This window comes from Rhodococcus sp. KBW08 (assembly GCF_003852455.1).
Taxonomy (GTDB): Bacteria; Actinomycetota; Actinomycetes; order Mycobacteriales; family Mycobacteriaceae; genus Rhodococcus_F; species Rhodococcus_F baikonurensis.
The window spans coordinates 55,560-113,230 of the sequence record NZ_QAJJ01000028.1 but is presented as its reverse complement, the minus strand read 5'-3'; the positions used below and the strand labels follow the sequence as shown (position 1 = coordinate 113,230).

Genomic DNA, 57,671 nt, shown 5'->3' with positions numbered 1-57,671 from the left:
CAACAGACGAACGGCTGTGGTGAACCGCTCCCACTTGAGGTCGGGTTCCATCCCGGCAAGCAGCAGGAAGGGCGTGCCGGCCGTATCGCGCAGCGCGTACAGATTGAGTGCCGGAGCGTCGTAGTCGGAAAAATGATCGGCCTTGAACGTCATCGTCGGTCGGCGCGAGCGGTAGTCGATCAGCTCGTCGACAGCAAACGAGGCGACAAGCTCGGTTTCCAGGCTTTCCCGCAGATGCGTCGTCGCCAATTTCACGGCGTGACCGGCGTCGGAGTAACCCTCGAGTCCGTGAATCAGGATCGGTCCCTGGCCGTCGGCAGCCGCCAATTGGGGCGCCGGAAATTCCAGCTCGTACATCCTCGACTGTTCGTCCATCGCAGTCCCCTTCGCTCTTCGGTCTTGATCTCAAGTGTCCACTATCGGCGCACGCTCGACAGCATCGGAGTCGGGTGCCCGACAGCACTGGATCAGACGTTCATCGGTAAGAACACCGAGTCGGTGACCGATCATTCCCGATCCGACGAGACGGGCGTTCGCCGAGAGCGAAGCCGAGCGGTATCTTTCGACACTTGTCCTGGGCGTTCGGTAGATGTCGGGTGCGCGGCTTCGGACATGGCAGAGTGGAACACAAGGTCGGCACGACTAATTTGTCCGAAATGGATTGGTCGATTGTCGGGATCGGTCGAGTGCGGAGGCTTACATGCGGGTGTGTCCACGATCGTCCAGGCGAGTGGCCGCAAGCTCCCTTGCAGCAGTGGCCGCCGTTGCACTACTCGCGGGCTGCTCCGGGTCGGTCCAAGGAGCACCCGTTCCGGACTCCGCGCCGGCGACTGCCGGTGTGACCGACAGCGGCTCAGCGGCGCCGAGTACGACGGCTGCCCCCAAATCCTCGTCGCCGAAATCTACCTCTCCGAAATCGGCGGCACCGTTGTCCGAACTTCTGCTGACTCCCGAGGAATTTCCCGAGCCCTTCGGCGCTGTTGTCCTGCCCCCGCAGGCTGTTCCGATGGCGGCGCCGGATCTGGTCGGCGTCCCACGCGGTGCCACCGTCGATCCATCCGAATGTGAGCCACCGGAACAGGATTACGGTCCGAACGGGACCGTGATGGCGGTCGGGACCGACAATGCGACGAGGGCAACGATTTCGGTCGAACTCACGAAGGTCGACGCACCCCTGGACGAGTTGGAAGCGCAAACTCGGCAGTGCCCGTCCATGACCGTCACTGCGAACGGCGTCACGACAACAGTGACGACGGAAATTCTTCCGCCCTCGCCGATCGATGCCGACAAGACGATGTCGCTGCGCCGCACTGTCGTTTCCCCCAAAGCTGCAGCCGGCGATCAGACGATGCTGACGTTGATCGCACAGGTGGGCGACGTGCGGGTAGCGACGACACTGATGACGTTCGGTTCGGCGACGCCGTCGACAGCACCTCTGGATCAGGCATTCACCGCCGCTGTCCAGAAGGTCAAAGCGGGTAAGTGATTCCGCAGCATACGGGTCCGACAAGGATCGGATCGCCCCGTTGTGTCGGGGCGCTTCGTCCACAACAATCGCGGTAATCCACAGACGACTTCGACGTGGGTGTTTCCCCTGGTCGAGTGGATGGCGGCGTCGGGGTGATCAGCCAGGGTCTGTGCATGACCACATCACCTCTTCCGGGAGAATTCGAATTCTCCGACGACGACCTCACCCTTTTCGGATGCGTCGAACGTGTTTCCGATCCAGGCGAATTGATTACGGCAATACCCGCCCTCCTGGGATTTCATCCGTCCAACTCCGTCGTTGCGCTGTCTCTGATGGGGATCTCCGCCTCGACACTCGGCCCGGTGATGCGACACGACTACTTTCCCAGTGTCAGGGGAAAGCCCGCGAGGCAGATGAGTGCAGCGCTGCGCCAGTTCGCCTCAGTGTGTGACAGGGAAGGAGCGCGTGCGGTCGTTCTCGTGGTGATCACCGATTACTCGGCAGCTGAAACTCTGATCGATGAAACCATCGAGCTGGCCGAGGTATTCGAAGACATGCTCGGCGGAACCTGCGTCGAGCTGGCTGACGTATTGTGCACGGCCGCAATAGAATCTGGCCAGCCGTGGACGAGCGTCACGCGTTCGATTCACCGGGGTACTCTGCCCGACCCGGCATCTTCGTCGGTTGCGGCGGCACAGGTGTTGGGCGGGAGGGTCATTCGCCGTTCGCGTGAGGAACTGGTCCGGTGGGTGCACGGTGCCGCTCGCAATCACGAGGTGATTGCGGAACTGATCGCGAGCGGAAGGGAATCGGGTGCGTACGGAGGGGGAGTCGACGGCGATGACCCGGTCCAGGACCGGGTCGATCTGGTGCTGAAACATATTCGTCGTGTGGAGGGAGGAGATCACCCTGACCCGCAGGAATGCGCCGATCTTGTGGTCGCGTTGATGGACGTTCACGTGCGCGACGTGGTGCTGGGTCTGGCGATCACGTCAGTTGCGGCGGCCGCCGAGCAATTGTGGCTTGCGCTCACCCATGAAGTGCCTTGTCCCGAACGCGCTTGGCCGGCAACACTTCTCGGTTTCTTTGCATACGTTCGCGGTGACGGCCCTCTGGCCGGTGTGGCGCTGTCGGTCGCACTGTCGGCCGATTCGGAACACACCTTGGCCGGATTGCTGGACTTGTCCCTTCAATCCGGCGTGCACCCCGACGGGATCCGTGACCTTGCGGCCGTCGGATTGTCCATCGGGGAATCACTCGGAATCGCCGGCTTGCCGCCGGCACTGCCGAGCGGAAGCTAGCGAGCAGCGTGTGAGCGATCGCCCAGATCCTGGAGGAACTGCCACGCATCGGCGACGATGACGTCGAGATCGGTACGCGTGGGCGTCCAACCCAACTCGGCAATCGCCTTGTCGCTCGATGCGATGAGGACCGCGGGATCGCCCAGGCGTCGCGACGCGTCTTCGACGTTGATCGGCAGGCCGGTGACCCGTGCACAGGCAGCGATCACCTCACGCACGCTGAAGCCGGCACCACTTCCCAGGTTGTAGATGCGGTGCTCGCCGGGAACCGAGGATTCGAGCGCCAGTAGATGCGCTTCGGCGAGGTCGAGCACGTGGATGTAGTCGCGTACTGCGGTGCCGTCCGGCGTGGGCCAGTCGGTTCCGAAAACCGAGATCTTGTCTCGCTGCTCGAGTGCGACCTGCAGCACGAGTGGAATCAGGTGGGTTTCGATCACCCGGTTCTCGCCGGCGGACTTGTACGCACCCGCGACGTTGAAGTAGCGCAAGCTGGTCGCGCCCAGGCCGTGGGCGATCGAGTACGAGGTGATCGCATGATCGATCGCGAGCTTGGTCGCGCCGTAGGGATTGGTAGGGCGGGTCGGAGCCGTTTCCACGATGGGGGACTGCTCCGGCTCGCCGTACGTTGCGGCGGTGGAAGAGAACACGAGCCGGGGAGTGCCGGAGAGGCGGATCGCCTCGAGCAACTCGATGGTCGTGACGACGTTTCCGCGCCAGTACTTTTCGGGGTGCAGCACCGATTCGCCGACCAACGACTGCGCTGCGAAATGCAGTACGCCGTCGAAAACGGGTGAACCCGCACTACCGAGGACCTCGGCGGCCAGCGCCCCGACGTCCCCTTCGATGAACTCGGCACCGGCGGGCACCGCGTCGGCATTTCCCGTGGAGAGGTCGTCGATGACGACAACCTCGTGTCCACGCTCGAGCAACACAGTGCTGCACACACTGCCGACGTAACCGGCGCCGCCGGTGACCAGGAGTTTCATCTACTACTTCCTCAGACCTGCTTGACCTGAACGGCGTGAGCCATTTCCTCGGACAGGTCGAACCCGCTGTGACCCGGCACGATGATGGTCACCGAGCCCGGACGGGTTTCGACCGTCACCCTGGCGTCGGGAACGACGCCGGCGTCACGCAGCTGCGCGATCACCTCGGGATCGGACTGCACGTGCTCGGCCAGTCGCCGAACGACCACCGCAGTCTGTGCGCCGTGCGGAATATCGGTCAGACGCACCAACGTTTCGGTGGTGGCAACCGGGCCGTCGAGTCCCAACTGGTCCAAGCCCGGAATCGGGTTGCCGTAGGGCGACGTCGTGGGGTTGTTCAGAACGACGACGAGCCGACGCTCGACCTCCTCGCTCATCACGTGCTCCCAACGGCATGCCTCGGCATGTACGTCTTCCCATTTGAGACCGATGACGTCCACCAGCAGGCGCTCTGCCAGCCGGTGCTTACGCATGACAGAGATCGCGAGATCGCGACCCTTGTCGGTGAGTTCCAGATGTCGATCGCCGGCGACCATCAGCAAGCCGTCGCGCTCCATACGCGCAACTGTCTGGCTGACGGTGGGTCCGCTCTGTTCGAGCCGTTCGGCGATCCGCGCCCGGAGTGGGACTACGCCCTCTTCTTCCAAGTCGTAGATCGTCCGGAGATACATCTCCGTGGTGTCGACTAGATCCTTCACACTCAACCCCTTCGTCAGTTGATCATTCTACCGTTCAGTTCGTGGTTCCGGTGCCGCCTCCACTGCGGCGAGTCCAGCGCGTGTCCGAATTGGATTCGTGTCACTCGATCTCGGTCTCCGTAGCGGGCCACGAGTGTGGTGTGCAGCACGAAACGAGAAGGAAGTAGCGTGATCCCATGACCGCGTCGATCAGATCTGACGGGGACCCCGCGGCGTCTCGAGCGAATCGAGTCGTGGTGTGGAGTCCGGAGTACCTGAGCTATCGGTGGAGCGCCGATCACCCGATGAATCCCACTCGCCTCGATCTCACGATGGCACTCTCGCGAAGCCTCGGACTTCTCGAGGGAATCGAGTTTCTCGAACCGAGTGCCGCGTCCGATGCCGACCTCCTCAGAATCCACACACCGGCATATCTTGCAGCGGTCAAAGACGCGGGTAACTCTGCGAACAACGGTGTGAGCGGCCAGGATGTTCCCCACGGGCTCGGTACCGAGGACAACCCGGTCTTCCCGCACATGCACGAGGCAAGTGCCATCCTCGCCGGCGGCTCGCTGGCGGCAGCGCAGGAAATCGCTTCGGGGCGTACCAGGCGTGCGGTCAGCATCGGCGGTGGCATGCACCATGCGATGGCGGATTGGGCTTCGGGATTCTGCGTCTACAACGATGCGGCTGTTGCGATTTCGTGGCTGCTCGACAACGGCTACGACCGCATCGCCTACATCGACGTCGACGCTCACCACGGCGACGGTGTGCAACATGCGTTCCTCGGGGACCCTCGAGTGCTCACCGTCTCGCTGCATCAGCATCCGGCGACGTTGTGGCCCAACACCGGATGGTCGAGCGAGGTCGGTGACGGCGCGGCCGAAGGTACAGCGGTGAACATCCCGGTGCTTCCCGGAACCGTCGACGCGTTGTGGCTGCGTGCTTTTCACGCCGTCGTTCCGGGAGCCATTGCAGCCTTCCGCCCGCAGATCATCATCAGTCAGTGCGGTGTGGACTCGCACCGCGAGGACCCGCTCGCGGACCTCGCCCTCACCGTCGACGGTCAGCGTGCGGCGTTCCTGGCAATGCGCGATCTCGCCGACCGCTACTCCGAAGGACGGTGGCTGGCGGTCGGCGGTGGGGGATACGGACTGGTTCGCGTCGTGCCCAGGGCATGGACTCACCTGATCGCGGCCGCACTCGATCGTGAGATCGACGTCGACACCGCTGTCCCCGAGGACTGGAAGGAATCGACGAAACTGCGGGCACCGAGCGTCGACCTCCCGCCGACCATGGGTGACGGCGGCGATGTCGCCTACACACCGTGGGACGGCCCGGGTGGTACACCGGAGACAGGCGTCGCGTCGGTGGACCGTGCACTCACCCGAATCGACTCGGCGATCATCGCCACACGCCGCGCTTCGTTCCCGCTACTCGGACTCGACCCGGAGGATCCCCGTGACTGAACAGTCCGATACCGATGCCGGCGGCGCGAGCGAGCAGGCGCCGAAGACCGACCCCGCTCACACCTATCCCCATTCGTGGGTAGTCGATGTTCTCGCCTCCGACGGCGGCGCGGTGGCGCTGCGACCCATCGTTCCCGAGGACGCGGACAAACTCGTCGAATTCCACGGCAAGCTCTCCGAGCGCACCCGTTACCTGCGCTACTTCGGCCCGTACCCCACGATGTCGGCGCGCGACGTCAAGAACTTCACGACGGTCGACCACCACAACCGCGTCGCGTTCGTGATGATGCTCGGCGACGAGATCATCGCGGTGGGTCGATACGAGCGCCTCCTCGACGTCGGTGACGGGAAGTCTGCCGAGGTCGCCTTCGTCGTCGCCGACGCACACCAGGGGCGCGGCCTCGGCCCGATCCTGCTCGAATACCTGGCAGCAGCAGCGGCCGAGAACGGTCTGACGATGTTCGTCGCCGAGGTCCTCTCCGAGAACCGCAACATGGTGACGGTGTTCCGTGAGGCGGGTTATCAGGTGAGCCGCTCGTTCGACGGTGGCGTGCTGCGACTCGAATTCGCGATCGACCCGACGGAAGCGCTTGTTTCGGTACGTAATTCGCGGGAGCGGGCAGCTGAGGCCCGCAGCATGGGAAACGTGCTGAGTCCACGATCGGTGGCAGTGATCGGCGCATCGGCGGACCCGGCCAAGGTGGGTAACGCGGTGTTGACCAACCTGCTGCGCGGCGGATTCACCGGCCCGGTCTATCCCGTCAACGCGGAGCATCGTTCTGTGCACGGTGTTCGGGCATATCCGACGGTTCGTGACATCCCCGACGACGTCGATCTGGCCGTCGTGGCTGTACCTGCGGAATCGATCAATTCGGTTCTCGACGACTGCCTCGACAAGGGCGTCAAAGCGCTGGTGGTGGTCTCGTCAGGCTTCAGTGAGAGTGGTCCGGACGGACGGTCGTCCGAACGCAAACTGGTCCACGCGGCCCGCGCTCACGGAATGCGCCTCATCGGTCCGAACGCGCTGGGTGTCGCGAACAACGACCCGGCGATTTCGTTGAATGCGACGTTGGCGCCGGTTTTGCCGGTGGCAGGCAACGTCGGCTTCTTCTGTCAGTCCGGCGCACTCGGTATCGCCATTCTCGACGAGGCCGCGCGTAGTCGAATCGGGTTGTCCGCCTTCGTTTCTGCGGGTAACCGTGCGGACGTCTCGGGCAACGACCTTCTGCAGTACTGGGATTCCGACCAGTCCACCGAAGTGGTTCTTCTCTATCTGGAGAGCTTCGGCAACCCACGAAAGTTCTCCCGCATCGCGCGTCGAGTTGCGCGCAAGAAGCCGATCGTCGCGGTCAAGAGCGGTCGGCACGCGGTTCCGCCGGTGCTCGCCGCCACGGGAGTCGAGATCGACGATTCCATCGTCCGGGCCCTCTTCGAACAGGCCGGCGTCATCCAAGTCGGATCCATCTCTCAGTTGTTCGACTGCGCACTGCTCTTCGGCTACCAGCCGTTGCCGGCCGGTCCACGGCTTGCAGTCATCGGCAACTCCACCGCGCTCGGTGTCCTTGCCGCGGACGCTGCCCGCAGTGAAGGATTGCAGGTCAGCGACCCGGTCGACCTTGGCGCACAGGCCAGTCCGGAGCTGTTCGCTACCGCCGTGCGTGACGCGTTGGCGTCGTTCGACGTCGACGCCGTCATCGCCGTCTTCGTTCCTCCGGTTGCCATTCCGGTCGAGCCGTTCGCGAAAGCACTCAAAGACGCCGTCGCGGGCTCGGACAAGCCGATTCTCACGACCTTCCTCGCAGCCGAGGGTGTGCCGGACGTCCTTGCGGTCCGCGACGAAGTCGGTAACCCGACCCGCGGTTCGGTGCCGTCCTACCCGGGGCCGGAGCGCGCCGCACTGGCGTTGGCGAGGGCTTGGCGTTACGCGGAGTGGCGCAGCAAGCCGGCGTCGAAGGTTGTTCGCCCGGCAGGGATCGACTCCGAGCGAGCCCAGAAGATGGTGGCCGACTGGCTCGAGAACTCTTCTGGCCGTTGGCTGTCGGACGTGGAAGCAGCCGCTCTTCTCGAGTGCTACGGGGTCGCGGTCGTCGAATTCCGTTCGGTCCTGAGCGAAGACGAAGCTGTCGAGGCAGCGAATGCTGTCGGCTATCCGGTCGCGGTCAAGGCAACCGGCGAAATGTGGCGCCACCGACCGGATCTGGGCGGCGTCAGGCTGGATCTGAGTGGACCGGAATCGGTACGCCTCGCTTACCGAGATCTTGCGGCCGCGTCGGGTGAACCGCTGCTGCACGTGCAGAAAATGGCAACCAAGGGCATCGGGTGTGTGGTCGGTGTCCAAGACGACCCGTCGTTCGGTTCGCTGATCTCGTTCGGCCTCGCCGGTGTGATCTCCGACCTCCTCGGGGACCGTGCCTATCGCGTACTGCCACTCACCGAAGACGCTGCTACGGAGTTGATCGACGCACCCAAGGCTGCGCCGCTGCTCTCCGGATATCGAAACGCCGTTCCGGTCAACAAGGGTGCCTTGGTTGATCTGGTCCAGCGCATCTCGGCGCTGGCCGACGACATTCCGGAAGTCCGCGAACTGGCCTGTGAGCCGGTACTCGCTTCGGCTACCGGCGCGGAGATCACCGATTCGCGAGTACGCATAGGGCCCGAGCCGAGCGCAATCGACCTGGGGCCCAGACGGTTGCGGTAGTCACAGCGTTCGAGATGGACACAGCGAACAACACCGGCCACCGCACATTCCCGAGGGGGAGGGAAGTAGCGGTGGCCGGTGCTTTGTGCGGTGCGTCAGCGCGAGTGGTGTGGCGCGCTGACGCACGTGCTGTGTTGTTTGATCAGCTTGCGTAGGACCGCAGTTTCTCGGCGCGGTCACCGACGCGGAGCTTGCCCATGACCTCGCGCTCGATCTGACGAACCCGCTCACGGGAGAGGCCGAAGAGCTTGCCGATCTGATCGAGGGTGCGAGGCTGGCCGTCGTCGAGACCGTAGCGAAGTCGGATGACCTGCTGCTCTCGCTCGTCGAGCGTCCCGAGCACGCTGCGCACATCGCTGTGCAGCAGACCGGCGATGACGGCGTTCTCCGCCGAAGTCGCCTCGGAATCTTCGATGAAGTCGCCCAACGGCGCTTCTTCGTCGTTACCGACCGGCATGTCGAGGCTTACCGGGTCACGGCTGTGATCGAGCAGGTCCGCGATCTTGTGGGCCGGGATGCCCGACTCTTCGGCCAACTCGTCGTCGGTCGCTTCGCGTCCGAGCTGCTGGTGCAGTTCGCGCTTGATGCGTGCGAGCTTGTTCACCTGCTCCACGAGGTGGACTGGGAGCCGGATGGTGCGGCTCTGATCAGCCATTCCGCGGGTGATCGCCTGACGGATCCACCAGGTGGCGTACGTCGAGAACTTGAAGCCCTTGGCGTAGTCGAACTTCTCCATGGCACGGATGAGTCCGAGGTTGCCTTCTTGAATGAGATCGAGGAGCGGCATGCCGCGGCCGGTGTAGCGCTTGGCCAGCGACACGACGAGTCGCAGGTTCGCTTCCAGGAGGTGGCTACGCGCCGACTGTCCCTCGCGAACGATTGTTGCGAGATCCCTCTTCTTGGCGACTGTCAGGCGCTTTCCCGTGGCAAGAACGTGGCTGGCGTACAGCCCCGCTTCGATTCGCTTCGCCAGTTCGACCTCGTCTGCTGCTGTCAGCAGTGCAGTACGACCGATCCCGTTCAGGTAGACGCGGACCAGGTCTGCGGCCGGGCTCTGGGCGTCCAGATCTGCGGCGCTCGGACGAATGCGAGTAGTGGTGCTGGGGCTTGTCATGACTTGCCTCCCTATCGGCGGTCTCTCACACAGTTCAACGTGTGAGAGTTCCGGGAAAGTTCCCGTGCCGATTTCCGCTAAATCGCCGTGACCTGCAGTTATTTCCCAGTCGTCCTGAGAAGTTGCTGAGAACACAAAAATCTGCAACTCAACGGGAACTCAGTTCGTGACGGGAAGCACCAACCCGTGCCGGACGAGCGAGACCAGCAATGTGACGACGGCCTCACGTAGTTGGTCTGGGTCTTCGTCGTTCGCCGCGGCGAGAAGTTCGACCAGCTCGTCGACCACCAGTCCATCCGCTCGAAGGCCGGCCAGCAGCGCAGCGCCCAGTTCGTCGATCTCGTGTTGCCAATGCGGTCCGTTTCCGCGGTGCACGCGGGTGACGACCGGCCGCCATCCCTCGTCGCCGGGGAGATAGACGCGTTCGAGCGCGGTGTCCGAATCGAGAACGAATCGTTCCTCGAGGACGTCGTGTTCACGCAACCAGGCAAGACGGTCGAAGTATGCGAGCGCCTCGGCCCCGAGCGGGTCCGAGAAGCCGTGCATGAGGTCCTCGGCCATCAGGTCGGTGGGGGAGTCGGTGCGGCGAAGGAACACGAAACCGAAGCCGACGCCCTCCACATCGGCTTCTTCGAGGTGATCCAGCCAGGCGTTTGCTCTCGATGCCGTTTCCGGATCTCGCGGATCCTGCCCGCCGTCCTTGAGCCACGTACCGACGTACAGAGCTGGATCCGCCACGTCGCGCTGCACCACCCAGGCGTCGACGCCGTGCGACGGCAGCCACGACGCGATCCGCGAACGCCAGTCCTGTCCTTCGATGTGCACCCACGATGCCAACAGTGCTGCCGTGCCGCCGGGGTTCAGGTAGTCGATCGAGCGCGAGACCATCAATTCGCTCGCACCGTCGAGATCGAGGCCGGAATCGCGGTACGTGTGATGCACGCGTGCCTCGCCGACGACAAACGGGGGATTGGCGACCACCTGGTCGAAAGTTCGACCCTCGACAGGTTCGAACCAGGACCCTTGAAGCAGTTCGACGTCCAGTCCGTTGAGGGCCATGGTTGCTGCCGTGAGGTCGACGGCGCGTTGATTGATGTCGGTTGCGGTGACCGAATCGGCGTACGTGTTCGCGTGCAGGGCTTGGATGCCGCATCCGGTACCGAGGTCGAGCACGCTGCCGACCTTCGCGGTGGGCGTGGCCTGTAGCAAGGACAGTGACGCGTGCCCGACTCCCAGCACGTGATCGGCCGTGGCCTTCTTGGGACGGATTCCGCCGTCGAGATCCGAGATCACCCAACGATCGCCGTCGCCGACATCGATGGGACGAAGATCGACCGCGGCCCGCACGAGCGGATTCTCACTGTCGAAGTTCTCACCTTCGAGCAGACCGGCGTCGACACACTGCGCAATCGTCAGTGGAGCCAGCGCCGCGGCGACGTCGCCCGCGGGGCAGTCATCGGCGAGAAGGAACAGTCTGACGAGAACGCCCAGATCCCCGAGTTCCCGGGTGGCGCGGCGCACGGGTACCGGCTCACTTCGGCCGAGAGCGGCGTGAACTTCGGGACCCAATGCCTCGAGCATGGTTCCCGTGTCGAATCGATTGCGAAGCAGAGCCTCACGCAGCGCAGGGGTGATGGACAGGAGCGTTTCGCTTCTCACCCCGTCATTCTCGCAGGCGGAACTTGTCAGCCTTCGATGGTGTGGTGCGTCGCGGATTCGATCTCGCCTGCGGTCTTCTTTCGCCCGTCGTATCGACTCGGTTCGTCCTTGGTGCGCGGTGGTCGGTCGTTGGCGATCAGGACGGCGATCCAGGGAAGCGGAATGGATGCACCGATGATGAGCATCGAGATCCAGGCGTTGGCCCAGATGCCGTACGCGATCGCCGCGAGGATCAACGCCGGGAACCGGAAGGACATGATGATCATGTACTTGCGCACTCGGGCTTTGTGCTGTTCTTCGACGGACTGCTGCGCTTCGGTGATCAGTACGGGATTGTCGGGAGTCCCGGCCTCGTCGGACCTGCCGAACGCGCCATTTCGTGCCATGACTCCACTGTTCCACTCTCGGCCGACAATTGCACACGACCCGTGGGTCGCACCGCTGTGACGGAGACGGCATTATTGGAGGGGTGAGCACTCAAACCAAGGAACGTCCCGACGTCTCCACCGACGAAACGACCGACGACGACACCCCGAAGTTCTTCCACTACGTGAAGAAGAACAAGATCGCCGAGAGCGCCGTCATGGGAACCCATGTCGTCGCGCTGTGCGGTGAGGTGTTTCCCGTGACGAAGTCCGCCAAGCCGGGATCACCGGTGTGCCCGGACTGCAAGAAGATTTACGAAGGACTCCGTAAGGGCGACTGACCTCGGGTCACGCGAGCGGCAGTACTTCCAGAGCTCGGCGGATCGACAGCCTCGACGCAGTCGGCCGCCGGGCTTTTCGCGTCTGCCTGCGGGTTGTCGCAGTGATCCTGGTCGACGCAGGAGTTCTGTCGCGACTCCGTTTGTCTGCTGCGCGGCCGCCCGTACGAGGGGACAGTGGCCGGATCCGCTTTGTCGCCCGAGATGCGGATCGGGCTGGTGGCCAGGTGCCAGGTCAGGTTGGTGACCGGGCCGGATTCGTCATCGGTCTTCTGAGCCGCGAGCCACTCTCGCATCTGCTCCATCCGGGTGGCTCGAGCCGGCCAGAACTCCTGCACGGTCGCGTTGAACTCGGCGCCGAGCACGACGGCGAAACCGAGGAAGAACGTGAAGAGCAGAAAGGCGATCGGCGTTGCCAACGCTCCGTACGTGTAGCCGGTGCTGGTGACGAATCCCAGGTACCAGCGCAATCCGGTGCTCGCAGCCATGAAGAACACACCGGCGACCAAAGCGCCGGCGAGGAGCCGATGCCACGGCAGCGACTTCGGCAGAGCGACCTTGTAGAGCGTCGTGAGGCCGATGATCACCAGCAGGCCGACTGCGGGGTAGTAGAACGTGTCGACCAGATTCGATCCGACCACATACCAGGATGCGGGTAGTGCGCGCCCGACGAGCGTCGGGCCGAGAGCTACCAGCGGGAGGATGAACACCGCCATCACCAGGAACATCACGTAGAGCAGCAGGGCGAAGATGCGCTGCCAGATGGGATTGCGGGCATCCTGCTGACCGTGTGCCTCCACGATCGAGTCGACGAACGTACTGATCGCCGACGACCCCGCCCACAGTGAGAGCAGGAAGCCGACCGAGATGATCTCCGGTCGTCCGCGCTGGAGCACGTCCGTCACTGTCGGACGGATGATCTGGTCGACGACGCTTTCGCTGAAGATCGTCCCGCTGAACGTGACGATCTTGGATTCGATGATCTCGACGGTGTTGGGTCCGAACCACCCACCGATATAGCCGATCATTCCGAGAAGACCGAGCAGCAGAGGAGCCAGTGACAGCGTTTGCCAGAACGCGGCCGTAGCCGCCTTTCCGAAGATGGAATCGTCCCAGGCCTTGCTCAGGGTGCGACCGATCAACTGCCCGGTGCGGCGTAGCGGATGCCATCTGCGGTGGTGCAGATCACTTCCGCTCGACTTCTCGCCTCGCGCTTCACTCATGATGTCTCCAGCATCCCTGACGACACACCCGGTTGCCCAACCATGGTGCCGACGTGTCGCACATTTCTGAGACAATTCGCGTGCAGGTCGGCAGGATGCGAGAGCAGCGAAACCTCGCCGGCCGGAGTGAGAACGGCCATGAGTACGCGCTTCGAGTGCGGCTTTCGTCGGTGGCGACGGCTAGGCTCGTCGCCGGACATTGATGAAAATTCGAGGAGCGCGAGACAACAGTGCGATTTCAGTGGAGGCGCGGCCTATGACGTCTGAGACCGTGGCAGCCGAGTTCGGCAATTCGCCCGAACCCGCCGGAGCTCAATCCGCGGGAACCCAACCTGGCGCCCCTACCGGTTCCCTTCGTGCATGGCAGCGCCGTGCACTGACCAAATACCTTTCCAGCAGTCCCCGTGACTTTCTGGCAGTCGCAACTCCGGGAGCAGGTAAGACCACCTTCGCTCTGCGGGTAGCTTCGGAATTGCTCCGCGACCGGACGGTCGACCAGATAACCGTCGTGGCGCCGACCGAGCACCTCAAGCATCAGTGGGCGGAGTCCGCTCAGCGCTCCGGACTGGCATTGGACTCGCGGTTCTCCAACTCGACCGGCCAGACCTCGAGTGACTATCACGGCGTAGTGCTGACCTACGCTCAGGTTGCCTCGCACCCGTCGAAGCATCGCGTGCGCACCGAGGGCCGCAAGACGCTGGTCATCCTCGACGAGATCCATCACGGCGGCGACGCCAAGAGTTGGGGCGACGCCATTCGTGAGGCGTTCGGCGACGCGACCAGGCGTCTCGCACTGACCGGAACCCCGTTCCGCAGTGACGACAGCGCTATTCCTTTCGTCGAGTACGAGCCCGACAAGGAAGGCCTGCTCCGCTCGAAAGCCGATCACTCCTACGGATATTCGGATGCACTCAAGGACGGCGTGGTTCGACCCGTCGTGTTTCTCGCCTATTCGGGCGAAGCGCGGTGGCGAAACAACGCGGGCGAGGAATTCACGGCTCGCCTCGGCGAGCCGCTGAGCGCCGAGCAGACGACTCGCGCCTGGCGTACGGCCTTGGACCCTGCCGGGGACTGGATTCCTGCCGTGCTGCAAGCAGCAGACACCCGTTTGGCGCAGCTGCGCAGTACCGGTATGCCCGATGCCGGCGGACTTGTCATCGCAACCGACCAGACTGTCGCCCGTGAGTATGCGAAGGCGCTCACCGCGATCACCGGCGAACAACCGGCCGTCGTGCTGTCCGACGACCCCACCGCGTCCAAGCGAATCGCCGAATTCGGTGCGAGCGACCAGAAATGGATGGTCGCGGTCCGCATGGTGTCCGAGGGCGTCGACGTTCCTCGCCTGGCGGTCGGTGTGTATGCAACCAGCGCGTCCACCCCGCTGTACTTTGCTCAGGCGATCGGGCGCTTCGTGCGTTCACGGCGTAAGGGCGAAACCGCCAGCGTCTTCCTGCCGTCGGTGCCGGTGCTTCTCGACCTTGCCGCGCAGCTCGAGGCCCAGCGTGACCACGTACTCGGGAAGCCGCATCGTGAGAAGGACGGCCTCGAAGACGACCTGCTCGCCGATGCGAACAAGCAGAAGGACGAGCTGGGCGAGGAGGAGAAGGCGTTCACATCCCTGGGCGCCGACGCCGAACTCGACCAGGTGATCTACGACGGATCGTCCTTCGGTACCGCGACATTCGCCGGAAGTGACGAGGAAGCAGACTACCTCGGACTCCCCGGCCTACTCGACGCCGATCAGATGCGGGCGTTGCTGCGTCAACGTCAGCAGACGCAGGTCGAGGCCAACTCTGCCAAGGCTGCCGCCCCGCAACCGACGGCGGCAGTGGTATCCGATCGAGCGGCCACGGCAGATCAGCTCGGTGCGCTCCGCAAGGAGCTCAACGGGTTGGTGGCGATGAACGTTCACCGCACCGGTAAGCCGCACGGCATCATTCACGCGGAACTGCGCCGAGTGTGCGGCGGCCCGCCGACGGCCATCGCGACTGTCGATCAGCTGACCGAACGCATCGCGATTCTCCGCAGCTGGTAGTAGCCGATAACGCTCCTCCAGGGCCCACGAACGACAGAAGACCCCTGGACGGCAGAACGGGCGATCACAGTGAATGTGATCGCCCGTTCTGGCGTTCATGGCGCGCCTCGTGAAGAGGCCACCCCCGGCTGACAGGTCAGATTGCGGGTTCGCTTTCGGAGACGACGGCATTCATCTCGCGAAGTCGATCCGCGTGTTCGGTTGCGTGGTGTCCACAGAAGAGAAGCTCGCCGCCGGTGGGAAGCACAGCGCGTACGCGTGCTCCGGCACCGCACCGGTCGCACCGGTCGGCAGCGGTCAACTGTGGGCTGGTCAGTGTTCCGGGCATGACTCCTCCGTACTGGCTTTGCGGCATTCGGGCCGCGTGCCTGGGGCCTGGTCCGCCGCGTCGGAATGGCGCGGTAGATCCACTCTTACAGACGTTTGGGGTTTACGGGTTGTTCCCGAAGGCGTTTCTTAGTGTTGTGTCTCACTGGAAATGCGCTGGGCAGGCATTCTCCGGTGAAGATTGTTCGCTGACAGCTGATTCGGATCGCCGACCTCAGCCCGATATTCTGGGCTGATGAACCCGGGACGCGAACCACTTGTCGACGCGAGCGTCGAGTTGCTCCACATGTGCACGCGCGAGGAATGGGCGCGGGCACAACAGATCGGTGAACGCATCCCCGACGGATTCGAGGCCGAGGGCTTTGTTCACATGTCGACTCCGGCGCAAGTTCATCTCCCGGCGAATCGGATCTTCGCCGGCCGGGACGACATCGTGCTTCTCGCCATCGATCCGGCCTTGCTCGGCGGTGAGGTGAAGTACGAACCAGGTGTTCCCTCGGACCCGGAATCGATGCGATTCCCGCATTTGTACGCCCCGATTCCGGCCGCAGCCGTCACCGCTGTCGTCGAGTATCTTCCGGACGCGAACGGCGTGTTCGCGCCGGTTCGGTAGTTCGCCGATTCGCCCGCCGTGGACTGCGTTCGGCGGATTACGGCCCTCACGCGATGCGGGTCGCCGATCGGCGCTACCGTTGGTATATGAACGTAGAAGTCACCCCACTACCGGGGATCGGGACGCGCAAGGATTTTGTTCTGTCTTCCGGTCGTCGCGTGGGTGTCGTCACCCATCGGGACGGTCATACCGATCTCATCGTGTCCAAGGCAGACGACCCTGACGCGTGTGCTGCCTCACTGCCTCTGACCACCGAGGAAGCGGCAGCGCTCAGCAATCTCCTGGGTGCCCCACAGCTGGTTGCACAGCTCGAAGAAGAGCACCGTGACCTTCCGGGAATTCGAACCAAACAGCTCTACATCAAGGACGGGTCGCGCTACGACGGGCAGACACTCGGGGACACCGGCATGCGCACCCGTACCGGGGTCTCCATCGTCGCCGTCATGCGCGCGGGACAGGTGAGCCCGTCGCCGAACCCCGACTTCACCTTCACCGGGGGAGACCTCCTCGTCGCAGTCGGAACGCCGGACGGTTTGGCCGCAGCGGCAAAAATCTTGGCCAACGGCTGACTGGCGCGTGGACACAACCACCCTCGCACTGATCGAACTCGGCGCGGTCTTCTTCGCGCTCGGACTGCTCGGACGGCTCGCTGCTCGCGTCGGCATGTCGCCGATCCCGTTTTATCTGATCGGCGGCCTGTGCTTCGGACAGGGCGGTTTCATCCAGCTCGGCGACATCGGCGAGTTCTCCCATCTGGCAAGTGAGATCGGGATCGTCCTGCTCTTGCTGCTGTTGGGGCTCGAATACACGGCGGCCGAGCTCGTCACCGGTCTCAAACGCTCACGGGTAGCGGGCATCGTCGACATCGTCCTCAATGCGACGCCCGGCGCGGTGGTCGGCTTGATTCTCGGCTGGGGCGTCGTGGGGGCGACGGTCATGGCCGGCGTCACCTACATCTCGTCTTCGGGAATCATCGCCAAGGTGCTCAGCGACCTGGGGCGCCTCGGTAACCGCGAAACACCGGTCGTGCTGTCGATTCTGGTGTTCGAAGACCTGGCGATGGCGCTGTACCTGCCGATTCTGACCGCAATGCTGGCGGGCGTCAGCTTCATGGGCGGGCTCGAAGCGGTCGGAATTTCGTTGCTGGTCATCACCGTGGTTCTCGTTGTGGCTCTGCGATACGGACGGTACGTCTCCGCGCTCCTCGACAGCCCCGACAGCGAGACGCTGCTGCTCAAGCTGCTCGGTGCCGCATTGTTGGTTGCCGGTATCAGCTCTGCGATGCAGGTGTCGGCGGCCGTGGGTGCGTTCCTCCTCGGAATCGCGATCTCGGGATCGACGGCGCACAACGCCAGTCGCGTGCTCGAGCCCCTACGAGATCTGTTCGCCGCGATGTTCTTCGTGGTCTTCGGTCTCAACACCGATCCCAGTTCCATTCCGCCCGTCCTCGGGTGGGCGGCGATTCTGGCAGTCGTCACCGCGATCACGAAGCTGATCACCGGAGCCTGGGCGGCCAGACGTCAGGGTGTCGCGCGAATGGGTCAGGCGCGTGCCGGTGCTGCTCTGATCGCCCGCGGTGAGTTCTCCATCATCATCGCCGGGCTGGCGGTGTCCGCGGGTGCCGTCGACGCCGAACTTGCCGCATTGGCAACGGCTTACGTGCTCTTGATGGCCGTGATCGGTCCGGTGGCGGCAAGAGTTATCGAACCCGTTGCCTCGTTGTACATCAAGGTTCGTACGAAGTCCTGAATGCGGCCCTATTCTGTCCGGATGTCGAACAGAATCGCCCGTCCCGCCGCGACAGTCCTGTGCGCGGTGATCCTCTCGTGCGCTCCGGTCCCGGCGTTTGCCGGTGGAATTCCCACGCTCGAACAAGCCGGACCCTCAGCTGCGCAGGTTGCCGCGGATCGATCGCTGCACCTCGAGGGTGCGTCGAACGCGCGTGACATCGGCGGCTACGTCACCGAGGACGGGCAGACCGTTCGGTGGGGGAAGGTGATTCGCTCGAATGCCCTCGACAAGCTGACACCGTCGGATCTCGCGTCGTTGAGCGAACGCGGAGTGGAATCGGTCGACGACTTCCGCACAGTCGTCGAACGGACGCTCTCGCAGGACCGTATTCCGAGCGGAGCGCGAAGCAACTGGTTCGACGTCGTCGGAACCAACCCCGCCAACCTCCCGGCGCTGGTGGACATGCCGACGATGTACGCGTTGATGGTGACCGATCCGGGGGCGAGCCGCGCATTCCACGACGCACTGGTGAACGTCGCGGACACTGACGGTGCAGTCCTCTACCACTGCTCGGCGGGCAAGGACCGTACCGGCTGGATGACTGCAGTTCTCCTGACCGTCCTAGGCGTGAGCCGCTCGGATGTGAATTCCGATTACATGCTCAGCAATCAGTACCTCACCGGACCTCGCACGGGGAGCGCGTTCATCGACGGCGTCGAACAGTCCTGGCTGGACACGTCTTTCGCCACGGTGGATCGGGTGTACGGCAACTTCGACAACTACGTCCGGGACGGTCTGCAGTTGAGCGAGGACGATATCGCACAACTCCGGGACACACTCTTGGTCTGAGGCGGCAAACGCAGAAGAGCCGCTCTCCGGAAATCCGGAGAGCGGCTCTTCTTCGCGTAACTGGTGTGACTAGTCGAGGTAGTCGCGCAGAACCTGCGAACGCGACGGGTGGCGCAACTTCGACATCGTCTTCGATTCGATCTGGCGGATACGCTCACGCGTGACGCCGTAGACCTGTCCGATTTCGTCTAAAGTCCTCGGCTGACCGTCGGTGAGACCGAAGCGGAGGCGAACCACGCCGGCTTCGCGCTCGGACAGCGTCTCGAGTACGGACTGCAGCTGATCCTGCAGCAAGGTGAACGAGACGGCGTCGACTGCGACTACGGCTTCGGAGTCCTCGATGAAGTCACCGAGCTGGCTGTCGCCCTCGTCGCCGATGGTCTGGTCGAGAGAGATCGGCTCACGCGCGTACTGCTGGATTTCCAGCACCTTTTCCGGCGTGATGTCCATTTCCTTGGCGAGCTCTTCCGGCGTGGGCTCACGGCCCAGGTCCTGGAGCAGCTCACGCTGGATACGGCCGAGCTTGTTGATGACCTCGACCATGTGCACCGGGATGCGGATGGTGCGAGCCTGATCGGCCATTGCGCGGGTGATGGCCTGACGGATCCACCACGTGGCGTAGGTCGAGAACTTGTAACCCTTGGTGTAGTCGAACTTCTCGACTGCACGGATCAGACCGAGGTTGCCTTCCTGGATGAGGTCCAGGAACGCCATGCCACGGCCCGTGTAGCGCTTGGCCAGCGAGACGACCAGGCGAAGGTTGGCCTCGAGGAGGTGGTTCTTGGCACGGTTGCCGTCGCGGCAGATCCAGCTCATGTCGCGTCGCTGAGCCGCAGGCAACTTCTCGCCCTTGTCGGCGAGGTCCTGCATGATCTGCACAGCGTAGAGGCCTGCTTCGATGCGCTTAGCCAGTTCGACTTCCTCTTCGGCGTTGAGGAGTGCGACCTTGCCGATCTGCTTGAGGTAAGCGCGAACCGAGTCGGCGGACGCCGTCAGTTCGGCATCCTTGCGTGCCTGACGGAGAGCTTCGGACTCTTCCTCGTCCCAGACGAAGTCGCCGGAAGCCTTGTCCTTCTCGGACGGCTCTGCAGCGGTCTCTTCGTCTTCGCCGACTGCTACGACCTCGACGACATCGGACTCGACCTCGGCAAGGTCGCCGTCCGTGATGTCGATGTCTTCCAACTCGACATCGCCGTCTTCGGCGTCAGGATCGCCGGCCTTCTTGGGGCTGGCCTTCTTAGCTGCTGCCTTCTTGGCCGGAGCTTTCTTGGCCGGAGCCTTCTTTGCTGCTGCCTTCTTGGCGGGGGCCTTTTTCGCCGGAGCCTTCTTGGCTGCCGGAGCGGTGACGGTGGCCGCCTCCACGGCTGGAGATTGTGGCTCTGACTCTGATGGAGAATCAGCAGTCTGACGTGTATCGGTGGCTGCCACGTACGCCCTTTCGTGACGGTGTCGTGCGGCGTCACGCCAGAGTGGTGATCCGGCGGAGAGGTCAATGGTTGTTGGCCGGCGCGCAGCCGGACTTCACCATTGTAACGACTCTCAGGAAACTCTTACGTCACGGCGGGCCGTAACAGGTAGATTTTCCGCTTTTCACGTGCGGGTTTTCTCATCCGGCGACGGGAGCCGGCCTGGTCAATCCGACCGACGCGAGTGCAGCTCCGGCAATTCCCGCAGTGTTCAGAAGGGTGGCGGGGACGACCTTCGTGCGGTTGGTCAGATGCGGAATCCACTTCTCGTGTTTGCGGCTGATGCCGCCGCCGGCGATGAAGAGGTCGGGCCAGAGCAGGTTCTCGAAGGTGGTCAGAACTCGTGAGACCTCGACCGCCCACTCCTTGTAGCTCCAGTCCTTCTTTTCCTTCACCGACGAGGCCGCTCGATGCTCGGCTTCCTTGCCGTCGACCTCGAGGTGACCGAACTCGGTGTTGGGCAACAGAACTCCGTTGTGCAACACGGCAGATCCGATTCCGGTGCCGAAGGTCAAGAGGATCACGACGCCGGAGGTGTCCTTGCCCGCCCCGAAGGAGTCCTCGGCGATTCCGGCAGCGTCGGCGTCGTTGAGGACGGTGACCTCGCGGCCGCCCAGGGCCTTGCTGAAGAGCGCGGACGCGTCGGTGTCGATCCAGGACTTGTCGATGTTCGCAGCGCTGCGCGCGACGCCGCCGGTCACGACAGCGGGCAAGGTGATGCCGACCGGACCGGTCCACTCGGCCTGCTCGACGATCTCGGCCACAGTGCCCGCGATCGCATCGGGAGTGGACGGCTGCGGGGTCAGGATCTTGATGCGGTCACCGATCATTTCCCCGGTGCTCAGGTCGATCGTGCCGCCCTTGACGCCGCTGCCGCCGACATCGATCCCGAAACCTGTGGTTGTCATCGTCCTGCGCTCCTGAGTGTCGAATTCGAGGTCACGATCTACCGTTGCAAACACTAACCCGAACAAGGACCCGGGCGCGTGCGACTCGAGGCGTTCGAGTGGTGCCCCTCGGTAGAGATGTGTTGCGATGGTCCGGTGCGCCCTTCAGAAAGAACGTTGCCCGACTTTTCCTCCGATTCTCTGGATCCCGCACACTTGCGGGCAGTTGCCGTAGCCGTCGCCGAACGCGCGGCCGAACACGTCCGCTTGCGTCGGACCGAGGTATTCGGCCTGGTGGGTTCCGGTGCCGCCGAGGGTGGTTCGGTTGCTGCGAAGAGCACGCCCACCGATCCCGTCACGGTGGTCGACACCGAAACCGAGCAGGTGATTCGCGATCTTCTGGCGCAATTGCGGCCTGCAGATTCGATCTTGGGTGAGGAAGGTGGCGGAGACACCGACGATTCCGCGGGAGTTCGATGGGTAGTCGATCCCATCGACGGCACGGTGAATTTTCTCTACGGAATCCCCGCGTTCGCCATTTCGGTGGCCGTGCAGATCGACGGAATCTCGGTGGCCGGCGCTGTGGTCGACGTGTCGATGGAAACAACGTATTCCGCGCATCGGGGCGGCGGTGCAACCATGACAACGGCTGACGGCGTCGCCAGCGACCTACGCGCCAATGAGGTGACCGAGCTGTCAATGGCGCTGTTGGCCACCGGTTTCGGTTACGGAGCGGATCGCCGGAAGGTGCAGGGCGCGTTGATCGGGCAGATCCTGCCGCAGGTTCGCGACATCCGACGCATCGGTTCGGCTGCTTTGGATCTGTGCATGGTGGCCACCGGCCGGGTCGACGCCCACTTCGAGCACGGACTGAGTCCGTGGGACTGGGCAGCGGGCTCGCTGATCGCTTCCGAAGCGGGCGCTGTCATCAACGTCCCGGCGCCCGATTCCACTTCGGCAGACGGCGATGTCGTCTACGCGGTGGCTCCGGCAATTGCCGAGCAGTTCGCCCGCATGCTCAGTTCGATCGGTGCGGATCAGCCGATTCCGAGCTGAGGCTTGTCAGCAGCGTGCGGTGCGGGCCGCTTTGAGCAGCGCGATGTCCATCGGGGCGACTTCGGCGTTCGCGGGCTGCTCGGCTAGGGCATGCAAGATCGCGGTGGCGTCTGTGTTGGGGGTGAGGGCGCCCTTGTTGTAGGTGCCGAGAGCCAGGTCGACTGTGTCGTCGCCGCGACCGTCCTGGACCAGTTCGGCACAGGGGGCGACCAGCCAGACGGAACTGGCGGCGGCGAGGCCGTTCGCTCCGAAACGGATCTGACCCTGGCACTCCATGTTCTGGTCGACGTAGACGGGGTCGTTTCCGACCTGAACGTCCGGCGCGCTGGAGAAGCCGAATTCGCTCAGTTGCGCCGCCACCTGGGCCGCCTGACCGTGTTCACCGTTGGCGTTGAACACGCGAACCTTGGTGGCCGCCAGGGGAGCGGGGTCGACGTCGAGCAGCTTCGACCGGTCGACGACGGTTCCCAACGGCAGTGGCGCCGCTGCCGACGGATCGGAGGAAGGCTGCGGGAGGTTGCAGGCCACGGTGTCACTGACTTCGGCCTCGGCGCTCAGGATGCGAACCCACAACACACTGCCGATCAATGCGAGTACCGCGAACACGGCGATCACCGGCCACGCGCGCCGACGGCGGAACGGACGTCCCTGGTCATCGGTAGAGCTGCCTTCGGTGATCAGAGAAACCACGGTATCCCTCGACTTTCTTGACGAAACTTCTACTTCGCCATCGGGCCGAGCGGTGCCGGCATGACGTTCGGTGCCTACCTTAGAGGGCATGTGTGACGACACAGCCGAAGCGAGGCTCGACGCGTCGAACTGCTGTCGATCGCCCACCGCCAGTTGGCCGATTACCGGCCTGTTTCTACCCGGATTCGGCCCGAAAACATCGCCGAAAGGTCACAGCTTGCTCTTGCCTTGGTGACAATTCGCAGTCATTTTTCGGAAATTTCCGATTCGGTTACTACTTTCGTGCTCACGTCGGCTACTGTCTGGCGGCCCAGGTCGTTCAACTGGGCATCGGCAGGACGCCGAAATGACAACCAAATGAGGCGCAGATCACGTTCTCGGAAGGAACTTCCGGGCACTAATTCCAGTCCTGCAGCGTTATGCAGCGACAGGGAATGATCTGGATGCCACGGCGGTTTCCATGCGCATCAAGGATCTACCGGATTCTCGGCGCACACGGGACCGGGATACACGAAGAGGATGGGGTAGACGAGATGGCAACTGACTACGACGCACCGAGGCGTACAGAGTCCGACGAGGTTTCGGAGGACTCGCTCGAGGAGCTGAAGGCGCGACGCAACGAAGCGCAGTCAGCCGTCGTCGACATCGACGAGACGGACACCGCGGAGTCCTTCGAGCTGCCGGGTGCCGACCTTTCCGGCGAGGAACTCTCGGTTCGAGTGGTTCCGAAGCAGGCAGACGAGTTCACATGTTCGAGCTGCTTCCTGGTTCATCACCGCAGCCGCCTGGCCAGTGATGCCAACGGACAGCTCGTGTGCATGGACTGCGCTGCCTGATCTCCCTTCCCGGTGGTCGACCCGTCAGCTCGAGGGTCGACCAAGGGTCGGGACGTACTGCTTTGCTGTGACCGCGCTGGTCAGCGATCCAGCGCAGCCAGCAGATCGGCGGGACGACGTGTGCTCACCAACCAGTACGGCGTGGGATCCTCCGGGTCGTCGAGCACGATCAACACCATTGTCTTGACCCAGGGGCGATGTTGGACGAACGCCGACGGATCGAGTTGGCGCCCCATCGCCGCACTCTTCGCGGATGCCGGCACTGCTGCCGCCCGCGAAATCAGTTCGACCGGCAGGTGGGCTCTACCCACGTGCAGTTCTTTCACCCCTGCTGTCTCGACCACCTCGACGCGCATCCGGCTGAGCCAGAATGCCGCCCAGATCGGGATGGGGAGCAGCACGACGTAGGCCAGGTACGAGAGGAGCCCCGGGCGGCCCATGTGGACCTCGGCCGCGAGGAGTCCGGCTACGGCCAGCCCGGCGATCCACCACCAGATCGGCACCCACAGGCGCTCGGAGTACAGCGTCGTGGACGGGGGCGTTGTGGTGGCGACGTCAGGTCGAGATGTTTCGGGCACCTGTCAAGGATAGTCCGTCGCTACGAGTAGTCTTGGCCCACGTGAGCGACCATCTCTCCATCGCCTTGAAGCGACTGGATCCAGACCTGCCCGTTCCACAGCGTGCGCATCCCGGAGATGCGGGTGTGGATCTGTGCTCCACCAGCGACGTCACCATCGAACCCGGCCATAGAACACTGGTCGGAACGGGGATCGCGATCGCGTTGCCGGTGGGCACCGTCGGGTTGATCCATCCGCGTTCCGGACTCGCCGCCAAATCGGGACTGTCGATCGTGAATGCGCCCGGAACCGTGGACGCGGGATACCGGGGCGAACTCAAGGTCTGCTTGATCAATCTCGATCCGGCCACAGCCATCGACATCCGCCGCGGTGACCGAATCGCTCAGCTCGTGGTTCAACGAGTCGAACTCCCTGTTTTCGAGGAAGTCGAGTCGCTGGACGACACGACCAGAGGAACCGGAGGCTACGGTTCCAGCGGCGGTCACGCGATACTCGATACCGATGCGCCTGGCGCGGTAGTCGGAGAGGGAGTCTGAATCATGTTCGGACGCAAGAAGAAGACAGACGTCGACGAGGAACCCACCAGCTTCTTCGGTGACGAGAACGACGAGTCGGTGGAGGTCGACGAGGTCGACGACGATCTCGATGCCGCCGGCGACGAGTTCGGTGACGAATCGGAAGGCCCCTACGACATCTCGGAGATCGATTCCGACGATCCGACGGCAGGCCGTGACGGTCAGCGCCTGGATCTCGGATCCGTTCTGGTGCCGATGCCGACCGGCGGACAGTTGCAGGTCGAGATGGCGCCCAACGGTTCGCCGCAGGCCGTGCACCTGGTCACCGAGCACGGTCGCGTCACCGTAGCCGCTTACGCCGCCCCGAAATCACCCGGTCAGTGGCGAGAGGTCGTGGCTGAGCTCGCGCAGTCGCTTCGCGACGACAATTCCGCGGTGAGCGTCGAGAACGGCCCGTGGGGCCGGGAACTGGCTGCTGTGACGGCCAACATGGACCTGCGGTTCATCGGCGTCGACGGTCCGCGATGGATGGTGCGCTGCGTCGTCGCGGGTCCGAGCGGATCCACAGCCGCGAACGCCCCGCTGGTCGCAATCGCACGCGACATCCTGCGCGACACCGTCGTCAACCGAGGATCGGAGCCGCATCCGGTGCGGACACCGCTGCCCGTCGTGCTCCCGCAGGTACTCGCCGAGCAGTTGGCCGCCGCACACGAGCAGCAGCTGGCGGCAGCTCAACAGCAGCAGGTCGCCGCCCAGCAGCAACAGCAGGCAGCTCCACCCGCTCCGCCGGCACCCCCGGCGCGACCGACCCCGCCGCCTCGTAGCGGCGAATCCGGTTCTGCCATGCAGCAATTGGGTCAGTAACAGAGTTTTCTTCAGGCGCTCGCGGTGGTATCGGATTCGATCGCCGCGAGCGCTTTGATGCAGGTGGCCCCCAGAACAGCGGGATCGCGCCCGATCATGTCGAGCGTCGTCGTGGCCACTGCGCCGCGGGGCAGTGCCGCCGCCCAGCTTTGCGCTACCGCCGCGGGATGAACCGGATCGTCCACCGCCGACGCAATGCCGACCGGAACGCCCACCGCCCGTAGCTCGCTCTCGCCGAGCGAGTGGTACGACGCAGCCTCGTCGAGTGCTGCCGGGAGATCGGGCCACTGCGAGCGCCAGGAGCGCTCGAGTTCGGCTCCGAGCCATGCCGGACTCGACGCGAGCATTGCCGCGATCACCGCCTCCAAACCTTCGGAGCGCAGTTGCCCTGCGGTGAACTTCGCGCTCGCCGCAGCGGGTGCGTCGTCCGCCGAACCGATCCAGGCCGGAAGCGCTGCCAACACGCTCGCGGTTCGATCGGGGTTCGCGGCGGCCCACTGGAGCGCAACGGCCGCCCCGATCGAGACCCCTCCGACGATGATTCGGCCGTACGTGTCCGCGGCGCTGTTCATCGCGTCCAGGTAGCCGTCCACGACACGCCGAGGGTCCGGTTCAATTGCGACGATGCGCACACCCAGAGCCGCCAGCGGCGCCCGGAATCCGCGGTCCGCGAAGTGGGCGTCAGAGCCTGTACCTGGGAGAACGACGGCAACGGTCGCCGATTCTGAGTTCTGCATCTTTTGATCTTGCCCGGTGCCCCCGAGACGCGGACTGACCGGTGTGGTTACACGCTCGTAATGGGTCTACAGTGGCGATCACACAGCCCTTCACGTGACGCGAAACCCTTGCGTCACACATGTTCGCAGGAGCGCGCAATGGCACCCGCCGCCGCAGGATATTTTCGTCGACTGACCCAGCGTCTGACCGAGGACGTCGACCAGTTGGACGCCCAGGAAATGGCCGAGTCCAACAAGGCTTCCGGAGGTCAGAAGGCGTGCGATTGTCGTCGCGGTGAAGAAGTCACGATGGTGGGCCGACTCCGCAGCGTCGACGCGTGTCCCAAGTCGGGAAACGCCAGTATCGAGGCCGAGTTCTTCGACGGCACCGAGGTGATCAATCTCGTCTGGATCGGGCGTCGCCGGATCCCGGGTATCGAGACCGGTAAGACCCTGCTGATCCGCGGTCGTGTGGGCGAGCGTGACGGTCGCAAGGCGATCTTCAACCCTTACTACGAACTGCGCGGCGAATAGGCGCGTTTCCCGCATTTACCGTGCAACTCGGTGACTGTGGCACCCTCGACAGGTGACTGAAACACAACAGCGATCGGTAATAGACCAACTCGGCGGGCTGAGTGGTCTGATCTATTCGTCTTTGCCGATTCTGATTTTTGTCCCGGTCAACAGCATCTGGAACCTCACTGCGGCGATCTGGGCCGCATTGGGCGTCGCTGTCGCTATCGCGGCCTGGCGCCTCTTTCGCAAGGATTCCCTCCAACCCGCTATTTCCGGGTTTCTCGGAGTCGGAGTTTCCGCGTTCATCGCCTATCGCACCGGCGATGCCAAAGGATATTTCCTCTTCGGTATCTACACGAGCCTCGCCTACGGTGCGGTCTTCCTGATTTCCATCCTCGTGCGCTGGCCACTCGTCGGAATCATCTGGGGCTATCTCAACGGGCACGGCAATCTCTGGCGTAAGCACAGCTCCGCCGTCCGGCTCTACGACATCGCGACGGCGGCGTGGGCGCTGGTCTTCGGCGCGCGGTATCTCGTTCAGTCACAGCTCTACGACACCGACCACACCGGATGGCTCGCAGTCGCCCGCATCGGCATGGGGTGGCCACTGACCGGTTTGGTGCTGCTCGTGACGGTCTGGGCGGTGCGTAAGGCCGATCGCATCGTCGAGCCGGAACCTGTTGTGGGGCCCGAAGGCAGCGAGCCCACCACAACGGACGAAGGGTCCGAAGAGGTGGGCTCGGTGAATCCGACGAAGCCGCGCGAAGACCGCGATCTCAGCTGATCAGGTCCTGGTACTCGGGGTGCTTGTCGAGAAACTTCACGACGTACGGGCAGACCGGGTGAACCTTGAGGCCGCGCGCGCGTAGGTCGTCCAAGGCTTGGCGGACGAGAACCCCGGCCAACCCGAAACCTTCGAAGGCCGGGTAGATCTCGGTGTGGTTGAACGAGACGACGTCACCGGACGTGGTGTAGTCCTCGATGCCGGCGAGGTCGCCGTCAGCATGGATCTCGTACCGGCTCTGGCTTGGATTGTCGGTGACTACGGTGTTTTCGGGTGCCTGTGCCATGAGTTTCCCTTTCGTGTCGGTGTGCTCGTGTCAGTTTTCGAGACGGAGTGCTACGCGCAACTGATCCTCGGCGTCGACGGCCGCAACGAAGAGCAGTTCATCCCCGCCTTCGATGGGATCGTCCATCTGCGGGACGATCACGCGTCCGCCACGCAGAATGGTGACCAGTGCGCAATCTCGCGGCAGTTCGAGTTTCTTGACGGCCTTGCCGGCGAGCGGTGTGTTGTCGGGCAACGTGATCTCGACGAGGTTGGCCTGTCCCTGCCGCAGCGTCATCAGTTTGACCAGGTCACCGACGGAGACGGCTTCTTCGACGAGCGAAGCGAGCATCCGTGGTGTCGAGACGGCGACGTCGACGCCCCACGACTCGTCGAAGAGCCATTCGTTGCGGGGATCGTTGACGCGGGCGACAACTCGGCGAACTCCGAACTCGGTTTTCGCGAGCAGGCTGAGAACCAGGTTGGCCTTGTCGTCTCCGGTCGCGGCGATCACGACCTCGTACGACTCCATCGACGCGTCCTCGAGTCGGCTGAGTTCGCAGGCGTCCGCATGTACCCACTTCGCCTCGGGCACCGACTCCGGTTCGATGTGATCGAGCTTGCGTTCGATCAGCATGACGTCGTGTGAGCTTCGAATCAGCTCACGCGCAATGGAGCGGCCTACGGCGCCGGCTCCGGCGATGGCGACCTTCATCGAGAACTTCCAATCACGTTGTAGTGCAACACAGTCGCAGAGTTGTTGTGAGGGGCGGCGTGCGGTTCAGTCATCTGCGGCCTCCTCAGTCGTCGCTCGGCGGCGGGTTGCCGGCCAGCGCGACAGCCTCGGCGACGGTTCCCGATACGGCCGCGATGTAGACCTGGTCGTCGGCTTGGATGACGGTCTTGCGATCGGGGAGAACGCCGGTCCCGAAGCGGATGACGAAGGCGACTCGCGAACTGGTCGCGCTCTCGAGGAGGGAGATCGGCTTTCCGGCCCAATCCTCGTGCAGGGCAAGTTCGGTGATGGCAACGGTGCCCGAAGGATCGCGCCACTTCGCAGTCTGACTTTCCTTGGTCAGCGTGTGCAGGAAACGATCCGTCGACCACGGCACGGTGGCGACCGTGGGAATGCCGAGCCGCTCGTAGACGGCGGCACGCTTGGCGTCGTAGATACGTGCGACGACGCGCTCGACGCCGAAAGTCTCGCGCGCGACGCGTGCTGCGATGATGTTGGAATTGTCTCCCGAGGACACCGCTGCAAAGGCGTCCGCGCGCTCGATGCCTGCCCGGACCAGCACGTCACGGTCGAACCCCATTCCCAGAACCTTGGTTCCCGGGAAGTCGAGATCGAGACGCAGAAACGCACTCTGATCGCGGTCGATGACGGCGACCTCGTGTCCGATCCTGGTCAGAGATGCGGCGAGGGACGAACCCACCCGACCGCACCCCATGATGACGACATACACGCCCTACTCCGTTCATGGACCCTCGTGGCGCGATTGCACGCCGAATCGAACGGTACAGCCCCTCACGGGAAGAGCAAGTACAACGGTCGCCTGCGTGCCGGTTGTCACGACAAAAGGTGAAGTTGGGGCGCTGATGACTCCGAATCGGGCGAGACGGCTTACGCTTTGCACGTGTCTAAGCTCTCGACCGCTACCAAGCGGCTCCTGCTCGGTCGGCCGTTCCGAAGCGACAAACTCGGGCACACGCTGCTACCCAAGCGAATTGCACTACCGGTCTTCGCGTCCGACGCGATGTCATCCGTCGCGTACGCCCCCGAAGAAATCTTCCTGGTTCTCTCCGTCGCGGGTATTTCCGCGTACGCGTACACGCCCTGGATCGGATTGTCCGTAGCCATCGTCATGGCTGTGGTGGTGGCGAGTTACCGCCAGAACGTCCACGCCTACCCGTCCGGTGGCGGCGACTACGAGGTCGCAACGGTCAACCTGGGCCCGACCGCCGGTCTGACCGTCGGTAGTGCGCTGATGGTCGACTACGTGCTGACGGTCGCGGTGTCGATATCGTCGGCGGCGTCGAACATCGGTTCGGCTCTACCGTTCGTCGCGCAGCACAAGGTGCTGTTCGCGGTCGCCGCGATCGTGTTGTTGACCGCGGTCAACCTTCGCGGTATCCGTGAATCCGGCACGGCGTTCGCGATTCCGACGTACGCGTTCATCGTCGGTATGTTCCTGATGCTCGGGTGGGGATTCTTCCGGATCTACGTCCTGGGTGAGGACGTGCACGCGGAATCGTCGTCGTTCACGCTGAACGCCGAAGACTCGCATCTGTACGGAATTGCCTTCGCGTTCCTGATAGCTCGCGCATTTTCCTCGGGCTGTGCCGCCCTGACCGGCGTCGAGGCCATCAGCAACGGCGTACCGGCGTTCCAGAAGCCGAAGTCGCGCAACGCCGCCACGACCTTGCTGCTGCTCGGGTCGATCGCCATCGTCCTGCTGATGGGCATCATCATCCTGGCTCAGAAGATCGGCATCGTCTACGCCCACAATCCGCAGGAACAGCTGGTCGGAGCCCCGGAGGGCTACCACCAGAAGACCTTGATCGCGCAGATCGCCGAAGCCGTGTTCAGTGGTTTCCCGATCGGATTCTTCTTCATGGCGATCGTCACGGCACTGATCTTGGTTCTGGCCGCGAACACCGCGTTCAACGGATTCCCGGTACTCGGATCGATTCTGGCGCAGGATCGGTACCTACCGCGTCAGCTGCACACCCGCGGCGACCGGTTGGCGTTCAGCAACGGAATTCTCTTCCTCTCCGGTGCCGCTATCGCATTCGTCGTGGTGTTCGGCGCCGAGGTCACCAAGCTCATCCAGCTGTACATCGTCGGCGTCTTCGTCTCGTTCGTGCTCAGTCAGACGGGCATGATCAAGCACTGGACTCGGCATCTGAAGTCCGAGACCGACAAGTCTCAGCGCGCCCGCATGCAGCGTTCGCGAGTGATCAATTCGATCGGTCTGGCAATGACCGCCACCGTCTTGATCATCGTTCTGATCACCAAGTTCGCGGCCGGCGCGTGGATCGCCATCGTCGCGATGGTCGCGATCTTCATCGTGATGAAGATGATCCGCAAGCACTACGACAGCGTCGCGGCCGAGCTCGAGGAGCAGGAGTGGGACGGTGTGCTGCCCAGCCGCACGCACTCGATCGTGCTCGTCTCGAAGCTGCACATGCCGACCATGCGAGCTCTCGCCTACGCGCGAGCCACGCGACCGGACACCCTCGAAGCCATCACGGTCAACGTCGACGAGCCAGACACCCGTGCCCTTGTGCGTGAGTGGGAGAAGAGCGACGTGACGGTTCCGCTCAAGGTGATCGAATCGCCGTACCGCGAAATCACCAAGCCGGTTCTCGACTACGTCAAGCGTGTCCGACGCGATGCCCCGCGTGACGTCGTCACCGTGTTCATCCCCGAGTACGTTGTCGGACACTGGTGGGAGCAGATCCTGCACAACCAGAGTGCGCTCCGCCTCAAGAGCCGCCTGCTCTTCCAGCCCGGCGTGATGGTGACGAGCGTTCCGTGGCAGCTGAGTTCGTCGGCCAAGGCGAAGCCGCTCGACATCGAGAAGACCGCAGGCGCCACACGTCGCGGTTACGACACCGGCGAGAAATGATCACCCGACGAGAAATGATCACCCGCGAGAAATGATCGGCAACATCGAAATGGCAGGCGTAGTTCGTTGAGTGAGAATTGGACCGGGCAGACCTTCGAGGTTGATCTGGGCAACCCCGGTCACGGCGGGTTCGTCGTCGCCCGGCACGAGGGGCGGGTCGTGTTCGTCCGTCACGGTTTGCCGGGGGAGCGGGCGCTGGTCCGGGTGACCGAGGACAAGGGCGGATCGTTCTGCCGCGCCGACGCTATCGCCGTTCTCGACGCATCTCCGCATCGCATCGATCCGACCTGCCCGATCTCCGGCCCGGGCGGGGCAGGCTGCTGCGACTACTCGCACGCGGATCTGAGCGTCCAACGTGAGATGAAGACCTCGGTCGTGCGGGAGCAGCTTCTGCGACTCGCTCGCGTCGAATCGGACGTCGAGGTGGAGGAACTACCTGGAACCGGAGACGGGACAGGGTGGCGCACGCGAGTGCGGTTGGCGGTGGACGGGCACGGCGTCGCCGGATACCACGCGTACCGCAGCAGCCGGATCGTCACCGACTTGCGGTGCACTCAGATCGATCGGAGCGCCTACGACGGTCTCGGCGGCCAGCAATGGACGCCGGGCAGTGAGCTGCAGGTCGTTCTCGACGCCACCGGCGAGCGGCACGTCGTGGAAATCGCCGCGCCCGCTGTGTCCAAGACGGGACGACGGACTCCGGGGCGTCGCGGCGCCATGGCACGCCGAGCGGCAAGCGGCGGTCCGCGAAAGACCCGCGTGGCCATCGGGTCGGACACAGTGATCGAGCGCGTCGGCAATCGAGAATGGGCGTTGTCCGCCATAGGTTTCTGGCAGGCCCATCGCAGTGCTGCGAACGCGTACTCACAGGTGGTCGGAGATTGGGCCGGAGCCGCTACCGACGACACGGCCTGGGATCTCTACGGCGGAGTCGGGGTTTTCGCAGCTGTGCTCGCCGACCTTGTCGGGCCGTCCGGGGTCGTGGAGTCCGTCGAATCCTCGGCGCGAGCAGTCTCCGACGGACGGGAAGCGCTCTCGGATCTCGGTCAGGTGCGCTTCCACAGTGCCCGAGTCGAGAACGTTCTCCCGGATCTGGAGCGATCGCCTGCCGTCATCGTGCTCGATCCGCCACGAGCAGGGGCGGGTCGTCCGGTCGTCGAAGCGCTCGCCGCAACTGGCGCCGAGCGGATAGTGCACATCGGCTGTGACCCCGCGTCGTTCGGTCGCGATATCGGTCTCTACCTGGAGCAGGGCTTCGGAATCGGCGGCCTCCGGGCGTTCGACGCCTTCCCGCAGACTCACCACATGGAGTGCATCGCGCTCCTCGAACGCTGACGCGTACCGAATTCTTTCCCCGAACGGGTGTGACGCTTCTCGCGTTCACAACAGTTGCTTGCATTACGCAACTAATCGTATAGTTTCGTTCTGCAAGTAGTTTTCCGTTTTCAAGTCACGGCTCGTTCGGGCCACTCGAATTCAGGGGTAGGCAATGTCGGTACAGCCGGAGACGGCCCAGGCGCTCGTCGACACGATCTTCATGTTCGGCAGATCGCTGCGAGCCGCGGTCACCACCGGCGCAGACAGCCTGCTGCCGCCTGCACTGGTCAGCGTGTTGTTCATGCTGGCAGCGCGGGGGGAGTGCCGACAGAACGAATTGGCTGTCGATCTGTGTGTCAGTCAGTCGTCGCTCAGCCGACAAATGTCGGATCTGGTCGACGCGGGGTATGTCGAGAGAAATCCCGATCCGGCTGACAAACGGGCGTTCCGCATCCGAGTATCGGAAGAGGGACACGACGTTTTAAGGAAAACCACGCAGCGGCGTGCGGCGCGTTTGCGCAACATGCTCGAAGACTGGAGCCAGGAAGAGGCCATGGCCGCAGTGACATCGCTGCAACGTCTCAACGAGACGTTCGGCGCATCGAACCGGCAGGCCTCACCGGCAGTTCCGCACACGGGCGTAGAAAGTATTGGGAGATAAGGCACATGGCAGCAACAGTTGGAGAAACCCGGGCAAGTACCGGAGGTGACGGATCGCCCCGCGAAGCGGCCGCGATGACTCACCGCGAAATCCTCGAGGCACTCACCGGCCTCATCGCAGCGCTGTTCACCGCGCTGCTCAGCAGTACCATCGTTTCGACCGCGCTTCCCACGATCATCGGCGAATTGCACGGAACGCAGACTCAGTACGCCTGGATCATCACCACGGCACTGCTCGCCACCGCGGCATCGACGCCGATCTGGGGCAAGCTGGCCGACCTGTACAACAAGAAGGTCCTGGTCCAGACCGCGATCGTCATCTTCGTGATCGGTTCGGTCATCGCCGGCGCGGCACACAACGTTCCGTTGCTGCTCGGTGCACGTGTCATCCAGGGCATCGGTATGGGTGGCCTGACCGCACTCGTCGTCGCCATCATCGGCACGATCATCCCGCCGCGAGATCGCGGTCGCTATTCCGGATACATGGGTGCGGCCATGGCCGTCTCGATGTCCGGCGGACCGATCCTCGGCGGCGTACTCGTGGACACTGCCGGCTGGCGCTGGTGCTTCTACGTGTGTGTCCCGTTGGCAGTCATCGCACTGTTCCTGCTTCAGCGCACACTGCACGTCGAGACAGTGAAGAAGGACAACGTCTCCATCGACTGGATGGGCGCCACCCTGCTCACCGCCGGTGTCAGCGTCCTGCTGATCTGGGTGTCGTTTGCCGGCCAGGACGACTACTACGCCTGGTTCTCGAAGGAATCTGCCTTCTTCGTCATCGGTGGTCTGGCCCTGCTCGGCCTGACGATGTTCGTCGAATCCAAGGTCAAGGATCCGATCCTGCCGATCAAGATCATCACCGAGCGCACCACGGCTCTCGCCATCATCGCCTCGATCGCCGTCGGTGTCGGCCTCTTCGGCGCGACGACCTTCCTGACGCAGTACTTCCAGACCGCACGCGGATTCGATCCCACCGAAGCCGGATTGCTCACCATCCCGATGGTCGCCGGTATGCTCGTCGCTTCCGTCGGCTCGGGACAGTTGATCACCAAGTTCGGCCAGTGGAAGCCCTTCATCGTCGCCGGCGCAGTCCTGCTGCTTGTCGGTTTCGGACTGCTGTCGACGATCGACCACGCCACCAGCCTCTGGACCATCGGAATCTTCATCGCCATCGTCGGTCTTGGTACCGGCATGTTGATGCAGAACATCGTGCTCGCGGTGCAGAACACGGTCAGCGTCGAGAACATCGGTGCGGCCAGCAGTATCGTGGCGTTCTTCCGCACCTTCGGCGGCGCGATCGGTGTTTCGGTGCTCGGGTCCATCCTTGCGACCCGCGTCAAGACACTGACAGTCGATTCGGTGTCCACCTTGCCGCCCGAGCAGCAGGCGGTAGCCGGAAAGAGCCTGCAGGACGGCCTGGATCTGAGCAACATGCCTGACTTCGTCTCGCAGATCGTCCGGTTCGCTTACGGCGACGCAACAGGACGGATCTTCCTGGTCGCAGCCGTCGTCGCGGTGGTCACGCTCGTGTCGGTCATCTTCATTCCGAACCGTCCGCTGCGCACCACGATCGACCTGGCAACCCCCGACGCAGAGCAGAAGTTCGAGGAAGAGCGCGAAGAGAAGAACCTCACTCGCTGATCCGCATGCCCGGCTGGTCTACTGCCGGCCGCGTCTTCTGAATTACTTCTGTCACGCCATAGCCCATCGAACGCGGACCGAGATCGATTCTTCGATCTCGCCGCGTTCGACGGCTATCGGGGCGGAATCCGCTTTCATCGCCGCGACACGCCCGCGCATCGGCGCGATCTGGTCGAAGTCCTCGCGCACCTCGAGGACTTCGACCAGATCTTTGTCCGCGAGGTCTGCGAACTGCCTGGCCTTCGATTCGGCTGCCGTCCACGCCAACTCGCGTGCTCTTGTCGCCAGATCGCTGCGATCGTCGAGATCGAACTCCAGTCCGTCCAGCCGGATCGCATCGCCGCCCACCGATACACATGCTGCGATGACGGCTGCAGGTGAGTTCGCCGCTGCCGGCTCCAGTTCTCGCAGGACGACTCGAAAAGTTGTCGAGGCCGTGAATCCCGTTGTCTCCTGGCGGCCTCCGTCACTCCAATGAGTTTGCGGATGGACGCTGAGTCCGGCGGTGGTGAGGTCCGCTCCGCGTACGCCGCGCGAGTGCAGGGTCTCGGTCAGAGCGCTGGACAGCCGCGCGACGGCGTCGAATGCGTCGGAGACGGCTGTCTGTGTCACCGATACTCCGATCGTCAGCCGCACGATGTCGGGAACAGCTGTAGCAGTGGCGGTTCCGGTGACCGTGACAGTGGACGGCTCCGAGGTGAGGGCGGTGGTCGGCATGTGTACTTCCTATCCGATTCGTCCGGCGGATATGACACTCCGCAACATCAGGTCCAGTTGCTCGTAGGCTCCTGCCGCAAGTCGTTCGAGCAGTGCAAGTTTCAACTCGGGTGCCTGCGCGGTCAGTTCTGCGTATCGCTCCGGTGTCAGGACGGCCACGGTGACCGTGGAATCGGCGCGAATGTCGTTGAGGAAGGGGGTGTCGAGGAACATCGTCATCTCGCCGAACGTCATTCCGGCGGAGAGCGTCGTGATCCGGTGCTCGACCCCGTGTGCGTCCGTGAACATGGTGCTGACCTGGCCACTGAGAATCAGGTAGAACCCCGAGGCCGATTCACCTCGGCGGGCGATCTTCTCACCGCGGGCATAGGTTCGCGTCTCCAATTCGGCCGAGAATCCCTCGATCTGTGCCGCGGACAGAGCATCGAGAACAGGGTGGTCCTCGATCGAGATCGTCGACGCCTGACGATCGGCTTCACAATGCACCGCAAGCAACGTGTCTTCGCACCACTGCATGGCGGAATCGAGGTCCGCAAAAACCCGACCACTTCTTCTGGCGGGGTCGATGCTCGAACTCCGTTGTCCCAGTAGTCCTTGCGGATCGACGACCGCCACTGCGCAGGCTTGTTCGGCCAGCTGAACCTGCAGCGCAGTGATCATCCGCACCGCGACGTCGCTCGCGTCGTCGACGCGGCGGACGTCGATGACGACAACTTCGAGACCTTCGTCCACCGAGCCGATTTCGCGGACCGCCGATTCGGCACCGGTGAAGAGGAGGTCGCCGTGCAGTTCGTAGACTCGGCTGCGCTTGCCGACGTCGTCGAGCACAGCCTGTTCGGTCGGGGTGCGTCGTACTCGCGACGGCGCTTCGATGACGCTGTATCTGGCTCGGATCGAGGAGCGTGACGCCCGCGTCACGTGGAGGAAGTGCAGTTCGAGTTCCTTCGACAGTGCCCGGGCGGAAGCAACTCCGCGAACGCTGTTTCCGTGAACGTCGAGCCGGGGGGAGTACACCGCGATGCCGATCTGGCCCGGCAGAACGGCCAGGACTCCGCCGCCGACGCCGCTCTTGGCCGGTAATCCGACCTCTACCAGCCACTTTCCGGCGCCGTCGTACATTCCGCACGTTGCCATGACACTGAGGACCTGCTCGACGCCCGCGGGAGCCAGCGCACGCTCGTGGGTGAGCGGATTGACACCGTTGTTCGCCATCGTCGCAGCCATCAGACTCAGATCGCGGCAGGTCACGTCGATCGAACACTGACGGAAGTACAGGTCGACGGCCTCGTCTGGATTGCCGGTGATGACGTCGAAGGATCGCAGCATGTGGCCGATCGCGCGGTTGCGGTGACCGGTCCGCGCCTCGGAGGTGTAGACCGACTCGTTGAAGGTCAGCTCGCGGCCTGCGTACCTCGAGTACGCAGAGCGGATGCGCTCGAAGCGGGCCTCGGGATTCGGGCCGGCAACCAGTGATGCAGCGGTGATCGCCCCCGCATTGATCATGGGGTTTCGTGGCCGTTCGGTGAGCGGGTCGAGGCTGATTTCGTTGAACGGCTCGCCGGATGGCTCGACGTCGATTTTCGCGGCAACCGCCTCGCTTCCCCGATCGGCGAGAGCCAAGGCGTAGGTGAAGGGTTTCGAGATCGACTGAATGGTGAACGGGATTCGCGAGTCACCGATCTCGTAGACGTAACCGTCGACGGTGGCGATGCAGATTCCGAACGAATCGGGGGCGACCGCCGCGAGTTCGGGGATGTAGTCGGCCAACTCGCCCTCGTCGAGTGATCGGACTTCGTCGAACACTCGCGTTATCAGGTCGTCGACCACAGTTCCCATACGTCGACCTTAAGCTGACATGGCGGTCGTTTTGTGGAACAAGAGTTGTCGAGTCGATTGCGACGGATCCCATTTGTCTGTGATTGCGATCACGAGCGATCTCTGAGATTTCGCTGTTACGCGAAGTCACACCGGAATCGGGCCGAGTCCGCGTGTCGGTTCGCCGGAACGCTCCGTAGACTGGCAGCACTGTCGCGAAGACAGCCGCGGCGCGCACCGGTGCAGCTGTGAAGCACGGAGGGAGCGATCTCGTTGGGTGTTCTTGCCCGCATTCAGGGTCCTGACGATCTACGTCAGTTGAGCCACGCCGAGATGACGGAGTTGGCCGACGAGATTCGTGAGTTCCTCGTGCTGAAGGTCGCTGCGACCGGTGGTCATCTCGGGCCCAACTTGGGCGTCGTGGAGTTGACCCTCGCACTGCACCGAATTTTCGACTCGCCGCAGGACGCGATCATCTTCGACACGGGCCATCAGGCCTATGTGCACAAGATCCTCACCGGCCGTCAGGATCAGTTCGACACCTTGCGTAAGCAGGGCGGACTGTCCGGATATCCGTGCCGCGCCGAGAGCGAACACGACTGGGTCGAGTCCTCTCACGCTTCCGCCGCTCTGTCCTATGCCGACGGACTCGCCAAGGCCTTCGCGTTGACGGGTCAGAATCGCCACGTTGTCGCCGTCGTCGGTGACGGCGCGCTGACCGGCGGAATGTGTTGGGAAGCCCTCAACAACATTGCGGCGGGCAAGGACCGTTCGGTGGTGATCGTCGTCAACGACAACGGTCGCTCGTACGCGCCGACCATCGGCGGGCTCGCCGACCATCTCTCGGCACTGCGGACCGCACCGAGTTACGAGCGCGCGCTCGACAGCGGCCGACGCCTGGTCAAGAGACTGCCCTGGGTCGGGCGCACCGCGTACTCCGTCCTGCACGGAATGAAGGCCGGTCTCAAGGACGCGGTCAGCCCTCAGGTCATGTTCACCGATCTGGGTATCAAGTACCTCGGACCGGTGGACGGACACGACGAAGCCGCCATGGAATCGGCGTTGCGCCGGGCGAAGGCTTACGGCGGGCCGGTCATCGTTCACGCCGTCACGCGCAAGGGCAACGGTTATGCACACGCCGAGAACGACGTGGCCGATCAGATGCATGCCACCGGCGTCATCGATCCCGTCACCGGTCGCGGCACCAAGTCGTCGGCGCCGGACTGGACGTCGGTCTTCTCGGCCGCATTGATCGAGCAGGCTTCGCGTCGTGAGGACATCGTCGCCATCACCGCGGCCATGGCCGGGCCCACCGGACTCGCGGCCTTCGGTGAGAAGTTCCCCGATCGGATGTTCGACGTCGGGATCGCCGAGCAGCATGCGATGACCTCGGCCGCCGGCCTGGCGTTGGGCGGACTTCACCCCGTCGTCGCTATCTACTCGACGTTCCTCAATCGAGCTTTCGATCAGTTGTTGATGGACGTCGCTCTGCTCAAACAACCGGTGACGGTCGTGCTCGACCGCGCCGGGGTCACCGGAGTCGACGGCGCCAGCCACAACGGCGTCTGGGATCTTTCGCTCCTCGGAATCATTCCCGGGATCCGCGTCGCGGCACCGCGTGACGCAGACACGCTGCGCGAAGAACTGGACGAGGCGCTTCTCGTCGACGACGGCCCGACGGTCGTACGGTTCCCGAAGGGTGCTGTATCCGAAGCTATTCCGGCAGTGAAGCGACTCGACGGAATGGTCGACGTTCTCAAGGCCAGCGAGGGTGAGCGCGGCGACGTGCTCCTCGTCGCGGTGGGCCCGTTTGCATCCTTGGCGCTCGAGATTGCCGAGCGCCTCGACAAGCAGGGCATCTCGGTTGCCGTCGTCGATCCGCGGTGGGTTCTGCCGGTCGCGGATTCGCTGGTGAAGATGGCGGACAAGTACGCGCTCGTGGTCACCATCGAAGACGGCGGTCTGCACGGCGGCATCGGTTCGACGGTCTCGGCTGCGATGCGTGCCGCCGGCGTGCACACGTCCTGCCGTGACATGGGCGTTCCCCAGCAATTCCTCGATCACGCCAGCCGCGAAGCCATCCACAAGGAACTCGGACTCACGGCTCAGGATCTCTCGCGCAAGATCACCGGCTGGGTGGCGGGGATGGGCAGCGTCGGCGTCCACGTCCAGGAAGACGCGTCCTCGGCGTCGGCTCAGGGTGAAGTCGCGCAAGGCTGACAGCTCGTCTCGCAATAATCTCGAAAAGCGGTGGCCCTCGGATCAATCCGAGGGCCACCGCTTTTCGGTGTGAAACCGTGAGATCTCGCTACTGGACGGATTCGAGCGTGCTGCCTCGCGTTTCCTTCACGAACCTCAGGACGACGAACAGCGACAGTAGCGCCATGACGGCGTATCCGGCGTAGGTGTAGGACAGATTCCAATCGGCCAGGGCCGGGAATGTCCAGGACACCAGGAAGTTCGCGACCCAGTTGGTGGCGGTCGCAATTCCCACCGCTGCAGCACGCACGCGGTTGGGGAACATTTCGGAGATCAACACCCAGACCACCGGGCCCCAGGACAGAGCGAAGAAGAAGACGAATGCGTTGGCTCCGATGAGTGCGATCGTGGCGTTGGCCCCGGTCAGCGTGGCCACGGATTCGCCGATCTCGTTCTTCGTCACTGTTGCCGAATGGAAACAGAAGGCTGCGGTACCCAGTGAGATGGCCATGCCGGCAGAACCGACCAGCAACAGCGGCTTTCGCCCGACCCTGTCGATGACGGCGATGGCCACGAACGTGCCGACGATGTTGACCAGAGCGCTCACGACACTGATGAGCAGCGAGCGATCGGCCCCGAATCCGACTGCCTGCCAGAGCGTGCTCGAGTAGTAGAAGATCACGTTGATGCCGACCAACTGCTGCAGTGCAGCCAACGCGATGCCGACCCACACCAGATGCGAGACGCCGAGCCGCTTCGAGAAGAGTTGGCGGACCGTGGTCTTGGCCTGCTTCTCCGTCAGTGATTCACGAATCTCGTTCATCCGTTCGGTGACTGCGTCGTGATCTCCGCCTTCGAGGTCGGAGATGATCTTGCGAGCTCGATCGTCCTTGCCCTGCGCCACGAGGAATCGCGGAGACTCCGGAATCGTGGTCGTCATGATCAGGTACAGGACTGCGGGAACAGCCTCGAGCATCAGCATCCACTGCCAGGCTTCGAGGCCCGCGATCTGATTGCGATCACCGCCGGCCGCAGCTTGGAGGGCATAGTTGACCAACTGCGACACGGCGATTCCGAGGACGATCGCCAACTGGTACATCGAGCCGAGGCGTCCGCGAATCGCGGCGGGGGAGATCTCCGCGATGTATGCCGGGGCGATAACTGATGCGAAACCTACGGCCAGGCCGCCGACCACGCGCCAGAACGTGAGGTCGTAGACGCTGAACGGAATTGCGGAACCGACGGCGCCGATGATGAACAGCACCGCGGCTATCTGCATGACGCGGATGCGGCCGAGTCGGTCTGCGAGTGTGCCTGCGATCCAGGCGCCGAGTGCTGCGCCGAGCAGAGTCAGTGAAACCGTGAGCCCGGTGCCCGAGGCGCCGATGTCGTACTTGTCTCGGATCGCACCGACTGCCCCGTTGATGACGGCGGTGTCGTATCCGAACAGAAAACCGCCGAGCGCGGCGGCGCCGGCGAAGAGCACTGCGTGTCCGACGTCGGCGCGAGTAGCGCCGGATCCACCGCCGGAGGCGGTTCCGCTGAATGCCATTCCTGCCCCCTCAAAGGCCCTACGGTCGACACCCCGATGCGCCGATCCATCCGCGAGCACTCTGCACGCTACGCCCACCGGAGGAGATTTGGCGGGGACTCACGCGCCGTTATCCAGCTGAGTCCATTCTCGCGTCGAATCAGGCCGACTCAGAGATGAGGTATTGATTGCAGTGACTATGCAGACAATCAGGCAGGCGCAGGTGAGATGGGTTTATTCGCCCGCGAGACGCTCGGCTCTGGCCGCGATGTCCTCGAGATCCTTTGCCATGAATTTCCGGGTCACCCGCGCGCCCAATCGGCCGAATACTGCTGTGAAGATCTTCGAGATACGTGACGTGGATTCGGATTCACCGGAGAAGTGCATCTCGAGGATCGTGCCTGCGGCGTCAGGCTTCAGAGTGAACCCACTCGTGTAGTTCATGCCGTGGGAGTTGGCTTTGACGACGGTGCGGGTAGGAGCGTCGACTTCGGTCACCCACATGTCCTCGGTTGCTTCCTTGCCCATCATCTTCCGAGTCTCACGCCACTTGGTACCGACGGCGTAGCCCTCTCCGGCGAGCCGTTCGATACGGATCACGCCGGAGAGGGTCTCGGCAGCATTGTCGAGGTCCGTGAGGACCTGCCACACGGTCTCTGCCGGTGCTTTGACGTGCCTGGTTACGGAGATCGAAAGTTCAGCCATGCGGGTGAGCATAAAGACCGTGACCGACACTGCATCTTTTCTAGGTGGTTGCGCGCTTCGCGGCTTCGCTCAAGGTCGGTGTGATCTGGCCGAGGACCCACGGCGTGCTCAGGACGTTGACGTTGCTCAATCCGCCGATGACGCGGGTGTCGCTGAGGAATGCGGTGGATCCGCGCTTGACCGCGTCGAGTCCACCGACTGCGGGTATGCCGGACGGATCACCGGAACCGTCGGTGAAGCCGACGATCACATCGGCGTCGATGTCGGCGATGTTCTCGTAGGAGATCGTCTTGAAGAACGATCCGCCTGCGTTGTCCGCGGCGAGCTTCTCGACGCCTGGTGCGTTGACGAACCCGAGTTCGGTCAGCACCTGGACGCGCGGATCGGTGGGCAGGTAGACGTTGATGTTGCTCGAGTCGGTGTCGAAGTTGACCACTGCCAACGTCTTCCCCGCGAACTCCGGGTGGGCTGCGGCGGTATCGGCGAGAGTAGCGTCGAGGCCGTCGACGAGCTTGTCGGCCTCTTCGCTCTTGCCGACTGCCTCGCCGACGATGCGGGTCTGGTCCTGCCAGGATGTCTGCCAGGCAGCGCCGGGGTAGGCGGCCGTCGGTGCGATCTTGCTCAGTTGGTTGTAGACGGATTCCTCGAAGCCCTCGTACGGCGCGAGGATGACGTCGGGTGTCAACGACGCGATGGACTCGATCGGCGGTTCTCCGCTGGCCGGCATGTCGAAGAGCGTGGTCTTGTCCGCGTCGAAGTAGTCCTGCGCCCAGGGCATCACGCCGTTGTCGTCCGCACCGTAGGTGTACTTGGGCTGTCCGACCGGAGTCAGATCGAGTGCGTACAGGATGTCTTGCGCGTTCCATCCGAGAGTGACGAGGCGCTCGGGCTTCGATTCGATAGTCGTGGTGCCGAAGGTGTTCTCGATACTGACGGGGAATCCGTCCGTACCTTGTGCGGTCGTCGAGGTGTCCGTATCCGAGGAGCACGAGACAAGGGCGGTGACTGCAATTGCAGCGGCACCGAGGGCGGCAAAGCCTCGAACAGAAGTTTTCATGAAGGGCAGCCTAACCTACTGATTTTCGGCAGCCAAACGAAACCGAGTGCGCCGTTTATGCAGGTGGGGGTGAGATGTGGGCCGGGTTTCGCGGGCCCCCGTTTCGGTGGGCGATACTGTCCCGGTGCGATCACAGCAAAAGATTCTCTCCGCCGCTCTCGGACTGATCGAAGGCGGCGGATTCGAGGCTGTGAACATTGCCGCGGTTGCCACTGTGGCCGGTGTCTCGCGTCAGACGGTGTACTCGATTTTCGGAACGCGAGAAGAGGTCGTCTCCCAGGCGATGGGCGGTCTTGCCATCGAGGTGCTCGGGGAGATCACGGCACAGGTGGAGTCGGTCGACACGGCGTGTGACTATGTCGTCGAATTCATCGTTGCCGCGCGAACTGCCGTGCGTGCTCACCCGGTTCTGGCGACACTGCTTCTCGCAGAACGGGGAAACCCCGTCTTCGACGTCGAAATGATGAGTCGAGCAATACCTTTCGCTACTCAGATGCTCACTCCGATGGTCGAACGTGGTCTCGCCACGGACGTGGAACTCGACGAGATAGTGGAAATTGCCGTGCGTCTCGGACTTTCGGTTGTCGCCTTCGACAGTGAGCTCGTCCATTCCGACGACTCCCTGCGCGCCTTTCTCTCGCGGTGGCTCGGGCCCGCAATTCGGTCGACCTCGTAGTTCCTCGCCTACTTCGTCAAAACCTTGACACTAGATCGTCAGAGTGTCTAGTTTTGGCGTGCCCGGAATTCTCTGGCGACATTCTTCGAGGGAGCACCAGTCATGTCCGGAGTGAAACGTAGGTCATTTTTGGCCGGTACGGCTGCCGTGGGAGTCGCGATGACGGCGCCACGCACTGCCAAGGCTGCAACAGGGATTCCGCTGACCCGTGAGGAACACCGTGTCGTCGTCGTGGGATCGGGATTCGGCGGCGGGGTCACGGCTCTTCGCTTGGCCGAGGCAGGGGTTCCGGTCACCCTGCTGGAGAGAGGGATTCGGTGGCAGACCGGACCGAATGCCGAAACTTTTCCGCATCCCGCCAGCCCGGACAAGCGCATCCTCTGGCATCAGTCCAACCCGACTCTGTTCGGTAGGCCGGCGATCTTCGAGCCCTATGCAGGCTTGCTGGAGACGGTGACGGGCGAGAACATGACAGCGATCTGCGCAGCCGGTGTGGGCGGCGGATCGCTTGTGTACCAAGGGATGACGCTGCAACCGGAAGAAACGGTCTTCAACGCACACTTTCCGGAGGAACTCGACTACGCACGAATGGACCGCGTCCAATACCCGCGGGTGGCGCGGATGCTGCGGGTGGAAACTGCACCCGACGAACTGATTTCCAGCCCCAACTACGAGGCGGCACGCGTATTCGCGCGTAACGCAACGCGTTCCGGTCTACCCGTGTCGAAGATTCCGATGCCCATCGACTGGAACTACGCGCTGGCCGAACTGCGGGGTGAGATGAAGCCGTCGTACACCAACGGTGACGGCGCACTCGGGGTCAACAACGGCGGCAAGCATTCGGTGGACGTCACCTACATTGCGGCTGCGGAAGCGACCGGATTGGTCGAAGTGGAGACTCTGCACCAGGTCACCGACGTCGAGCGGGCAACCGACGGGCGGTGGCGTGTATATGTGGACCGGACCGATATTTCGGGCAAAGTTCTCGAGAACAAGATTTTGACGACGGATGCGCTCGTCATGGCTGCGGGCAGCATGAACACCACCAAACTCCTGGTCCGCGCAGCGAAAACGGGGCGGATCACGGATCTGCCCGAGGAACTCGGCGCAGGATGGGGGACCAATGCCGATCGGATCTACATCTGGTCGGATCTCGCCGAGAATTTCGGTGCGACCCAGGGCGGACCGGTCGTCTACGGCAGTCGGAATTGGGAGGACCCGCACAACGCGTTCACCGTCATTCAGGCGTCGTTCCCGCCGGTGGCGTTCGACGCTCACAGCACGGTTATGGTCGGATTCGGTGTCAGTACCGACCGAGGTCGGTTCGTGTACGACTCGGTGCGGGGTGAGGCGGTGCTCCATTGGCCGAAGGACGGGGATTCGGCGATCCAGCAACGCCACATCGGGCCGGCGGCCCATCGGATCGCGGCCGGAGGTCTCCTGACCGACACGAACGCGATACTGCCGTCCACCTGGCATCCTCTCGGCGGCGCCTGCATGAACTCGGTGTGCGACCTCGATGGCAGGGTTCTCGGTCAGCGTGGGTTGTACGTGCTCGACGGTGCTCTGCTGCCGGGTAACTCCGCCGCGTGCAATCCGTCGATGACCATTGCCGCCGTCGCGGAGCGTGCACTCGAGAACATCGTGAAAGACGATGTGGGAATCCTCTTCTGAGTCTGCACAAACGCCACGGACGGCGTACCCGAAGGCACGCCGTCCGTGACGGTTCGATCGACTTTCTCAGACGCTGGCAACGCCAGGCGCGAGGAAGCGCTTGCCGTTGACGGCTTCGGAGGTGCCGGTCCGGTCCAGGTACGGCGTGATGCCGCCGTTCCAGAATCCGAATCCGCCGCCGAGCAGCAGGCAGAGGTCGATGTCCTCGGCTGCCGCTACGACGCCCTCGTCGAGCATGATCTGAATTTCCTCGGCGAATGCACGACGTGTGCGCTCGAGGACCTCTTCCGAGGTGGACACCTTGTCACCCTGCGGCCACAGCGCGGCGACCTCGGGATCGACGGCCTGACCGTTCTCGCCCCAGGTCCACACGCCGGGCTTGCGAGCCTCGACGAGTGCTTCGAGTCCCGGTGAGCTCTTGAACCGGTCAGGGTACGACTCCTGCAGGGTCTCACCGGTGTGCAGAGCCACTGCGGGTCCGACGAGGGCCAGCAAGGTGAACGGCGACATGGGCATGCCGAGTTCGGCGATGGCATTGTCCGCGACGTCGAAGGGGGTGCCTTCGTCGACGGCGGACATGACCTCACCCAAGGTGCGGGTGACGAGGCGGTTGAAGACGAAGCCTGCCTTGTCGCCGCAGAGGACGGCGGACTTCTTCAGCGACTTCGCGGTGGCGAAAGCCGTTGCGAGAGTGGCATCGTCGGTCTTGCTGCCCTTGATGATCTCGAGAAGGGGAAGAACGGCAACCGGGTTGAAGAAGTGGAAGCCGACCACACGCTCGGGATGCTCGAGGCCGGACGCCATCTCCGTGATGGAGAGTGAAGACGTGTTGGTGGCGAGGATGGTTTCGGGAGCGATGAACTGCTCGAGTTCCGCGAAGACCTTCTTCTTGACGTCCATGTTCTCGAAGACGGCTTCGATGACGAAGTCGGTCTTGGCGAACGCGGCCTTGTCGAGGGAGCCGGAGACGAGCGCCTTGAGGCGGTTCGCAGCGTCGGGGGACAGGCGTCCCTTGCCCTGGAGCTTCTCGATCTCGGTGTGGACGTAGCCGACACCCTTGTCGATGCGTTCCTGGTCGATGTCGGTCAGGATGACCGGCACCTTGAGCTGGCGGACGAAGAGCAGCGCGAGCTGGCTGGCCATGAGGCCGGCGCCGACGATGCCGACGCCGCTGACCTTACGAGCGAGCGAGCGGTCGGGTGCTCCGGCGGGACGCTTGGCGCGCTTGTTCACCAGATCGAATGCGTACAGACCCGCGCGGAGTTCGTCCGTCAGGAGGAGGTCGGCAAGAGCCTCGTCCTCGGCCGCGAAGCCCTTGTCGAGCGAGGCGGCATCGGTGATGTCGGTGCTGCGAGCCAGTTCGAGCAACTCGACGGCCTTGACGGCGCCGGGAGCGTTGCCCTTGGTCTTGCCGTCGACGATCGCCTTCGCGCGAGCGATCGCGTCGTCCCAGCCCTGGCCACGATCGATCTCGGGGCGAGCGGGGGTCACTGTGCCGGCGAGGACCTGCGACGCCCAGGCGAGGGACTGCTCGATGAAGTCGGCAGAATCGAGAACGACGTCGACGACGCCGAGTTCGAGTGCCGTCTTGGGGGAGAGCACCTTGTTCTGGTTCAGCGAGTTCTCGATCACCACGGTGACGGCGTTCGACGGGCCGACGAGGTTGGGGAGCAACTGCGTTCCGCCCCAACCGGGGACCAGACCGAGGAATGCTTCCGGAAGACCCAGTGCGCCCGCATTGGCGGCAACCGTGCGGTAGTGGCTGTGCAGTCCGACCTCGAGGCCGCCACCCAGAGCGACACCGTTGATGAAGGCGAACGTGGGAACGGACGACTCACGCAGGCGTCGGAACACCTTGTGACCCAAGCGGCCCAGCTCGAGTCCCTGCTCACGAGAGGTGATCGCGGGAACACCCTTGAGATCCGCGCCGGCGGCAAAGATGAACGGCTTGCCGGTGACGGCGATGGCAACCGGGTTGGCGGCAAAGGCTTCGTCGAGGGCGGCGTCGAATGCTGCGAGTCCGCCGGGACCGAAGGACGACGGCTTGGTGTGGTCGAAGCCGTTGTCGAGGGTTATCAGTGCAAACGGGCCCTCGATGCCGGGGACCGAGATGATCTTCGTGTAGGCGTTCGTCACGACCTCGTCGGCGAATGCTGTTGCAATATCAGACATTTAGTTAACTCCTGCCTGGTAGTCAGCGTGGTTCGGGTTCTCCCAGATGACGGTTCCGCCCATGCCGAGGCCGATGCACATGGTGGTCAAGCCGTAGCGCACGTCGGGGCGTGTCGCGAACTGGCGGGAGAGCTGCGTCATCAGGCGAACGCCCGAGGAAGCGAGGGGGTGGCCACACGCGATGGCGCCGCCCCACTGGTTGACGCGCGGGTCGTCGTCGGCGATTCCGTAGTGCTCGAGGAATGCGAGGACCTGAACGGCGAACGCCTCGTTGATCTCGAAGAGTCCGATGTCCTCGATCTTCAGGCCGGTGCGTGCCAGCAGCTTCTCGGTGGCGGGAACCGGGCCGATTCCCATGACGGCGGGGTCGACGCCCTGGTAGGCGAAGCCCACCATGCGCATGCCGACCGGTAGTCCGAGCTCGGCTGCGGTGTCCTCACCGGCGAGCAGGGCGGCGGTGGCGCCGTCGTTGAGTCCGGCGGCGTTACCGGCGGTGATGCGTCCGGCCGGGCGGAACGGCGCCTTGAGCTTCGCGAGATCTTCGACGGTGGTTCCGGGGCGCGGCGGCTCGTCCTCGGTGGCCAGGCCCCAGCCTGCAGAACTGCGGGTGGCGACGGGGACCAGGGTGTCGGCGATGAAGCCTGCCTTCTTGGCAGCGTCGTACTTGTTCTGGCTGTTCACGGCGTAGGCGTCCGTGCGTTCCTTGGTGATGGTCGGGAACCGGTCGTGCAGGTTCTCGGCGGTGTTACCCATCACGAGGGCACTCGGATCGACCAGGCGATCGGCGAGGAAACGAGGGTTGGGGTCTGCGCCCTCACCCATCGGGTGGTGACCCATGTGCTCGACGCCACCGGCGATCACGACGTCGTACTGGCCGAAGCCGATGCCCGACGCGGTGGTGGTGACAGCGGTCATCGCGCCGGCACACATGCGGTCGATGGCGAAGCCGGGAACGGTTTCGGGGAGACCGGCGAGGATCGCGGCCGTGCGGCCGATGGTCAGGCCCTGATCACCGGTCTGCGTGGTGGCTGCGACGGCCACTTCGTCGATCCGCGCGGGATCGAGCTGCGGGTTACGACGAAGCAGCTCACGAATCGCCTTGACGACGAGATCGTCTGCGCGTGTGTCGGCGTACATGCCTTTCGGGCCGGCCTTGCCGAACGGGGTGCGAATGCCGTCGACGAAGACGACGTTGCGTTGGTTGTTTGTGGATGGAGCCACGCGAATTCCTCCTGATGGAGCTGCCCACCGCACCGAAGGGCGGTGAGACGTTGGTTCGGCGATCACGGCCAGGCGTCCGGCCTCGTATCGAGCGTACTACTGCCCATTACTGACCGGTAACTTAACGTGCCGAATTGCTCCAACTTCACACCGGGGTCAGGTCAGGATTCAGGCGCTTCGGCCTCGGGTTCGGCCGGGACCACGGAGTTCAGTGCCTCGGCGAGGACAGGAACCGTCAAAGTGCGTTGCCAGCCACGTGCGCCTCCCGAAGTGAGCTTGGTCTCGATCGCACTCTCGACTTCGGCGATGTCCGAGTCGGGTTCCAATTTCCAGTCCCAGCACAGGCGCCTGACCAGGTCGGGTTGGAGCAGATTCTCCACCGGTACCGACACTTCTTTGCTCAGGTCCGACAGTGCGGCTCTGGCCGCCGTCAAGCGGTCCGCTGCCGCCGGATCCTGGCGGGCCCAGCGACCGGCGGCCGGAGGTCCGACGATGGGCGGGGTCTTCGGCGGAAGCTCGCTGTCGGGGAGCCTGCGCGCAGCTTCCAATGCGTCCATCCAGACACGTGAATACCGGCGTTGACGTGGTCCGCCGAAGACGGGAAGCGAGCGGAGCGCGTCCAACGACTGGGGATCTTTGAGGGCGGCATCGATGATCGCGGAGTCGGGAAGAACTCGGCTCGGCGACACGTCACGCTTGCGTGCGAGATCCTCACGGGCTTGCCACAACGCCCGCACCGCCGCCAACTGGCGCGTGGTCTTGAGCGAGGTGATGTGCGACGTACGACGCCAGCGGTCCGGTTTGGGCTTGGGTGGTCCGGCCAGACGGATGTACTCGAACTCTTCCTTCGCCCATTCGAGCTTGCCTTGGGATTCGAGTTCGGCTTCCATTGCGTCGCGCAATTCGAGAAGCACTTCGACGTCGAGGGCGGCGTAGTTCAACCAGGCGTCCGGCAGTGGACGTGTCGACCAGTCCGCAGCCCCGTGACCCTTGCGAAGTTCCACTCGCAGAGTTCGTTCCACAATCGCGGCGAGTCCGACTCGCTCGAACCCGGCCAGTCGACCGGCAAGTTCGGTGTCGAACAGCTCGGCCGGTGTCAGGCCCAGTTCGGCGAGGCCGGGGAGATCCTGATCGGCAGAGTGCAGCACCCATTGCAACGGGTTGATCACCTCGGCCAAAGGCTGCAGGTCTTGCGCTGTCGGAATCGGGTCGAGCAGGAACGATCCTGCTCCTTCGCGTCGGAGCTGGATCAGGTACGCCCGTGCCGAATAGCGGAATCCGGATGCCCGCTCGGCGTCCACCGCGAGCGGGCCGTGACCGGAAGCCAGCGCGGCCGCGGCACCGGAGACGCCGGCGGCAGTGGTGATGACTTCCGGAACTCCGTCACGCGGTACGAGCAGCGGAACTACGTCGGAGGTGGGCTCGGTCGCATCATCGGTGACTTCGGACATGGTCATTGACTCTACGTCGCAGTGGGGACAGTGGTTGTCACCTCAGCGTCGAACAGTTCGTCGAGAGCTGCCCCGAAACCTTGCGCGAGCTGGTCCAATTCGGGTGCCAGATCGGAGCAACTGACGATGCCGACGTCGAGTTTTCCGTCGAGCGACATCACCGTGACGTTCAGGCCCGCCCCGTGGAAGATCGGGCCGAGCGGGAACATTCCTTTGATCTGTGCACCGAGGAAGTAGAGCGGGACCGGCGGCCCGGGCACGTTGGAGACCACCAGGTTGGACACCACCGGATGACGCTCGGCGAGCTTGAGCGACGAGTACACGCGCATGGCGGCGCCGAATACCGCCGGTGATGCGAACTGTGACCAGTCCTGGAGCATGTTCGCGCCCAGGGCTTCGTTGTGGTTCTTCGAGGTGGCGTTGTAATCGCTGATCGCGTGCAGGCGTTCGACGGGATCGGCGATCTGGGTGCCCAGTTGCGTGAACATGCCCGAGATCTGGTTCGTGCCCGGCCGGTCGGACTTGCCGTGAACCGAGACGGGCACCATGGCGACGAGGGAGTCCTCCGGTAGTTCGTCCCGGTCCTCCAGATACTTACGCAGAGCTCCGGCGCAGAGCGCCAGGACCACGTCGTTGACCTTCACGCCGTGGCGGTCTTTCACGGCTTTCACCTTCGCGAGATCGAGTTGGCTGAACGCGACGTTGCGGTGGCCGGTGATAGCGCCGTTGAACGAGGTCCGCGGCGCGGTGAACGGCGCAGGCATGGCTTCACCCTTGCGTGCACGCGTCACCCACTTGGGGAGCATGGCGATTCCGCCGGGGACCAGACGGGCAATTCGTGCGGGCCGTGCGACGACGGCCATGAGTCCGCCGATCGCGATGTCGAGAGTTCCGGCGTCGCCCGCGCCCTGGGCATCGGGATCCACGAGAGCCGGCGAATCCGGTTCGAGGCTGCACAGCTGAGCCAGGATGTTTGCGCCGGTGACACCGTCGGCGGCGCTGTGGTGGATTTTCGACATGACGGCGATCTGCCCGTCGGCGAGGCCCTCGATGACCCACATCTCCCACAGCGGACGGGACCGATCCAGCGGCTGGCTGGCGATGTGTCCGGCAAGTTCCGCCAGTTCCGCGTGCGTTCCCGGCGCGGGTACCGCGGTTCGATGGCAATGCCGCTCGATGTCGAAATCGTGGTCGTCGACCCAGACCGGGTAGTCGAGATTGAGGCGAGAATCTTTGAGTTTGCGCCGGAAGGTCGGCATGGTGGCCATCCGCGAGTCCAACTCGCGGAGGAGCTTCCGGTAGTCGTAGCCGCCCGGAATGGTTGTCGGGTCGAGCAGGACAAGTCCACAAACGTGCAATAGCTGGGTCGGTGTTTCCAAGTAGAGGAAGGTCGCGTCGAGTCCGCTGAGACGTTGCATGACTCATTCTAGAACAGGTTCTAGTAATTTTCCGGGGAAATGCGTAAACGAGTAGCGGAGTCAGTCGCTCTGCCGCGACAGCGTGGTTATCCCGGCGGGCGGAAGCCCTGCCGCGTATGCCAGGACTTCACAGAAGGCCTCCACGTGGTGAGCCAGTTCGGAAGAAGTTGCAGTCCAGGACGCTCGCAGCTCGAGCTGATGGGCCCGGGGCGGCCCGGCGATGTCGCCGTACCGCACCGACGTGGTGGCCGTGACCGTACCGCCCAGGGCGACAAAAGGTTCCGGGCCGGCCTCGAGTGCATCCACCAGCCAACTCCAGGCTACTTCGGGAAGCAGCGGATCCGCGGCGACGGCTTCGTCGAGATCGGCTTGGATGTAGGCCACCAATCGCATGGTCCCGTTCCACGCCTCGTCGCCGTCCGGATCGAACAACAGGATCAGGCGGCCGAAGGCGTCACCTTCGGACTGCTCTGCCACGACGTCGGAGTCCGGGTGCAGAACCTCGGCTCCCACGGCGTGACTGTACGGAGCGAGACGCTGCGGCGGGCGGATGGGACCGACCTCTATCTCGGGCCGAACCCGCGCAGCGGTCATCGCCTCCACGGCGGCACGGAACTCGGCCGGGTCGGCTGTCGATCCGGATGTCGTCACAGGTCAGGACGTTAGTCGGGGATGTGGGCGGGGAGGTGGAGGCGCGCCGACCGAGAGTGGCCCGGGTGTGTGGCCGCTCACGAACCGCTCGGGTGTCCGATCCGGAGTGCCGGGCATGGCAGCATTGAGTCGATCGAAGACACACGTTGGCGGAGAGCGCGAGGACTGATGAGCGGGTTGGACAACATGAATTCAGGCACCACCGGGTCGGCGGAATACAGCGCTCGGCGAGTCTTGCCCGACGCACCGTTGCTTGCCGCGGCGACCGGACGCACTCCGAGTCGGCGGCCGGTGTGGTTCATGCGCCAGGCCGGGCGTTCGTTGCCCGAGTACCGCGAGATCCGCGCAGGGATCGGCATGTTGGAATCGTGCTTCGATCCGGCGCTGGTCTGCGAGATCACGATGCAGCCGGTGCGTCGTCACGACGTGGATGCGGCAATTCTGTTCTCGGACATCGTTGTTCCGCTCAAGGCCGCGGGAATCGATCTCGACATCGTTGCCGGTGTCGGACCCGTGGTTGCCAATCCGATCCGTTCGATCGCCGACGTCGCAGCGCTCCCGCGACTGGTCCCCGAAGAGGTCGGGGCGATCGCGCAGGCCGTTCGACTTCTCACCACCGAGTTGGGCTCCACGCCGCTGATCGGCTTTGCCGGAGCACCGTTCACCTTGGCGTCGTATCTGGTCGAGGGTGGTCCGAGCCGGAACCACGAGAAGACCAAGGCGCTCATGCACTCCGATCCGAAGACCTGGCACGCGCTGCTCGGAAGCCTGGCCGACACCACGATCTGCTTCCTGCAGGCGCAGCTCGAGGCTGGTGTCGACGCGGTTCAGCTGTTCGACTCGTGGGCGGGCGCCCTCTCGCTCGCGGATTACCGGGAATTCGTACTTCCGCATTCCGAGCGAGTGTTCGCCGAGGTTGCCGCTGCCGGCGTTCCGCGTATCCACTTCGGTGTCGGTACCGGTGAACTCCTCGGGGCGATGGGGGAGGCGGGCGCCGACGTCGTGGGTGTCGACTGGCGGATTCCGCTCGACGTCGCCGCCGGTCGTGTCGGCCCCGGCAAGGCTCTGCAAGGCAATCTCGACCCCGCCGTCCTGTTTGCCGGCCCCGAGGTGATCGATCGCGAGGTGCGTCGGATCGCCGCCGAAGGTGACCGTGCGATCGAAGCCGGCGCGATCGGCCACATCTTCAATCTCGGCCACGGCGTTCTGCCCGACACCGATCCGTCGGCGATCACGTCGGCGGTGGAGCTGGTGCACTCGCTGTGACGACCACTCGGCCGTCGGTCGCGGTGATCGGAGGCGGAATCTCCGGTCTGGTTGCCGCGTACCGGCTTCGGCGCAGTCTGGGCTCCGACGCCGACATCACGGTTGTCGACGACTCGCCGCGACTGGGCGGGAAGCTGCGGACGATAGATCTGGGCGGCGGCCCGGTCGACATCGGTGCCGAGGCGTTCATCGCCCGGCGGCCGGAGGTGCCTGCGCTTCTCGCCGAGCTGGGACTGACCGATCAGATCGTTCATCCTGCTGGGCTGAGCCCGTTGATCTGGTCTCAGGGCTCACTGAATCGGTTGCCGGCCGGAACCCTGATGGGAATCCCTGCGTCGGCCGAGTCGGTGAGAGATCTTGTCGACGGGCAGACCTTGGCGCGCATAGCCGCCGAGGCAGGCGTCCCGTTCGAGTGGACCCGGGGTTCCGATTGCAGTGTTGCCGAACTGGTTTCGCAACGATTCGGCGATCAGGTGGTCAGCCGATCGGTGGATCCACTGCTGGGCGGGGTGTATTCGGGGCTGGCGGACACCATCGGCGTGCGAGCAGCATTACCGACGCTCGCTGCGGCGCTCGATGCCGGGGCTCGTAGCCTCACGGCTGCAGTCGCCGCGGCATTGCCGACGCCTGCACCCGGACCGGTATTCGGAGCGCTCAGGGACGGTTACGGCATCCTGCTCGATGCGCTGCGGGAGGCCGCAGACGCGAAGTTCGTCCGAGGAGAGGCCTCGGGGTTACGCAGAGACGGGACGGGGTGGAACGTCGATCCGCTCGGCAGCGTCGACGCGGTGATTCTGGCTGTCCCGGCTCCGCGGGCAGCGACGTTGTTGGCCGGAGTCGATCCGGGGATCGCGAGTATCGCGGCGCGGATCGAACTGGCGTCGTCCGTGGTGGTCGCGCTCCGCTTGTCCGGGCAGGTCGAACTTCCGCAGAATTCGGGGATCCTGGTTGCCACCGACGCCGACCTGACCGCCAAGGCGTTCACGCTGTCGAGTCGAAAGTGGACGCACCTCGCTGATCGCGGCGAGCATCTCGTTCGCGTCTCGTTCGGTCGATTCGGTGCATCGGAGATCGTCCGCCGGCCGGATGGAGAACTCATCGAACTCGCGCGCGCCGATCTCGAGACCGTGACCGGAATCACCGAGGTGCCAACAGCGAGCTTCGTGCAGCGGTGGCACGGAGGTCTTCCCCAGTACGCCCCAGGTCACACGGAAATCGTGGCCGAAATCGAGTCCGGGATGGCGCAGTTCGACGGCCTCGAAGTGGCCGGGTCGTGGCTGCACGGCGTCGGGGTTCCGGCGTGTGTCGCAGTCGGCACGACGGCGGCTACACGGATATTCGAGCGAGTGGCACGATAGACCCATGGCACGCCTTGATTTCGACAAACTGAACTCTGAAATCCGTTACCTCATGTTCTCCGTGTTCCAGGTGGAACCCGGTGTGCTGGGCGATGATCGGGAAGCTGCGGTCAAGGACGCCCGCTTGTTCTTCGAGGGTCTCGAAGACAAGGGCGTCGTGGTTCGCGGCATCTACGACGTCGCCGGCTTGCGCGCCGACGCGGACTTCATGATCTGGACCCACGCGGCCAGCATCGAGGAACTGCAGGCCGCGTACGCGGATTTCCGTCGCACCACGGTCCTCGGTCAGGCGAGTGCTCCCATCTGGAGCAACTCGGCGGTGCACCGCCCCGCGGAGTTCAACAAGAGCCACGTGCCCTCTTTCATCGCGGGTGAGGATCCGGGCGACTACATCTGCGTCTACCCGTTCGTCCGCTCGTACGAGTGGTACCTGCTCCCCGACGAGGAGCGTCGCAAGATGCTCGCCGATCACGGTATGGCTGCTCGTTCGTACAAGGACGTTCGCGCCAACACGGTCCCGGCCTTCGCTCTGGGGGACTACGAGTGGATTCTCGCGTTCGAAGCACCTGAGCTCATCCGTATCGTCGATTTGATGCGCGACCTGCGTGCCACCGAAGCGCGCTTGCACGTTCGCGAAGAGGTGCCGTTCTTCACCGGTCCGCGCGTGGACATCGAGAAGTTGGTTCTTTCCCTTCCCTGATCTACCTCGAAAGTAGTTTCTGTGACAACTGCACCGAACCGGCGTCGTCAACACATGTCCCATTGGGGAATGTTCAGCGCCGAATCGGTCGCCGGCGAGGTGACCGCCGTGCATCCGTACGAGGGTGATTCGAATCCTTCGCCGATGCTCGGCAACCTCGCCGGTTCGGTGCGCAGCCGGTCACGCGTCACGGGTCCGGCGGTGCGTCGGGGTTGGCTCGAGAACGGGCCGGGTCCCAGCGACCGGCGTGGAGCCGACGAATTCGTCTCGGTCACCTGGGACGAGCTGACAGAACTGCTCGCGCGTGAATTGCGTCGCGTGGTCGACACGCATGGAAACAACGCGATCTTCGGCGGCTCGTACGGCTGGGCCAGCGCCGGTCGATTCCATCACGCGCAGAGCCAGGTTCACCGATTTCTCAATCAGCTGGGTGGATACACCAAATCGGTCCACAGTTACTCGCTCGGAGCCACCGGCGTGATCATGCCGCGAGTGGTGGGAACACACTGGAAGTTGTTCGCGCGCTCCACGTCGTGGGACGTCATCGCGAAGCATTCCGATCTCCTCGTCTCGTTCGGGGGAGTTCCGATCAAGAACACCGGCGTCAATGCCGGTGGTACGAGCGGTCATCCGACACTCGGGGCGCTCGACGCGTTTCGGGCTCGCGGCGGAAAGATCGTCTCGTTCAGTCCGCTGCGTGACGACGTCGAGGGTGACTGTGAATGGATCGCACCCGTCCCGGGAACCGATGTGGCGATCATGCTCGCAGTGGCCTTTGTCCTGGCGTCGGAGGGTCTGCACGATCGCGAATTCCTGAACCGCTTCTGCGTCGGTTACGAACGCTTCGAGGATTACCTGCTGGGACGCGCCGACGGTGTACCGAAGGATCCGCGCTGGGCGCAGGAGATCTCCGGGGTGCCCGCCGAGTTCGTCACCGACTTGGCTCGGCGAATGGCGTCGGGCCGGACGCTGGTCACGGTCACGTGGTCGTTGCAGCGCATCAAACACGGTGAGCAGGCGCCGTGGATGGGGGTGACCCTCGCCGCGATGCTCGGCCAATTCGGGCTTCCGGGTGGCGGTTTCGGGCACGGCTACGGTTCGATGAACGAGCCGGGTCTGGCTCCGGTGCCGTATCCGTTGCCGACCTTCTCTCAAGGTGTGAATCCGGTGTCGGATTTCATTCCGGTAGCCGCGATCTCCGATCTGTTGCTCTCGCCCGGTGAGGAATTCGACTACGACGGCAGGCGCCTGACCTATCCGGATATTCGGTTGGTCTACTGGGCTGGTGGTAATCCGTTTCACCACCACCAGGATCTCCCGAGGCTGCGACGGGCATTTGCGCGTCCGGACACGATCGTCGTTCACGATCCCTACTGGACGCCGATGGCTCGCAGCGCCGACATCGTCGTCCCGTCGACCACTTCGCTCGAACGAAATGACCTGAGCTGCACACGAAATGATCCACTTCTGGTCGCGATGCAGCAGGTCGTTCCTCCCTTCGCGAACTCGCGCGACGACTACGACACGTTTGCCGATCTGGCTTCCGCACTCGGATTCGGGGAGCAGTTCACCGAGGGGCGATCCTCACAGGAGTGGATCGAGCATCTCTACGATCAATGGCGCCCGTTCGTCGATGCAGACGGCGGCAACACACCGACGTTCGAGGATTTCTGGTCCGACGGGCACTACCGGATGCGAACCGAGGACAACCTCGTGCTCTTCGGTGACTTCCGCGAGGACCCCGAGAAGTATCCGCTCTCGACTCCGAGTGGGAAGATCGAGATC

53 protein-coding genes (2 of these 53 cut by a window edge) are annotated in these 57,671 nt (G+C 63.8%); 27 read left to right on the top strand and 26 right to left on the bottom strand.

What is annotated here, in order from left to right; genetic code table 11:
- A protein-coding gene (locus tag DBV08_RS29485; protein WP_124569739.1) for a proteasome assembly chaperone family protein crosses the window boundary here: on the bottom strand, positions 1–375 show its 5' portion. It extends 585 nt beyond the left edge of the window; only the first 375 of its 960 coding nucleotides appear in the window; the start codon lies at positions 373–375; the stop codon falls past the left edge of the window.
- Positions 376–730: 355 nt separating this feature from the next.
- On the opposite strand from DBV08_RS29485, the gene DBV08_RS29480 reads away from it, so the two are divergent.
- Positions 731–1,486, top strand: a complete 756-nt coding sequence (locus tag DBV08_RS29480; RefSeq protein WP_124569738.1) for a sensor domain-containing protein — start codon at positions 731–733, stop codon at positions 1,484–1,486.
- A 155-nt stretch (positions 1,487–1,641) separates the two neighbouring features.
- The gene (locus tag DBV08_RS29475) at positions 1,642–2,769 is read left to right on the top strand and encodes a DUF4192 domain-containing protein (protein ID WP_124569737.1); all 1,128 of its coding nucleotides are present in this window, start codon (positions 1,642–1,644) and stop codon (positions 2,767–2,769) included.
- Here the strand turns inward: DBV08_RS29475 and galE are convergent.
- On the bottom strand, positions 2,766–3,755 hold the full coding sequence (galE, locus tag DBV08_RS29470) for a UDP-glucose 4-epimerase GalE (RefSeq protein ID WP_095970541.1): 990 nt from the start codon (positions 3,753–3,755) through the stop codon (positions 2,766–2,768). The genes DBV08_RS29475 and galE overlap by 4 nt on opposite strands.
- An 11-nt stretch (positions 3,756–3,766) precedes the next feature.
- Complete coding sequence (locus tag DBV08_RS29465) at positions 3,767–4,453, bottom strand: metal-dependent transcriptional regulator (RefSeq protein ID WP_003942150.1); 687 nt, start codon at positions 4,451–4,453, stop codon at positions 3,767–3,769.
- 176 nt (positions 4,454–4,629) lie between these two features.
- Between DBV08_RS29465 and DBV08_RS29460 the strand changes: the two genes are divergently transcribed.
- Together DBV08_RS29460 and DBV08_RS29455 are read left to right on the top strand one after the other, a co-directional pair.
- Positions 4,630–5,901: an acetoin utilization protein AcuC gene (locus DBV08_RS29460; RefSeq protein ID WP_003942159.1), complete on the top strand. Its 1,272-nt coding sequence runs from the start codon at positions 4,630–4,632 to the stop codon at positions 5,899–5,901.
- Positions 5,894–8,599 (top strand): bifunctional GNAT family N-acetyltransferase/acetate--CoA ligase family protein, encoded by a 2,706-nt coding sequence (locus DBV08_RS29455; RefSeq protein ID WP_124569736.1) that lies wholly within the window; start codon positions 5,894–5,896, stop codon positions 8,597–8,599. Before DBV08_RS29460 ends, DBV08_RS29455 begins: the two co-directional genes overlap by 8 nt.
- A 142-nt stretch (positions 8,600–8,741) precedes the next feature.
- On the opposite strand, the gene DBV08_RS29450 is transcribed toward DBV08_RS29455, so the two are convergent.
- From DBV08_RS29450 to DBV08_RS29440, 3 genes are all read right to left on the bottom strand, one after another.
- Positions 8,742–9,713, bottom strand: a complete 972-nt coding sequence (locus tag DBV08_RS29450) for a sigma-70 family RNA polymerase sigma factor (RefSeq protein ID WP_003942639.1) — start codon at positions 9,711–9,713, stop codon at positions 8,742–8,744.
- Positions 9,714–9,872: 159 nt separating this feature from the next.
- Positions 9,873–11,372, bottom strand: a complete 1,500-nt coding sequence (locus tag DBV08_RS29445; RefSeq protein ID WP_095970539.1) for a methyltransferase — start codon at positions 11,370–11,372, stop codon at positions 9,873–9,875.
- 26 nt (positions 11,373–11,398) lie between these two features.
- The gene (locus DBV08_RS29440) at positions 11,399–11,758 is read right to left on the bottom strand and encodes a DUF3099 domain-containing protein (RefSeq protein ID WP_003942638.1); all 360 of its coding nucleotides are present in this window, start codon (positions 11,756–11,758) and stop codon (positions 11,399–11,401) included.
- 83 nt (positions 11,759–11,841) lie between these two features.
- On the opposite strand from DBV08_RS29440, the gene DBV08_RS29435 reads away from it, so the two are divergent.
- Positions 11,842–12,078, top strand: a complete 237-nt coding sequence (locus tag DBV08_RS29435; RefSeq protein WP_003942602.1) for a DUF3039 domain-containing protein — start codon at positions 11,842–11,844, stop codon at positions 12,076–12,078.
- Here the strand turns inward: DBV08_RS29435 and DBV08_RS29430 are convergent.
- Complete coding sequence (locus tag DBV08_RS29430; protein ID WP_124569735.1) at positions 12,051–13,298, bottom strand: YihY/virulence factor BrkB family protein; 1,248 nt, start codon at positions 13,296–13,298, stop codon at positions 12,051–12,053. The two genes, DBV08_RS29435 and DBV08_RS29430, sit on opposite strands and share 28 nt — an antisense overlap.
- Positions 13,299–13,554: 256 nt before the next feature.
- On the opposite strand from DBV08_RS29430, the gene DBV08_RS29425 reads away from it, so the two are divergent.
- Positions 13,555–15,333 carry a DEAD/DEAH box helicase gene (locus DBV08_RS29425; RefSeq protein WP_020907558.1) on the top strand — a complete coding sequence of 593 codons (1,779 nt, stop codon included), beginning with the start codon at positions 13,555–13,557 and terminating at the stop codon, positions 15,331–15,333.
- A gap of 136 nt (positions 15,334–15,469) precedes the next feature.
- Here the strand turns inward: DBV08_RS29425 and DBV08_RS29420 are convergent, their stop codons facing one another.
- The gene (locus DBV08_RS29420) at positions 15,470–15,661 is read right to left on the bottom strand and encodes a hypothetical protein (RefSeq protein WP_003942643.1); all 192 of its coding nucleotides are present in this window, start codon (positions 15,659–15,661) and stop codon (positions 15,470–15,472) included.
- Positions 15,662–15,895: 234 nt separating this feature from the next.
- On the opposite strand from DBV08_RS29420, the gene DBV08_RS29415 reads away from it, so the two are divergent.
- From DBV08_RS29415 to DBV08_RS29400, 4 genes are all read left to right on the top strand, one after another.
- Complete coding sequence (locus tag DBV08_RS29415) at positions 15,896–16,273, top strand: DUF952 domain-containing protein (RefSeq protein ID WP_124569734.1); 378 nt, start codon at positions 15,896–15,898, stop codon at positions 16,271–16,273.
- A gap of 86 nt (positions 16,274–16,359) precedes the next feature.
- Positions 16,360–16,842 carry a cation:proton antiporter regulatory subunit gene (locus DBV08_RS29410; RefSeq protein WP_021344116.1) on the top strand — a complete coding sequence of 161 codons (483 nt, stop codon included), beginning with the start codon at positions 16,360–16,362 and terminating at the stop codon, positions 16,840–16,842.
- Positions 16,843–16,849: 7 nt separating this feature from the next.
- The gene (locus tag DBV08_RS29405; RefSeq protein ID WP_003943778.1) at positions 16,850–18,022 is read left to right on the top strand and encodes a cation:proton antiporter; all 1,173 of its coding nucleotides are present in this window, start codon (positions 16,850–16,852) and stop codon (positions 18,020–18,022) included.
- Between the two features lie 21 nt (positions 18,023–18,043).
- Positions 18,044–18,853, top strand: a complete 810-nt coding sequence (locus DBV08_RS29400) for a tyrosine-protein phosphatase (RefSeq protein WP_124569733.1) — start codon at positions 18,044–18,046, stop codon at positions 18,851–18,853.
- Between the two features lie 69 nt (positions 18,854–18,922).
- On the opposite strand, the gene DBV08_RS29395 is transcribed toward DBV08_RS29400, so the two are convergent.
- The gene (locus tag DBV08_RS29395) at positions 18,923–20,347 is read right to left on the bottom strand and encodes an RNA polymerase sigma factor (RefSeq protein WP_370333980.1); all 1,425 of its coding nucleotides are present in this window, start codon (positions 20,345–20,347) and stop codon (positions 18,923–18,925) included.
- Positions 20,348–20,459: 112 nt separating this feature from the next.
- Positions 20,460–21,227, bottom strand: a complete 768-nt coding sequence (ppgK, locus tag DBV08_RS29390; protein ID WP_124569732.1) for a polyphosphate--glucose phosphotransferase — start codon at positions 21,225–21,227, stop codon at positions 20,460–20,462.
- Positions 21,228–21,383: 156 nt separating this feature from the next.
- Here ppgK and DBV08_RS29385 point away from each other — a divergent pair, with 156 nt between their 5' ends.
- Positions 21,384–22,262 carry an inositol monophosphatase family protein gene (locus tag DBV08_RS29385; protein ID WP_124569731.1) on the top strand — a complete coding sequence of 293 codons (879 nt, stop codon included), beginning with the start codon at positions 21,384–21,386 and terminating at the stop codon, positions 22,260–22,262.
- A 6-nt stretch (positions 22,263–22,268) separates the two neighbouring features.
- Here the strand turns inward: DBV08_RS29385 and cei are convergent, their stop codons facing one another.
- On the bottom strand, positions 22,269–22,952 hold the full coding sequence (gene cei, locus DBV08_RS29380; RefSeq protein ID WP_003942618.1) for an envelope integrity protein Cei: 684 nt from the start codon (positions 22,950–22,952) through the stop codon (positions 22,269–22,271).
- Between the two features lie 533 nt (positions 22,953–23,485).
- Between cei and DBV08_RS29375 the strand changes: the two genes are divergently transcribed.
- A complete protein-coding gene (locus tag DBV08_RS29375; RefSeq protein ID WP_003942593.1) occupies positions 23,486–23,788 on the top strand; it encodes a DUF4193 domain-containing protein in 303 nt (100 codons plus the stop codon).
- 80 nt (positions 23,789–23,868) lie between these two features.
- On the opposite strand, the gene DBV08_RS29370 is transcribed toward DBV08_RS29375, so the two are convergent.
- Positions 23,869–24,366, bottom strand: coding sequence for a DUF3093 domain-containing protein (locus DBV08_RS29370; RefSeq protein ID WP_075833062.1), 498 nt, complete (start codon positions 24,364–24,366; stop codon positions 23,869–23,871).
- 41 nt (positions 24,367–24,407) lie between these two features.
- On the opposite strand from DBV08_RS29370, the gene dut reads away from it, so the two are divergent.
- Positions 24,408–24,902 carry a dUTP diphosphatase gene (dut, locus tag DBV08_RS29365; RefSeq protein ID WP_003942635.1) on the top strand — a complete coding sequence of 165 codons (495 nt, stop codon included), beginning with the start codon at positions 24,408–24,410 and terminating at the stop codon, positions 24,900–24,902.
- Between the two features lie 3 nt (positions 24,903–24,905).
- Entirely contained in the window at positions 24,906–25,745 is an 840-nt protein-coding gene (locus tag DBV08_RS29360) for a DUF3710 domain-containing protein (RefSeq protein WP_124569730.1), read from the top strand.
- Positions 25,746–25,756: 11 nt separating this feature from the next.
- On the opposite strand, the gene DBV08_RS29355 is transcribed toward DBV08_RS29360, so the two are convergent.
- Positions 25,757–26,482 carry an alpha/beta fold hydrolase gene (locus DBV08_RS29355; RefSeq protein WP_124569729.1) on the bottom strand — a complete coding sequence of 242 codons (726 nt, stop codon included), beginning with the start codon at positions 26,480–26,482 and terminating at the stop codon, positions 25,757–25,759.
- A 138-nt stretch (positions 26,483–26,620) separates the two neighbouring features.
- On the opposite strand from DBV08_RS29355, the gene DBV08_RS29350 reads away from it, so the two are divergent.
- Together DBV08_RS29350 and DBV08_RS29345 are read left to right on the top strand one after the other, a co-directional pair.
- A complete protein-coding gene (locus tag DBV08_RS29350; protein ID WP_003942613.1) occupies positions 26,621–26,995 on the top strand; it encodes an OB-fold nucleic acid binding domain-containing protein in 375 nt (124 codons plus the stop codon).
- 52 nt (positions 26,996–27,047) lie between these two features.
- Complete coding sequence (locus DBV08_RS29345) at positions 27,048–27,761, top strand: DUF3159 domain-containing protein (protein ID WP_095970531.1); 714 nt, start codon at positions 27,048–27,050, stop codon at positions 27,759–27,761.
- Here the strand turns inward: DBV08_RS29345 and DBV08_RS29340 are convergent.
- The 3 genes from DBV08_RS29340 to DBV08_RS29330 form a co-directional block, all read right to left on the bottom strand.
- Positions 27,754–28,047: a GNAT family N-acetyltransferase gene (locus tag DBV08_RS29340; RefSeq protein ID WP_095970530.1), complete on the bottom strand. Its 294-nt coding sequence runs from the start codon at positions 28,045–28,047 to the stop codon at positions 27,754–27,756. The genes DBV08_RS29345 and DBV08_RS29340 overlap by 8 nt on opposite strands.
- 30 nt (positions 28,048–28,077) lie before the next feature.
- Positions 28,078–28,740 (bottom strand): TrkA family potassium uptake protein, encoded by a 663-nt coding sequence (locus DBV08_RS29335; RefSeq protein WP_003942632.1) that lies wholly within the window; start codon positions 28,738–28,740, stop codon positions 28,078–28,080.
- Positions 28,741–28,825: 85 nt separating this feature from the next.
- Positions 28,826–29,491, bottom strand: a complete 666-nt coding sequence (locus DBV08_RS29330) for a TrkA family potassium uptake protein (RefSeq protein WP_095970529.1) — start codon at positions 29,489–29,491, stop codon at positions 28,826–28,828.
- A 171-nt stretch (positions 29,492–29,662) separates the two neighbouring features.
- On the opposite strand from DBV08_RS29330, the gene DBV08_RS29325 reads away from it, so the two are divergent.
- The 4 genes from DBV08_RS29325 (at position 29,663) to DBV08_RS29310 (ending at position 35,275) form a co-directional block, all read left to right on the top strand.
- A complete protein-coding gene (locus DBV08_RS29325) occupies positions 29,663–31,657 on the top strand; it encodes an APC family permease (RefSeq protein WP_095970528.1) in 1,995 nt (664 codons plus the stop codon).
- Between the two features lie 66 nt (positions 31,658–31,723).
- Positions 31,724–32,992 carry a class I SAM-dependent RNA methyltransferase gene (locus DBV08_RS29320; RefSeq protein WP_124569728.1) on the top strand — a complete coding sequence of 423 codons (1,269 nt, stop codon included), beginning with the start codon at positions 31,724–31,726 and terminating at the stop codon, positions 32,990–32,992.
- A gap of 154 nt (positions 32,993–33,146) precedes the next feature.
- Positions 33,147–33,635 carry a MarR family winged helix-turn-helix transcriptional regulator gene (locus tag DBV08_RS29315; RefSeq protein ID WP_095970526.1) on the top strand — a complete coding sequence of 163 codons (489 nt, stop codon included), beginning with the start codon at positions 33,147–33,149 and terminating at the stop codon, positions 33,633–33,635.
- Between the two features lie 5 nt (positions 33,636–33,640).
- Entirely contained in the window at positions 33,641–35,275 is a 1,635-nt protein-coding gene (locus DBV08_RS29310; protein ID WP_185564972.1) for an MDR family MFS transporter, read from the top strand.
- A 51-nt stretch (positions 35,276–35,326) separates the two neighbouring features.
- Here DBV08_RS29310 and DBV08_RS29305 read toward each other — a convergent pair whose 3' ends face one another.
- Both DBV08_RS29305 and glsA read right to left on the bottom strand, forming a co-directional pair.
- A complete protein-coding gene (locus DBV08_RS29305; protein WP_124569727.1) occupies positions 35,327–35,992 on the bottom strand; it encodes an SIMPL domain-containing protein in 666 nt (221 codons plus the stop codon).
- A gap of 9 nt (positions 35,993–36,001) precedes the next feature.
- Positions 36,002–37,828, bottom strand: coding sequence for a glutaminase A (gene glsA / locus DBV08_RS29300; RefSeq protein WP_124569726.1), 1,827 nt, complete (start codon positions 37,826–37,828; stop codon positions 36,002–36,004).
- Between the two features lie 252 nt (positions 37,829–38,080).
- On the opposite strand from glsA, the gene dxs reads away from it, so the two are divergent.
- Positions 38,081–40,027 carry a 1-deoxy-D-xylulose-5-phosphate synthase gene (gene dxs / locus DBV08_RS29295; RefSeq protein WP_124569725.1) on the top strand — a complete coding sequence of 649 codons (1,947 nt, stop codon included), beginning with the start codon at positions 38,081–38,083 and terminating at the stop codon, positions 40,025–40,027.
- 88 nt (positions 40,028–40,115) lie between these two features.
- Here the strand turns inward: dxs and DBV08_RS29290 are convergent, their stop codons facing one another.
- From DBV08_RS29290 to DBV08_RS29280, 3 genes are all read right to left on the bottom strand, one after another.
- A complete protein-coding gene (locus tag DBV08_RS29290; protein WP_124569724.1) occupies positions 40,116–41,558 on the bottom strand; it encodes a sugar porter family MFS transporter in 1,443 nt (480 codons plus the stop codon).
- A gap of 213 nt (positions 41,559–41,771) precedes the next feature.
- The gene (locus tag DBV08_RS29285) at positions 41,772–42,242 is read right to left on the bottom strand and encodes an SRPBCC family protein (protein WP_166809536.1); all 471 of its coding nucleotides are present in this window, start codon (positions 42,240–42,242) and stop codon (positions 41,772–41,774) included.
- Positions 42,243–42,282: 40 nt separating this feature from the next.
- Complete coding sequence (locus tag DBV08_RS29280; RefSeq protein WP_124569723.1) at positions 42,283–43,299, bottom strand: iron-siderophore ABC transporter substrate-binding protein; 1,017 nt, start codon at positions 43,297–43,299, stop codon at positions 42,283–42,285.
- A gap of 124 nt (positions 43,300–43,423) precedes the next feature.
- Between DBV08_RS29280 and DBV08_RS29275 the strand changes: the two genes are divergently transcribed.
- A complete protein-coding gene (locus tag DBV08_RS29275) occupies positions 43,424–43,975 on the top strand; it encodes a TetR/AcrR family transcriptional regulator (protein ID WP_124569722.1) in 552 nt (183 codons plus the stop codon).
- Between the two features lie 102 nt (positions 43,976–44,077).
- A complete protein-coding gene (locus DBV08_RS29270; protein ID WP_124569721.1) occupies positions 44,078–45,649 on the top strand; it encodes a GMC oxidoreductase in 1,572 nt (523 codons plus the stop codon).
- 66 nt (positions 45,650–45,715) lie between these two features.
- On the opposite strand, the gene DBV08_RS29265 is transcribed toward DBV08_RS29270, so the two are convergent.
- The 5 genes from DBV08_RS29265 to DBV08_RS29245 all read right to left on the bottom strand — a co-directional run bounded on the left by DBV08_RS29265 (position 45,716) and on the right by DBV08_RS29245 (position 52,562).
- Positions 45,716–47,821: a 3-hydroxyacyl-CoA dehydrogenase NAD-binding domain-containing protein gene (locus tag DBV08_RS29265; protein ID WP_124569720.1), complete on the bottom strand. Its 2,106-nt coding sequence runs from the start codon at positions 47,819–47,821 to the stop codon at positions 45,716–45,718.
- The gene (locus DBV08_RS29260; protein ID WP_124569719.1) at positions 47,822–49,042 is read right to left on the bottom strand and encodes a thiolase family protein; all 1,221 of its coding nucleotides are present in this window, start codon (positions 49,040–49,042) and stop codon (positions 47,822–47,824) included.
- 161 nt (positions 49,043–49,203) lie between these two features.
- The gene (locus tag DBV08_RS29255; RefSeq protein WP_095970733.1) at positions 49,204–50,493 is read right to left on the bottom strand and encodes a ribonuclease D; all 1,290 of its coding nucleotides are present in this window, start codon (positions 50,491–50,493) and stop codon (positions 49,204–49,206) included.
- Between the two features lie 11 nt (positions 50,494–50,504).
- The gene (locus tag DBV08_RS29250; RefSeq protein ID WP_095970516.1) at positions 50,505–51,911 is read right to left on the bottom strand and encodes a wax ester/triacylglycerol synthase family O-acyltransferase; all 1,407 of its coding nucleotides are present in this window, start codon (positions 51,909–51,911) and stop codon (positions 50,505–50,507) included.
- A gap of 60 nt (positions 51,912–51,971) precedes the next feature.
- Positions 51,972–52,562, bottom strand: a complete 591-nt coding sequence (locus DBV08_RS29245; protein ID WP_095970515.1) for a DUF3000 domain-containing protein — start codon at positions 52,560–52,562, stop codon at positions 51,972–51,974.
- Between the two features lie 186 nt (positions 52,563–52,748).
- Between DBV08_RS29245 and hemE the strand changes: the two genes are divergently transcribed.
- The 4 genes in view from hemE to DBV08_RS29225 are tightly spaced (at most 54 nt apart) and all read left to right on the top strand, a layout consistent with a single transcriptional unit that may run on beyond the window.
- Positions 52,749–53,828 carry a uroporphyrinogen decarboxylase gene (gene hemE / locus DBV08_RS29240; RefSeq protein WP_397488238.1) on the top strand — a complete coding sequence of 360 codons (1,080 nt, stop codon included), beginning with the start codon at positions 52,749–52,751 and terminating at the stop codon, positions 53,826–53,828.
- The gene (locus DBV08_RS29235; RefSeq protein WP_124569717.1) at positions 53,825–55,186 is read left to right on the top strand and encodes a protoporphyrinogen oxidase; all 1,362 of its coding nucleotides are present in this window, start codon (positions 53,825–53,827) and stop codon (positions 55,184–55,186) included. The genes hemE and DBV08_RS29235 overlap by 4 nt, the downstream gene beginning before the upstream one ends.
- Before the next feature lie 4 nt (positions 55,187–55,190).
- Positions 55,191–55,886, top strand: coding sequence for a hydrogen peroxide-dependent heme synthase (hemQ, locus tag DBV08_RS29230; RefSeq protein WP_019748269.1), 696 nt, complete (start codon positions 55,191–55,193; stop codon positions 55,884–55,886).
- Between the two features lie 54 nt (positions 55,887–55,940).
- Positions 55,941–57,671, top strand: the 5' portion of a protein-coding gene (locus tag DBV08_RS29225; RefSeq protein ID WP_185564977.1) for a molybdopterin-dependent oxidoreductase. It continues 546 nt past the right edge of the window; the window shows 1,731 of its 2,277 coding nt (coding positions 1–1,731); the start codon lies at positions 55,941–55,943; its stop codon lies off the right edge, out of view.

Bases quoted from the DNA above. Each gene is read 5' to 3' on its own strand.
- DBV08_RS29475 (WP_124569737.1), top strand. From the start codon at position 1,642: ATGACCACATCACCTCTTCCGGGAGAATTCGAATTCTCCGACGACGAC.
- galE (WP_095970541.1), bottom strand. From the start codon at position 3,755: ATGAAACTCCTGGTCACCGGCGGCGCCGGTTACGTCGGCAGTGTGTGC.
- DBV08_RS29460 (WP_003942159.1), top strand. From the start codon at position 4,630: ATGACCGCGTCGATCAGATCTGACGGGGACCCCGCGGCGTCTCGAGCG.
- DBV08_RS29450 (WP_003942639.1), bottom strand. From the start codon at position 9,713: ATGACAAGCCCCAGCACCACTACTCGCATTCGTCCGAGCGCCGCAGAT.
- DBV08_RS29440 (WP_003942638.1), bottom strand. From the start codon at position 11,758: ATGGCACGAAATGGCGCGTTCGGCAGGTCCGACGAGGCCGGGACTCCC.
- DBV08_RS29430 (WP_124569735.1), bottom strand. From the start codon at position 13,298: ATGAGTGAAGCGCGAGGCGAGAAGTCGAGCGGAAGTGATCTGCACCAC.
- DBV08_RS29425 (WP_020907558.1), top strand. From the start codon at position 13,555: ATGACGTCTGAGACCGTGGCAGCCGAGTTCGGCAATTCGCCCGAACCC.
- DBV08_RS29420 (WP_003942643.1), bottom strand. From the start codon at position 15,661: ATGCCCGGAACACTGACCAGCCCACAGTTGACCGCTGCCGACCGGTGC.
- DBV08_RS29415 (WP_124569734.1), top strand. From the start codon at position 15,896: ATGAACCCGGGACGCGAACCACTTGTCGACGCGAGCGTCGAGTTGCTC.
- DBV08_RS29410 (WP_021344116.1), top strand. From the start codon at position 16,360: ATGAACGTAGAAGTCACCCCACTACCGGGGATCGGGACGCGCAAGGAT.
- DBV08_RS29400 (WP_124569733.1), top strand. From the start codon at position 18,044: ATGTCGAACAGAATCGCCCGTCCCGCCGCGACAGTCCTGTGCGCGGTG.
- ppgK (WP_124569732.1), bottom strand. From the start codon at position 21,227: ATGACAACCACAGGTTTCGGGATCGATGTCGGCGGCAGCGGCGTCAAG.
- DBV08_RS29375 (WP_003942593.1), top strand. From the start codon at position 23,486: ATGGCAACTGACTACGACGCACCGAGGCGTACAGAGTCCGACGAGGTT.
- DBV08_RS29360 (WP_124569730.1), top strand. From the start codon at position 24,906: ATGTTCGGACGCAAGAAGAAGACAGACGTCGACGAGGAACCCACCAGC.
- DBV08_RS29355 (WP_124569729.1), bottom strand. From the start codon at position 26,482: ATGCAGAACTCAGAATCGGCGACCGTTGCCGTCGTTCTCCCAGGTACA.
- DBV08_RS29350 (WP_003942613.1), top strand. From the start codon at position 26,621: ATGGCACCCGCCGCCGCAGGATATTTTCGTCGACTGACCCAGCGTCTG.
- DBV08_RS29340 (WP_095970530.1), bottom strand. From the start codon at position 28,047: ATGGCACAGGCACCCGAAAACACCGTAGTCACCGACAATCCAAGCCAG.
- DBV08_RS29335 (WP_003942632.1), bottom strand. From the start codon at position 28,740: ATGAAGGTCGCCATCGCCGGAGCCGGCGCCGTAGGCCGCTCCATTGCG.
- DBV08_RS29315 (WP_095970526.1), top strand. From the start codon at position 33,147: ATGTCGGTACAGCCGGAGACGGCCCAGGCGCTCGTCGACACGATCTTC.
- DBV08_RS29310 (WP_185564972.1), top strand. From the start codon at position 33,641: ATGGCAGCAACAGTTGGAGAAACCCGGGCAAGTACCGGAGGTGACGGA.
- DBV08_RS29305 (WP_124569727.1), bottom strand. From the start codon at position 35,992: ATGCCGACCACCGCCCTCACCTCGGAGCCGTCCACTGTCACGGTCACC.
- glsA (WP_124569726.1), bottom strand. From the start codon at position 37,828: ATGGGAACTGTGGTCGACGACCTGATAACGCGAGTGTTCGACGAAGTC.
- DBV08_RS29290 (WP_124569724.1), bottom strand. From the start codon at position 41,558: ATGGCATTCAGCGGAACCGCCTCCGGCGGTGGATCCGGCGCTACTCGC.
- DBV08_RS29285 (WP_166809536.1), bottom strand. From the start codon at position 42,242: ATGGCTGAACTTTCGATCTCCGTAACCAGGCACGTCAAAGCACCGGCA.
- DBV08_RS29280 (WP_124569723.1), bottom strand. From the start codon at position 43,299: ATGAAAACTTCTGTTCGAGGCTTTGCCGCCCTCGGTGCCGCTGCAATT.
- DBV08_RS29270 (WP_124569721.1), top strand. From the start codon at position 44,078: ATGTCCGGAGTGAAACGTAGGTCATTTTTGGCCGGTACGGCTGCCGTG.
- DBV08_RS29265 (WP_124569720.1), bottom strand. From the start codon at position 47,821: ATGTCTGATATTGCAACAGCATTCGCCGACGAGGTCGTGACGAACGCC.
- DBV08_RS29255 (WP_095970733.1), bottom strand. From the start codon at position 50,493: ATGTCCGAAGTCACCGATGATGCGACCGAGCCCACCTCCGACGTAGTT.
- DBV08_RS29250 (WP_095970516.1), bottom strand. From the start codon at position 51,911: ATGCAACGTCTCAGCGGACTCGACGCGACCTTCCTCTACTTGGAAACA.
- hemE (WP_397488238.1), top strand. From the start codon at position 52,749: ATGAATTCAGGCACCACCGGGTCGGCGGAATACAGCGCTCGGCGAGTC.
- hemQ (WP_019748269.1), top strand. From the start codon at position 55,191: ATGGCACGCCTTGATTTCGACAAACTGAACTCTGAAATCCGTTACCTC.